Source organism: Cellulomonas sp. (assembly GCF_017744555.1).
Taxonomy (GTDB): Bacteria; Actinomycetota; Actinomycetes; order Actinomycetales; family Cellulomonadaceae; genus Cellulomonas.
The window spans coordinates 1-57,671 of sequence record NZ_JAGIBD010000014.1; the positions used below are offsets into that span (position 1 = coordinate 1).

The 57,671-nt window shown below is 73.5% G+C and carries 50 protein-coding genes, 1 tRNA gene and 1 pseudogene (1 of these 52 running past the window's edge); 28 read left to right on the top strand and 24 right to left on the bottom strand.

Going from position 1 to position 57,671, the window contains the following annotated elements; translation table 11 throughout:
* The 4 genes and pseudogenes from J7523_RS11040 to J7523_RS11055 form a co-directional block, all read right to left on the bottom strand.
* Positions 1-719 (bottom strand): annotated as a pseudogene (locus J7523_RS11040) (thiol reductant ABC exporter subunit CydC); the annotation flags it as partial.
* On the bottom strand, positions 716-2,386 hold the full coding sequence (gene cydD, locus J7523_RS11045; protein WP_291886218.1) for a thiol reductant ABC exporter subunit CydD: 1,671 nt from the start codon (positions 2,384-2,386) through the stop codon (positions 716-718). The pseudogene J7523_RS11040 and the gene cydD, both read right to left, overlap by 4 nt.
* 33 nt (positions 2,387-2,419) lie before the next feature.
* Positions 2,420-3,463 carry a cytochrome d ubiquinol oxidase subunit II gene (gene cydB, locus J7523_RS11050; RefSeq protein WP_291886221.1) on the bottom strand — a complete coding sequence of 348 codons (1,044 nt, stop codon included), beginning with the start codon at positions 3,461-3,463 and terminating at the stop codon, positions 2,420-2,422.
* A gap of 17 nt (positions 3,464-3,480) precedes the next feature.
* Positions 3,481-4,992 (bottom strand): cytochrome ubiquinol oxidase subunit I, encoded by a 1,512-nt coding sequence (locus J7523_RS11055; protein ID WP_291886224.1) that lies wholly within the window; start codon positions 4,990-4,992, stop codon positions 3,481-3,483.
* Positions 4,993-5,501: 509 nt separating this feature from the next.
* Between J7523_RS11055 and J7523_RS11060 the strand changes: the two genes are divergently transcribed.
* The 6 genes from J7523_RS11060 (at position 5,502) to J7523_RS11085 (ending at position 13,093) form a co-directional block, all read left to right on the top strand.
* Positions 5,502-8,738, top strand: coding sequence for an Rne/Rng family ribonuclease (locus J7523_RS11060; RefSeq protein ID WP_291886226.1), 3,237 nt, complete (start codon positions 5,502-5,504; stop codon positions 8,736-8,738).
* Positions 8,739-9,061: 323 nt separating this feature from the next.
* A complete protein-coding gene (gene rplU, locus J7523_RS11065) occupies positions 9,062-9,370 on the top strand; it encodes a 50S ribosomal protein L21 (RefSeq protein WP_203749192.1) in 309 nt (102 codons plus the stop codon).
* A 58-nt stretch (positions 9,371-9,428) separates the two neighbouring features.
* On the top strand, positions 9,429-9,686 hold the full coding sequence (rpmA, locus tag J7523_RS11070) for a 50S ribosomal protein L27 (RefSeq protein WP_203748947.1): 258 nt from the start codon (positions 9,429-9,431) through the stop codon (positions 9,684-9,686).
* A 113-nt stretch (positions 9,687-9,799) separates the two neighbouring features.
* Entirely contained in the window at positions 9,800-11,320 is a 1,521-nt protein-coding gene (gene obgE / locus J7523_RS11075) for a GTPase ObgE (protein ID WP_291886234.1), read from the top strand.
* 147 nt (positions 11,321-11,467) lie between these two features.
* A complete protein-coding gene (proB, locus tag J7523_RS11080) occupies positions 11,468-12,631 on the top strand; it encodes a glutamate 5-kinase (RefSeq protein WP_291886236.1) in 1,164 nt (387 codons plus the stop codon).
* A gap of 60 nt (positions 12,632-12,691) precedes the next feature.
* Positions 12,692-13,093: a hypothetical protein gene (locus tag J7523_RS11085; protein WP_291886237.1), complete on the top strand. Its 402-nt coding sequence runs from the start codon at positions 12,692-12,694 to the stop codon at positions 13,091-13,093.
* A 213-nt stretch (positions 13,094-13,306) separates the two neighbouring features.
* Here J7523_RS11085 and J7523_RS11090 read toward each other — a convergent pair whose 3' ends face one another.
* The 4 genes from J7523_RS11090 to J7523_RS11105 all read right to left on the bottom strand — a co-directional run bounded on the left by J7523_RS11090 (position 13,307) and on the right by J7523_RS11105 (position 18,620).
* On the bottom strand, positions 13,307-14,932 hold the full coding sequence (locus tag J7523_RS11090; RefSeq protein WP_291886239.1) for an ABC transporter substrate-binding protein: 1,626 nt from the start codon (positions 14,930-14,932) through the stop codon (positions 13,307-13,309).
* Positions 14,933-15,058: 126 nt separating this feature from the next.
* The gene (locus tag J7523_RS11095; protein WP_291886241.1) at positions 15,059-16,702 is read right to left on the bottom strand and encodes an ABC transporter ATP-binding protein; all 1,644 of its coding nucleotides are present in this window, start codon (positions 16,700-16,702) and stop codon (positions 15,059-15,061) included.
* Positions 16,699-17,625, bottom strand: a complete 927-nt coding sequence (locus J7523_RS11100) for an ABC transporter permease (RefSeq protein ID WP_291886244.1) — start codon at positions 17,623-17,625, stop codon at positions 16,699-16,701. Before J7523_RS11100 ends, J7523_RS11095 begins: the two co-directional genes overlap by 4 nt.
* On the bottom strand, positions 17,622-18,620 hold the full coding sequence (locus J7523_RS11105) for an ABC transporter permease (RefSeq protein WP_291886246.1): 999 nt from the start codon (positions 18,618-18,620) through the stop codon (positions 17,622-17,624). Before J7523_RS11105 ends, J7523_RS11100 begins: the two co-directional genes overlap by 4 nt.
* Before the next feature lie 247 nt (positions 18,621-18,867).
* On the opposite strand from J7523_RS11105, the gene J7523_RS11110 reads away from it, so the two are divergent.
* From J7523_RS11110 to nadD, 6 genes are all read left to right on the top strand, one after another.
* A complete protein-coding gene (locus J7523_RS11110) occupies positions 18,868-19,728 on the top strand; it encodes an NADPH-dependent oxidoreductase (protein ID WP_291886250.1) in 861 nt (286 codons plus the stop codon).
* 35 nt (positions 19,729-19,763) lie between these two features.
* Positions 19,764-20,201: a rhodanese-like domain-containing protein gene (locus tag J7523_RS11115; protein WP_291886253.1), complete on the top strand. Its 438-nt coding sequence runs from the start codon at positions 19,764-19,766 to the stop codon at positions 20,199-20,201.
* Between the two features lie 94 nt (positions 20,202-20,295).
* The gene (locus tag J7523_RS11120; protein WP_291886254.1) at positions 20,296-21,408 is read left to right on the top strand and encodes an LLM class flavin-dependent oxidoreductase; all 1,113 of its coding nucleotides are present in this window, start codon (positions 20,296-20,298) and stop codon (positions 21,406-21,408) included.
* 63 nt (positions 21,409-21,471) lie between these two features.
* A complete protein-coding gene (locus J7523_RS11125) occupies positions 21,472-22,785 on the top strand; it encodes a glutamate-5-semialdehyde dehydrogenase (protein WP_291886255.1) in 1,314 nt (437 codons plus the stop codon).
* A gap of 55 nt (positions 22,786-22,840) precedes the next feature.
* Positions 22,841-22,996: a hypothetical protein gene (locus J7523_RS11130; protein ID WP_291886256.1), complete on the top strand. Its 156-nt coding sequence runs from the start codon at positions 22,841-22,843 to the stop codon at positions 22,994-22,996.
* A 33-nt stretch (positions 22,997-23,029) separates the two neighbouring features.
* Positions 23,030-23,626: a nicotinate-nucleotide adenylyltransferase gene (gene nadD, locus J7523_RS11135; RefSeq protein ID WP_291886258.1), complete on the top strand. Its 597-nt coding sequence runs from the start codon at positions 23,030-23,032 to the stop codon at positions 23,624-23,626.
* Positions 23,627-24,371: 745 nt separating this feature from the next.
* Here nadD and J7523_RS11140 read toward each other — a convergent pair.
* The gene (locus tag J7523_RS11140) at positions 24,372-24,767 is read right to left on the bottom strand and encodes a hypothetical protein (protein ID WP_291886260.1); all 396 of its coding nucleotides are present in this window, start codon (positions 24,765-24,767) and stop codon (positions 24,372-24,374) included.
* Here J7523_RS11140 and J7523_RS11145 point away from each other — a divergent pair.
* The 6 genes from J7523_RS11145 to J7523_RS11170 all read left to right on the top strand — a co-directional run bounded on the left by J7523_RS11145 (position 24,760) and on the right by J7523_RS11170 (position 29,277).
* Positions 24,760-25,005: a hypothetical protein gene (locus J7523_RS11145; protein ID WP_291886262.1), complete on the top strand. Its 246-nt coding sequence runs from the start codon at positions 24,760-24,762 to the stop codon at positions 25,003-25,005. The two genes, J7523_RS11140 and J7523_RS11145, sit on opposite strands and share 8 nt — an antisense overlap.
* 22 nt (positions 25,006-25,027) lie before the next feature.
* Positions 25,028-25,417: a ribosome silencing factor gene (gene rsfS / locus J7523_RS11150; RefSeq protein ID WP_291886263.1), complete on the top strand. Its 390-nt coding sequence runs from the start codon at positions 25,028-25,030 to the stop codon at positions 25,415-25,417.
* Positions 25,414-26,112: a histidine phosphatase family protein gene (locus J7523_RS11155; RefSeq protein ID WP_291886264.1), complete on the top strand. Its 699-nt coding sequence runs from the start codon at positions 25,414-25,416 to the stop codon at positions 26,110-26,112. Before rsfS ends, J7523_RS11155 begins: the two co-directional genes overlap by 4 nt.
* An 83-nt stretch (positions 26,113-26,195) precedes the next feature.
* Positions 26,196-26,268 (top strand) — tRNA-Ala (locus J7523_RS11160).
* A gap of 114 nt (positions 26,269-26,382) precedes the next feature.
* Positions 26,383-27,357, top strand: a complete 975-nt coding sequence (locus tag J7523_RS11165) for a site-specific integrase (RefSeq protein ID WP_291886266.1) — start codon at positions 26,383-26,385, stop codon at positions 27,355-27,357.
* 66 nt (positions 27,358-27,423) lie between these two features.
* Complete coding sequence (locus tag J7523_RS11170; protein ID WP_291886269.1) at positions 27,424-29,277, top strand: RHS repeat-associated core domain-containing protein; 1,854 nt, start codon at positions 27,424-27,426, stop codon at positions 29,275-29,277.
* Positions 29,278-30,426: 1,149 nt separating this feature from the next.
* Here the strand turns inward: J7523_RS11170 and J7523_RS11175 are convergent.
* From J7523_RS11175 to J7523_RS11205, 7 genes are all read right to left on the bottom strand, one after another.
* Positions 30,427-31,716: an arginine deiminase gene (locus J7523_RS11175; RefSeq protein ID WP_291886270.1), complete on the bottom strand. Its 1,290-nt coding sequence runs from the start codon at positions 31,714-31,716 to the stop codon at positions 30,427-30,429.
* 38 nt (positions 31,717-31,754) lie between these two features.
* Entirely contained in the window at positions 31,755-33,254 is a 1,500-nt protein-coding gene (locus J7523_RS11180) for a basic amino acid/polyamine antiporter (protein WP_291886272.1), read from the bottom strand.
* 196 nt (positions 33,255-33,450) lie between these two features.
* On the bottom strand, positions 33,451-34,644 hold the full coding sequence (locus J7523_RS11185) for a hypothetical protein (protein ID WP_291886274.1): 1,194 nt from the start codon (positions 34,642-34,644) through the stop codon (positions 33,451-33,453).
* Positions 34,632-35,297, bottom strand: coding sequence for a response regulator transcription factor (locus J7523_RS11190; RefSeq protein ID WP_291886276.1), 666 nt, complete (start codon positions 35,295-35,297; stop codon positions 34,632-34,634). Before J7523_RS11190 ends, J7523_RS11185 begins: the two co-directional genes overlap by 13 nt.
* A 106-nt stretch (positions 35,298-35,403) precedes the next feature.
* On the bottom strand, positions 35,404-36,081 hold the full coding sequence (locus J7523_RS11195; protein WP_291886277.1) for a GTP pyrophosphokinase family protein: 678 nt from the start codon (positions 36,079-36,081) through the stop codon (positions 35,404-35,406).
* A 246-nt stretch (positions 36,082-36,327) separates the two neighbouring features.
* Positions 36,328-36,912: a TetR/AcrR family transcriptional regulator gene (locus J7523_RS11200; RefSeq protein ID WP_291886279.1), complete on the bottom strand. Its 585-nt coding sequence runs from the start codon at positions 36,910-36,912 to the stop codon at positions 36,328-36,330.
* Positions 36,887-37,726: a redoxin domain-containing protein gene (locus tag J7523_RS11205; RefSeq protein ID WP_291886281.1), complete on the bottom strand. Its 840-nt coding sequence runs from the start codon at positions 37,724-37,726 to the stop codon at positions 36,887-36,889. The genes J7523_RS11200 and J7523_RS11205 overlap by 26 nt, the downstream gene beginning before the upstream one ends.
* A gap of 654 nt (positions 37,727-38,380) precedes the next feature.
* On the opposite strand from J7523_RS11205, the gene J7523_RS11210 reads away from it, so the two are divergent.
* Positions 38,381-40,114: an RICIN domain-containing protein gene (locus J7523_RS11210; protein ID WP_291886283.1), complete on the top strand. Its 1,734-nt coding sequence runs from the start codon at positions 38,381-38,383 to the stop codon at positions 40,112-40,114.
* Positions 40,115-40,198: 84 nt separating this feature from the next.
* Here the strand turns inward: J7523_RS11210 and J7523_RS11215 are convergent, their stop codons facing one another.
* Positions 40,199-41,431, bottom strand: coding sequence for a PP2C family protein-serine/threonine phosphatase (locus J7523_RS11215; RefSeq protein WP_291886285.1), 1,233 nt, complete (start codon positions 41,429-41,431; stop codon positions 40,199-40,201).
* Between the two features lie 206 nt (positions 41,432-41,637).
* Here J7523_RS11215 and J7523_RS11220 point away from each other — a divergent pair, with 206 nt between their 5' ends.
* From J7523_RS11220 to J7523_RS11230, 3 genes are all read left to right on the top strand, one after another.
* Complete coding sequence (locus J7523_RS11220) at positions 41,638-42,951, top strand: hypothetical protein (protein ID WP_291886287.1); 1,314 nt, start codon at positions 41,638-41,640, stop codon at positions 42,949-42,951.
* Between the two features lie 70 nt (positions 42,952-43,021).
* On the top strand, positions 43,022-44,173 hold the full coding sequence (locus J7523_RS11225) for a molybdopterin-dependent oxidoreductase (protein ID WP_291886289.1): 1,152 nt from the start codon (positions 43,022-43,024) through the stop codon (positions 44,171-44,173).
* Positions 44,170-44,637 carry a hypothetical protein gene (locus tag J7523_RS11230; RefSeq protein WP_291886290.1) on the top strand — a complete coding sequence of 156 codons (468 nt, stop codon included), beginning with the start codon at positions 44,170-44,172 and terminating at the stop codon, positions 44,635-44,637. Before J7523_RS11225 ends, J7523_RS11230 begins: the two co-directional genes overlap by 4 nt.
* Positions 44,638-44,650: 13 nt before the next feature.
* Here J7523_RS11230 and J7523_RS11235 read toward each other — a convergent pair whose 3' ends face one another.
* The 3 genes from J7523_RS11235 to J7523_RS11245 are packed head-to-tail and all read right to left on the bottom strand — an operon-like array spanning position 44,651 to position 46,583.
* Positions 44,651-45,259: a class I SAM-dependent methyltransferase gene (locus J7523_RS11235; protein WP_291886292.1), complete on the bottom strand. Its 609-nt coding sequence runs from the start codon at positions 45,257-45,259 to the stop codon at positions 44,651-44,653.
* 26 nt (positions 45,260-45,285) lie between these two features.
* Positions 45,286-45,936, bottom strand: coding sequence for a TIGR04282 family arsenosugar biosynthesis glycosyltransferase (locus J7523_RS11240; protein ID WP_291886295.1), 651 nt, complete (start codon positions 45,934-45,936; stop codon positions 45,286-45,288).
* Positions 45,933-46,583, bottom strand: coding sequence for a glycosyltransferase family 2 protein (locus J7523_RS11245; RefSeq protein WP_291886298.1), 651 nt, complete (start codon positions 46,581-46,583; stop codon positions 45,933-45,935). Before J7523_RS11245 ends, J7523_RS11240 begins: the two co-directional genes overlap by 4 nt.
* A gap of 126 nt (positions 46,584-46,709) precedes the next feature.
* On the opposite strand from J7523_RS11245, the gene J7523_RS11250 reads away from it, so the two are divergent.
* Both J7523_RS11250 and J7523_RS11255 read left to right on the top strand, forming a co-directional pair.
* The gene (locus J7523_RS11250; protein WP_291886301.1) at positions 46,710-47,432 is read left to right on the top strand and encodes a response regulator transcription factor; all 723 of its coding nucleotides are present in this window, start codon (positions 46,710-46,712) and stop codon (positions 47,430-47,432) included.
* Entirely contained in the window at positions 47,429-48,577 is a 1,149-nt protein-coding gene (locus J7523_RS11255) for a HAMP domain-containing sensor histidine kinase (RefSeq protein ID WP_291886304.1), read from the top strand. The genes J7523_RS11250 and J7523_RS11255 overlap by 4 nt, the downstream gene beginning before the upstream one ends.
* Positions 48,578-48,580: 3 nt before the next feature.
* On the opposite strand, the gene J7523_RS11260 is transcribed toward J7523_RS11255, so the two are convergent.
* A complete protein-coding gene (locus J7523_RS11260) occupies positions 48,581-49,609 on the bottom strand; it encodes an NAD-dependent epimerase/dehydratase family protein (protein WP_291886306.1) in 1,029 nt (342 codons plus the stop codon).
* Positions 49,610-49,743: 134 nt separating this feature from the next.
* On the opposite strand from J7523_RS11260, the gene J7523_RS11265 reads away from it, so the two are divergent.
* Positions 49,744-50,565: an S-methyl-5'-thioadenosine phosphorylase gene (locus J7523_RS11265; RefSeq protein WP_291886309.1), complete on the top strand. Its 822-nt coding sequence runs from the start codon at positions 49,744-49,746 to the stop codon at positions 50,563-50,565.
* A gap of 20 nt (positions 50,566-50,585) precedes the next feature.
* Here J7523_RS11265 and J7523_RS11270 read toward each other — a convergent pair whose 3' ends face one another.
* The 3 genes from J7523_RS11270 to J7523_RS11280 are packed head-to-tail and all read right to left on the bottom strand — an operon-like array spanning position 50,586 to position 53,955.
* Positions 50,586-51,023, bottom strand: a complete 438-nt coding sequence (locus tag J7523_RS11270) for a VOC family protein (protein WP_291886312.1) — start codon at positions 51,021-51,023, stop codon at positions 50,586-50,588.
* A gap of 40 nt (positions 51,024-51,063) precedes the next feature.
* A complete protein-coding gene (locus tag J7523_RS11275) occupies positions 51,064-51,987 on the bottom strand; it encodes a pseudouridine synthase (RefSeq protein WP_291886315.1) in 924 nt (307 codons plus the stop codon).
* A 9-nt stretch (positions 51,988-51,996) separates the two neighbouring features.
* Positions 51,997-53,955, bottom strand: a complete 1,959-nt coding sequence (locus J7523_RS11280) for an acyl-CoA dehydrogenase family protein (RefSeq protein ID WP_291886318.1) — start codon at positions 53,953-53,955, stop codon at positions 51,997-51,999.
* Between the two features lie 205 nt (positions 53,956-54,160).
* On the opposite strand from J7523_RS11280, the gene J7523_RS11285 reads away from it, so the two are divergent.
* The 3 genes in view from J7523_RS11285 to J7523_RS11295 are tightly spaced (each overlapping or abutting the next) and all read left to right on the top strand, a layout consistent with a single transcriptional unit that may run on beyond the window.
* Positions 54,161-55,072 carry an ABC transporter ATP-binding protein gene (locus tag J7523_RS11285; protein WP_291886321.1) on the top strand — a complete coding sequence of 304 codons (912 nt, stop codon included), beginning with the start codon at positions 54,161-54,163 and terminating at the stop codon, positions 55,070-55,072.
* Positions 55,069-55,764: an ABC transporter ATP-binding protein gene (locus J7523_RS11290; RefSeq protein WP_291886324.1), complete on the top strand. Its 696-nt coding sequence runs from the start codon at positions 55,069-55,071 to the stop codon at positions 55,762-55,764. The genes J7523_RS11285 and J7523_RS11290 overlap by 4 nt, the downstream gene beginning before the upstream one ends.
* Positions 55,757-57,671: the 5' portion of an FtsX-like permease family protein gene (locus J7523_RS11295; protein ID WP_291886326.1), read on the top strand. It continues 1,259 nt past the right edge of the window; only the first 1,915 of its 3,174 coding nucleotides appear in the window; the start codon lies at positions 55,757-55,759; its stop codon lies off the right edge, out of view. Before J7523_RS11290 ends, J7523_RS11295 begins: the two co-directional genes overlap by 8 nt.

The window sequence follows — 57,671 nt, forward strand, 5'->3', positions numbered from 1 at the left end:
GCGGCGATCCGCGCGTCGGCGTCGCGCAGCGCGGCGAGCTCGCCGTCCACGCGCCCGGAGACAGCCAGCGGACCCGCGTCGTCGAGCAGCCCGAGGGCCGTGGCCGTCATGTCCGCCCGGGCCTGGACCGCGCGGCGCTCGGCGGTGCGCGCGCCCCGGGCCGCGAGCGCGGGCGCCGCGACGCCGGCGAGCAGCAGGCACGCGGCGAGCGCGAGGCCCGCGGGCACCCAGAACGCGCACATCGCGGCGACCGTGCCCACCCCGAGCAGGGACGCCACGCCGGCGGGCAGGATCCCGCGGACCACCACGTCGCCCACGGCGTCGACGTCCGACCCGACGCGGGCGAGCAGGTCGCCGTGCCGGAGGCGGACGAGCGCGTCCGGACGGCCGGCGGCCAGGCGCTCGTAGAGCGTGGTGCGCAGCGTCGTCATGCCGCGCAGCGCAAGGTCGTGCGACACGAGCCGCTCGCAGTACCGCAGCACACCGCGACCGATGCCGAACGCGCGCACGGCGACCGTGGCGACGGTCAGGTACATCACGGGTGGCATCTGGGACGCGCGGGCGATGAGCCAGGCCGCGGTGCCGGCCAGCGCGACTGCGCAGCCGAGGGCGAGCGTGCCGAGCAGCACGGCCAGCGCGAGCCGGCGGCGGTCGACGTCGAGCAGGCGGAGGGCGCGGAGCAGCGTGCCGCGCGGGAGCTGGGACTCCGAGGTCGTCATGCCGAGACCGCCGTCGTGGGCCTCGTCGCGGCAGTCCGCACCGTCACGACCGTGTCCGCGCACGCCGCGAGCGACGCCCGGTGCGCGACGAGCAGCACCGTGCGGCCCTCGTCCCGCAGCCGCCGCACCGCCGCGAGCACGACCTGCTCGCCGGCGTCGTCGAGGTGCGCGGTCGGCTCGTCGAGCACCACGAGGGGAGCGTCGGCGAGCAGCGCGCGCGTCAGGGCCACGCGCTGACGCTGGCCGAGGCTGAGGCCGGCGCCGCCCCGGCCGAGCTGCGTGCGCCACCCGTCGGGAGCGGCGGCGACGACCGCGTCGAGACCGGTCAGCGCCGCGGCCGCGTCGCGTGCCTGCGACGACGCACCGCCGACGACGTCCGCGATCGTGCCGGGCTCGAGGACGGGGCGCTGGGGCAGCCACGTCACCTGACGCCAGTACGACGGCAGGTCGACCTCGTCGAGCGCCACCGTCGGCGCGCCGGGGGAGTCGAGGACGACCGACCCCTCGTCGGGGCGCAGCAGGCCGAGCAGCAGCTCGACCGCGGTCGACTTCCCGGCGCCGCTCGGACCGACCAGTGCGACGACCGAGCCGGGTGCGAGCGTGAGGTCGAGGCCGGCGGGCGTCAGGGCGTCGCCGGTCCGCACGCCCACGTCGCGCAGGCACACCGTCGTCATGCGCAGGTCCGGGGCGGGGTGAGCCCCGACGGTCGGCGCGGGTTCGTCGAGCACCGCGAACGCCTGCTCGGCCGCCGCGACCCCGTCGGCGGCGGCGTGGAACTGCGCGCCGACCTGACGCAGCGGCCAGAACACCTCGGGCGCGAGCACCAGCACCGCGAGACCGGTGACCAGATCGAGCTCGCCGTCCACGAGCCGCAGCCCGATCGCGACCGCGACGAGCGCGACCGCCAGCGTGGTGAGCAGCTCGAGCACCATGCCCGACAGGAACGCGATCCGCAGCGTGCCCATCGTCGCGCGCCGGTGCGCGTCGCCCAGGGCCCGCACGCGGGCGGCAGGTCCGCGCTCGCGGCCGAACGCCCGCAGCGTCGGCAGGCCCGCGAGCAGGTCGAGCACCTGCGCGCCGAGCCGCTGCATCGTCGCGAGGCCCGCCTCGGAGCGGCCCTGCGTGAGGCGGCCGACGAGCACCATGAACAGCGGGACAAGCGGCAGCGTGCCGACCAGGATGGCGGCCGAGACCCAGTCGAGCCCGAGCACCACCAGCAGCGTGCCGGGGGTGACGGTCGCGGCGAGGATCAGCTGCGGCAGGTACCGGACGAAGTACGGCTCGAGCGCGTCGAGGCCGCGCGTCGTGAGCGTGACGGTCGCCGCGCCGCCCGTGGCCGCGAGCCGGCGGGGACCCAGCGCGACCGAGCGGGCCACGACGGCCTCCCGCAGCTCGCCGACGGCGCGCGTGGCGGACCGGTGCGCCCACCGTTCCTGCGCGGACGTCACGGCGGCGCGCGCGAGCACCACGACCGCGAGCCAGCCGACGATCGGCGCAAGCGCGTCGAGCGTCGCCCCGTCGTGCACGGCCCGGCCGAGCGCGCGTGCGAGCAGCAGCGCCTGGGCGACGACGAGCGCCGCCGTGACGATGCCGAGCGCCGCCGTGAGACCGACGTACCCGCGCGCCGAGCGGGCGTACCGCAGCAGGCGCGGGTCGAGCGGCCTCACGCGGCCACGTCCGTCATCGCGCAGCCGGACCAGTCATCGCGCGTCCGCGCCCGACCGGGCGAACGTGAGGCCGACGCTGTCAGGGATGTGCTCGGCGGAGATCCGCTTGCGGAACACCCAGTACGTCCAGCCCTGGTACAGCAGCACGAGCGGCGTGAGGATCACGGCGACCCACGTCATGACGGTGAGCGTGTAATGCGTGGACGACGCGTTGTCGACCGTGAGCGAGTTCGCCGGGTCGAGCGCGGGCATGACGTCGGGCCACATCGACCCGAAGATCAGCACGACCGCGGCCACGATCGTCACGGCCGACGCCACGAACGCGAGGCCCTCACGGCGCACCCGCGTCGCCCAGACCAGGACGACGAGCATCGCAGCGGCGACCACGACGGCCGCCCACGTCCACACGACCGAGTACGCGATCTGCGCCCACACGGCCCACGCACCCGCGACGACGAGCGTGACGACCGACGCGCGAGCCGCGAACGTCCCGGCCTTGGCCCGGACCTCGCCGTCCGACTTGAGCGCGAGGAACACCGCCCCGTGCGTGAGGAACAGGAGCGCGGTCGTCGCACCGCCCAGCAGCGCGAACGGGTTGAGCAGCGCCCAGAAGCCGCCGACGTACTGGTGCGACGCGTCGAGCTCCACGCCGCGCACGAGGTTGCCGAACGCGACGCCCCACAGCACGGCCGGCACCCACGAGCCGACGATCAGCCCGCGGTCGGCCCAGCCGCGCCACCGCTCGTCGTCGATCTTGCCGCGCCACTCGAACGACACGACCCGCACGATGAGGGCCAGCAGGATGAGCAGGAGCGGCAGGTAGAAGCCGGAGAACATCGTCGCGTACCACTCGGGGAACGCGGCAAACGTCGCGCCGCCCGCCGTGAGCAGCCACACCTCGTTGCCGTCCCAGACGGGCCCGATGGTGTTGATCATGACGCGGCGCTGCTTGTCACGGTCCGGACCACGCCCGAAGATGCCGAGCAGCATCCCGACGCCGAAGTCGAACCCCTCGAGCACCAGGTACCCGGTCCACAGCACGGCGATCAGCACGAACCAGACGGTCGTGAGCTCCATGGTCGTCGGCTCCGTTCTCAGTACGCGAAGGAGAGGGGGCGGTCGGCCGACGTGGGGTCGTCCGGGTCCGGCCTGTTGGCGGGGTTGTCGGGGCTCGGGTCCTTCTCGGAGTCCGCGACGCCCTCGACGGCGTAGCGGTGCATGAGCCGGTACCAGACGACGGCCAGCACCGCGTAGAGGGCCGTGAACGCGATGAGCGACGCGAGGATCGACCCGGGGCCCGCGACCGTCGAGACGCCGCGCGCGGTCAGCAGCCACACGCCGTCGACGCCCGACGGGTTCGGGTTCGGCGCGACGACCCAGGGCTGGCGGCCCATCTCGGTGAAGATCCAGCCGAACGACGACGCGAGGAACGGCGTCGCGAGCGCGACGATCGCGAGCCGGCTCACCCACACGTTGTCGCTGACCCGGCCCTTGCGGGTGACCCACAGGGCGACGAGCGCGAGCGCGGCCGAGCCGACGCCGAACCCGATCATCAGACGGAACGACCAGTAGGTGACGGCGAGGTTCGGCTGGTACGAGATCGGCTCACCGTTCGCGTCCGTGAAGCCGTACTTCTCCTCGTACTGCCGCTGCAGGTCCTCGACGCCGGGCAGCGGCGCGTTGAAGTCTCCGCTGGCCAGGAACGACGTGAGGCCGGGGATCTGGATCAGGTGGCTGACGCCCTCGCACGAGTCGGACAGGTCGCCGATCGCGAGGATGGAGAACGGCGCGCCGCCGTCGGTCGTCTCGCACAGGGCCTCGGCGGCCGACATCTTCATGGGCTGCTGGTCGAACATGAGCTTGGCCTGCTGGTCACCGGTCAGGGCGACGCCGACGCCCGAGACCAGCATGACGATGACGCCGAGCGTGATCGCCGGGCGGTACACGTCGCGCGCCTTGTCGGCCTCCCCGCGACGGGCGAGCTTGACCATCCACCACGCGGCGATGGCCGCGACGAACGTGCCGGCCGTGAGGAACGCCGCGGAGATCGTGTGCGGGAACGCCGCGAGCAGCGTCGAGTTGGACAGCACCGCGCCGATGTCCGCCATCTCCGCCCGGCCGCGCTCCGCGTTGAGGACCGTGCCGACGGGGTGCTGCATCCACGAGTTGGCGGCGAGGATGAAGAACGCGGACAGGTTCGTCGCGATCGCGACCGCCCAGATGCACGCCAGGTGGATCTTCTTCGGCAGCTTGTCCCAGCCGAAGATCCACAGGCCGAGGAACGTCGACTCGACGAAGAACGCGGCGAGCGCCTCCATCGCGAGCGGTGCCCCGAACACGTCCCCGACGAAGCGCGAGTACTCCGACCACGCCATGCCGAACTGGAACTCCTGCACGATGCCGGTGGCGACACCGATCGCGAAGTTGATCAGCAGCAGCTTGCCGAAGAACTTCGTCAGCCGGAGCCACCGCTCGTTGCCGGTGCGCACCCAGGCCGTCTGCATGATCGCGACGAGGGGAGCGAGCCCGATCGTCAGCGGCACGAAGATGAAGTGGTAGACGGTCGTGATGCCGAACTGCCAGCGGGCCAGAGCGAGGGCGTCCACGTGCTTCTCCCGTGGGTCGTGCGAGCGTTCGGTCGAGGGTGTCGCGACCGTCGTGGTCTGTCGCGGACCTGGGGGAACGCTAGGACCGAGTCCAGTCTGCTCCTGGGACGAAGGTCCCGGGTACTGACGGGGCGTCGTGAACCGACGACGTTCGTCACACCCGTCCGGCGACGCCGTGAGCGGCATGCAGGTCGGCGCGCCGATGTGCGCGCGGCACGCCCTCGCCGAGCCCCTGTGCGATACTGACTCCGGTCATCGGAGCGCCCCACACCGCCCCGGAGATCCTTGAGCTCGCAGCATCAACGCGTCGCGCGCGCCAGCCGCCGCCCGGTCGTCCGTCAGGTTCCTCCAGAACCCGCCGCGGAGCAGACCCGGCAGGCGATGGCGCCGACCCGGGTGCAGCAGCCACGACCGACGACTTCCGTCACCGCGCCGAGGCGCGTGACGACCGACCGACCGAGGACCACCGCAGTGTGGGCGGGGATCCCCGGTACCCAGGAGCACCCCGCGTGACCCACGAGAACACCCCCGAGACCGCAGCAGAGACGACGACGGTCGGGGGTGAGGCTGCGCCGGCACCCGCACGGCGCCGCCGGGCCTCGCGCAGCGCCGCCGCCCCCGCACCCGTCGCCACCGAGGCGAATGCCGGGTCCACCGACGCCGCCCTTGTCGTGCCCGCCGCCGAGCCCGCAGCGACGGAGCAGGCCGCCGAGGCCGCACCCGTGCCGGACGCCCCCGCGGCGCCCCGTGCGCGCAAGTCGCGCCGCGTGACGCGCACCGTCGTCATCGAGCCGGCTCCCGAGGACGCCGCGGCTGCTGAGAAGGCTGCCTCCGAGAAGCCCTCCGCCGTCGAGCCCGCCGCCGCAGCGACCGGCGACGGGGCGGCTGCCGACGAGCAGGCGGCCGAGGAGCAGACCGCCGCCGAGCAGCCCCCCGTCGCGCTGGCCAAGGCGCCGCGCCGCCGCCGTGCCAGCACGCGCGCTGCCGCCGCCCCGGCCGAGCCCGTCGTCGAGCCCGCGGTGGAGCCCGTCGCCGAGCTCGTCGAGGACGAGTCGGCAGAGGCCGCGGCGGACGAGACGGTGGAGGACGAGTCGGCAGCGGCCACCGCAGAGGCGCCCGCGCTCGACGTCCGCGCCGCTCTTGCGGCCACGACCCCGTCGACCACGACCGACGCCCCCTCGGGCACCGGGACCCCGCGCCTCGCGACGACCGCGCTGCTCTTCCAGGCGCCGGACCCCGGTGCCGCGCGTCCGCGTCGCCGGCGTGCGCAGGCCAGCGCCGGCTCGCCGGAGGCGATCTCCGAGGAGGCGCGCCGGATCGAGCGTGAGCAGCAGGAGGCCGCGGCGCGCGAGCAGGAGCAGGCCGCCGAGCCCGAGCAGGACGAGGCCGCCCAGCCCGCCGCCGGCCGTCCGTCGCGTCGCCGGGGCCGTCGCGGCCGCGGCGGCGAGGGTGCGCCCGCGGACGAGGTGACGGTCGACGAGGTCGTCGAGCCCGCGGCGGACGAGGAGGAGGCCGACGAGGCCGATCTCACGACCGCCGACGAGGGCGAGGAGACCGCCGAGGGCCAGGGCGCCCCGCGGCGCCGCCGTCGGCGTGGTGGCCGCGGCCGCCGCGCGCGCACCGACCAGCAGGGCGACGAGACGTCCGAGCCCGAGGAGTCCGACGAGGACGCCGAGGACGAGACCGACGCCGAGGGTGCCGAGGGCGCCGACGAGTCGGACGGCGCGGAGGGCGCGGGCTCGAGCCGTCGCCGCCGTCGCCGTCGTCGTGGCACGCGCTCCGAGTCGGGCGAGGGCGGCGAGCGCCCGCGCGCCCGTTCCGCGAGCGACGAGGTCACCGCGCTGCGCGGGTCGACGCGGCTCGAGGCCAAGCGTCAGCGCCGCCGCGAGGGCCGCGACGCGGGCCGCCGCCGCCAGATCATCAGCGAGGCCGAGTTCCTGGCGCGCCGCGAGTCGGTCGAGCGGTCCATGGTGGTCCGGGAGAAGAACGGCCGCATGCAGATCGCCGTGCTCGAGGACGGGGTGCTCGTCGAGCACTACGTGTCGAACCAGGCGCAGGCGTCGATGGTCGGCAACGTGTACCTCGGCCGCGTGCAGAACGTGCTGCCGAGCATGGAGGCGGCGTTCGTCGACGTGGGCAAGGGCCGCAACGCGGTGCTGTACGCCGGTGAGGTCAACTGGGACGCCGCGGGGCTCGACGGCGGTCAGCCGCGCCGCATCGAGCAGGCGCTGAAGTCCGGCGACTCCGTGCTCGTGCAGGTCACCAAGGACCCGATCGGCCACAAGGGTGCGCGCCTGACGTCGCAGGTCACGCTCGCGGGCCGCTACCTCGTGTACGTGCCGGGCGGCGGCATGACCGGCATCAGCCGCAAGCTGCCCGACACCGAGCGCAACCGCCTGAAGAAGATCCTGCGCGAGGTCGTCCCCGAGTCCGCCGGCGTGATCGTCCGGACCGCCGCCGAGGGCGCGAGCGAGGACGAGCTGCGTGCCGACATCGCCCGCCTGCAGGGCCAGTGGGAGGCGATCGAGAAGAAGTCGAAGACGGCGTCGTCCCCGGCCCTCCTGCAGGGTGAGCCGGACATGGCGATCCGCGTGGTCCGCGACATCTTCAACGACGACTTCAGCTCGCTCGTGGTGCAGGGCCAGGACGCCTGGTCGACGATCTCGTCGTACATCGACGAGCTCGCGCCGGACCTCGCGCAGAAGGTCTCGAAGTGGACGGCCGAGACGGACGTGTTCTCGGTGCACCGCATCGACGAGCAGCTCGCCAAGGGCATGGACCGCAAGGTGTGGCTGCCCTCGGGCGGCTCGCTGGTCATCGACCGCACCGAGGCGATGACGGTCGTCGACGTCAACACCGGCAAGTTCACCGGCTCGGGCGGCACGCTCGAGGAGACCGTGACCCGGAACAACCTCGAGGCCGCCGAGGAGATCGTCCGCCAGCTCCGGCTGCGCGACATCGGCGGGATCATCGTCATCGACTTCATCGACATGGTGCTCGAGTCGAACCGTGACCTCGTGCTGCGGCGGCTCGTCGAGTGCCTGGGCCGTGACCGCACGAAGCACCAGGTCGCCGAGGTGACGTCGCTGGGCCTCGTCCAGATGACCCGCAAGCGCGTCGGCCAGGGCCTCGTGGAGGCGTTCAGCGAGACGTGCGAGCACTGCCACGGGCGCGGCTTCATCGTGCACGAGGAGCCGATCGAGAAGAACCGTCCCGACGCGGGCTCCGCGCAGCAGCCGGCGCCCGTCGCGGACGGCGAGGCCAAGCGGTCGCGGCGCAAGCGTGGTGCGGCCAAGGAGTCTGCCCCGCTGGTCCCGCACGCGGGCGTGCCGGTGCTGCCCGAGGCGCGCGAGGCGGTCAAGGCCACGCTCGCCACCATCGCGGCGGCTGCGGCCCACGCGCACGAGCACGAGCACGAGCACCACGCCGCGCGGCCCGTCGCAGCCGCTGAGGAGGCCGCACCGGGAAGCGTCGAGGACGCGCCGGTCGAGGACGTCGTGACCGACGTCGTCGAGGCCGAGGTCGCCGTGGCCGTCGAGGAGAGCGCGCCGGCGGCGCCCAAGCTCGACGTGCTCGCCGCGTTCGCGGACCGGCAGGCGTCGGCCGGGCCTGACGGGACCGTCGAGACGCTCGAGCTCACGCCGGTCCCCGCCGACGTCTTCGAGACCGCGCCCGACGACGAGACCGACGCGGTCGACGAGCCCGGCGGGGCCCGCGACGACCAGCAGGAGCCCGAGCAGGCCTGACGGCGGGAGTCCGTGCCGGTCTCCGGCCGGCACGGCCTCCGCTCCGTCGACGGCCGTGCGGGGTGGCCGTGCCTGGCACGACGTGCGTTCCGTCACGTCGTGCCGGGGGACCGCCGCCAGGTTTGACCCTGCGCCGTGCGGTCCGTACCCTTGAACGTCGGCGCGTCGTGTGCGCGCTGATCGTGCGTGCCGCCGCTTTCGGCGTCGACGCGAACCCCCACGGGAACCGGCGAGAGCCGGTGGCAGCGGGGTGTGCGCGGGCGCGGGCAGGGCACCAGACGTATTCGACCTGAGAAGTTCGACGAGCAGAGATGAGCAGCAACGTGGTGTACGCGATCGTGAAGGCTGGCGGCCGCCAGGAGAAGGTCGCGGTGGGCGACGTCGTCGTCGTCGACCGCCTCGCCGCGCAGGCCGGCTCGACCGTCGAGCTCTCGGCCCTGCTCCTCGTCGACGGTGAGAAGGTCACCACCGACGCCGCGGCCCTGGCCAAGGTGAAGGTGACGGCGGAGGTCGTGCGGGACGAGAAGGGCCCGAAGATCGACATCCTCAAGTACAAGAACAAGACCGGCTACCGCAAGCGCCAGGGTCACCGCCAGAAGCTGACCCGCCTCAAGGTCACCGGCATCAACTGATCTCGCTCCGCGGGTCACCCGCGGTCGCCCCCACGTACAGCAAGAGAGCAGGTTCGTCATGGCACACAAGAAGGGCGCGAGCTCCTCGCGCAACGGCCGCGACTCGAACGCCCAGCGCCTGGGCGTCAAGCGCTTCGGTGGCCAGGTCGTCAAGGCCGGCGAGATCATCGTCCGCCAGCGCGGCACGCACTTCCACCCCGGCAACAACGTCGGCCGCGGCGGTGACGACACCCTGTTCGCGCTGACCGCCGGTGCCGTCGAGTTCGGCACCCGTCGTGGCCGCAAGGTCATCGACATCGTCGCAGTCGAGGGCTGACGACCACAGACAGCAGTCGACGAAGGGGCGCACCGGTGCGGTGCGCCCCTTCGTCGTGTGACGATCGCTCGTGAGATCGCGGGCGATCGACGGAACCTTTTGGAGGCAATGCCGTGGCGACGTTCGTCGACCGGGTCGTGCTGCACGCGACCGGTGGTGACGGTGGGCACGGGTGTGCGTCCATCCACCGCGAGAAGTTCAAGCCGCTCGCAGGCCCGGACGGCGGCAACGGCGGCAACGGTGGGTCGGTGATCATCCAGGTCGACCCGCAGGTCACGACGCTGCTCGACTTCCACCACCTGCCGCACCGGCACGCCCCGTCGGGGACGCAGGGGATGGGCGACCACCGCTCGGGTTCCACGGGTGCGGACCTGGTCCTGGGCGTGCCCGACGGCACGGTCGTCAAGAGCCCCGACGGCGAGGTGCTCGCCGACCTGGTGGGCGTCGGCGCCCAGTACGTCGCCGCCGCGGGAGGTCGCGGGGGGCTCGGCAACGCCGCTCTCGCGTCGCCGCGACGCAAGGCCCCCGGGTTCGCGCTGCTCGGCGAGCCCGGTGAGTCGCACGACGTGGTGCTCGAGCTCAAGACGATCGCCGACGTCGCACTCGTCGGGTACCCGAGCGCCGGCAAGTCCAGCCTCGTGGCGGCGATCTCGGCGGCGCGGCCGAAGATCGCGGACTACCCGTTCACGACGCTCGTGCCGAACCTCGGCGTGGTGCAGGCCGGGTCCGCGCGGTACACCGTCGCCGACGTGCCGGGCCTGATCCCCGGGGCGTCCGAGGGGCGCGGGCTCGGCCTGGAGTTCCTGCGGCACGTCGAGCGCTGCGCGGTGCTCGTGCACGTGCTCGACTGCGCGACCCTCGAGCCGGACCGCGACCCGCTGTCCGACCTCGACGTCATCGAGGCGGAGCTCGCGCAGTACGCGGGCGACATCGGCATCGAGGGCGGCCGCACGCCGCTCGCCGAGCGGCCGCGGATCGTCGTCCTCAACAAGATCGACGTGCCCGAGGCGCGCGACCTCGCGGAGCTCGTCCGGCCCGAGCTCGAGGCCCGTGGGCTGCGGGTGTTCGAGGTCTCGACCGCGAGCCACGAGGGCCTGCGCCCGCTGACGTTCGCGCTCGCGGAGATCGTCGACCAGGCGCGCAAGGACGCGCCGCAGCCGGAGAACACCCGCGTGGTGCTGCGGCCCAAGGCCGTCGACGACGCCGGGTTCACCGTCACGAAGCGCGAGTCCGGCGGCCAGGTCTACTACTCGGTGCGGGGCGAGAAGCCCGAGCGCTGGGTGCGGCAGACGGACTTCTCGAACGACGAGGCCGTCGGCTACCTCGCGGACCGGCTCGCCCGCCTCGGGGTCGAGGACCGACTGTTCGCGACGGGTGCGGTCGCCGGCGACGAGGTCCGCATCGGACCCGACCACAACGCGGTCGTGTTCGACTGGGAACCGACGCTCATGACGGGGTCCGAGCTGCTCGGCGGCCCGCGCGGCTCCGACGTGCGGCTCGAGGACCGGTCCCGCCCGACCCGTGGCGAGAAGCGGCACGAGTACAAGGAGCGCATGGACGCCAAGGCCGCGGCTCGCGACGAGCTGTGGACCGAGCGCGAGCAGGGCGTCTGGACCGACCCCGACCGCGACTGAGCACCTCGGCGACGCCGCGCCTGTCCGCCGACGGGTGCGGCGTCGTCGTCTCCTGACGGGCGTGGCCGGTGCGACGCTGCTCGTCGGAGACGCCGGCGACGTCCGCGGACCGAATGGTGACGAGGATCGACGCTCGTGCGAGGCAGAATGCCGGACGTGACCGTCGCCGCCCTGGACTCGCGCGAGCAGCTGCCGTCCGCCGCCCGCATCGTCGTCAAGGTCGGCTCGTCGTCGCTCACCAGCCCCGACGGCCGGCTCGACCCCGACCGGCTGCGCGCCCTGGTCGACGTGCTGGCCGCCCGCAGGGCCGCCGGCGGCCAGGTGGTGCTGGTGTCGTCCGGTGCGATCGCCGCCGCCATCGGGCCCTTGGGCCTGGCCACGCGTCCTCGGGACCTCGCGACGCAGCAGGCTGCGGCGTCCGTCGGGCAGGGGCTGCTCGTCGCGCACTACACGAAGGCCTTCTCCGACCACGGGCTGCGGGTCGGCCAGGTGCTGCTCACCGCCGAGGACACCGTCCGCCGCGGGCACTACCGCAACGCCCATCGGGCGCTGACCCGGCTCCTCGACCTCGGCGTGGTGCCGATCATCAACGAGAACGACGCCGTCGCGACGGACGAGATCCGGTTCGGCGACAACGACCGGCTCGCCGCGCTCGTCTCGCACCTCGTCCACGCCGACGCGCTCGTGCTGCTCACCGACGTCGACGCGCTCTACACCGGACCTCCGTCGCGGCCGGGGTCGCGCCGCATCACGCGGGTCGACGGGCCGAAGGACCTCGACGGCATCGACGTGTCCTCGCGGGGGAGCGCCGTCGGGACCGGCGGCATGGTCACCAAGCTCGAGTCCGTCGCCATCGCGACGCACTCCGGTGTGCCCGTGGTGCTGACGTCCGCCGCGCAGGCCGCGGCCGCGCTCGACGGGTCCGACGTCGGCACGTGGTTCGCCGCCACCGGGCGGCGCACGTCGATCCGGCTCCTCTGGCTCGCGCACGCCGCGAAGGCGCACGGCCGGCTGGTGCTCGACGACGGCGCCGTGCGGGCCGTCGTGGAGCGTCGTACGTCGTTGCTGCCCGCCGGCGTGACTGCCTCCGAGGGGACCTTCGAGGCGGGGGACCCCGTGGAGCTCGTCGGGCCGGACGGTGTCGTCGTCGCCCGCGGGCTCGTGGCGTACTCGTCCGACGAGGTGCCCGGCCTGCTCGGCCGCACCACCTCCGACCTGCGCGACGACCTCGGGCCCGGGTACGACCGGGAGCTCGTGCACCGCGACGACCTGGTGCTGGTGCGCCGCCGGAAGGCTGCCGCCCGGGCCTGAACGGCAGTCGTGCGTGTGCCCGACCGGCAGGCGAACTCGGGCCGCGTAGGCTTCGGCGACGTGGACGAGGACGAGCTCCTGCGCCGGTACGGCACACGGCCGGACGACGCGGACCTGGACGAGATCCGTCGGCTGCTCGACACGCAACGCGCCCTTGGGCCTGATGCCGACACGCTGACCATGAAGCTGCTCTGCGTGCAGCTCTTCAACGCGGGCCACGTCGAGGACGTGCTGCGGATCTGGCAGGCGAAGGAGTCCGGCTTCGACGCGCACTGCTCGATCGACGTGCAGCTCCTCTGTGGCACGGGGCTGGACGCCACCCGCCGCCACCTGGCTGCCGTCCCCGGGGAGGTCGCGCAGCAGGCGCTGACCTACCTGGAGGAGTGCGTCAGAAGCGGGGACTTCGACGAGTTCGACGTCGAGGACCGCGCGGCCTGGTACGACCAGTACTACCGGGTCTAGTGCGGCTGTCCACCGTCGCGCTCCGCACCCGGTCCCTGGTCAGGGACGCTTGACGTCCCGTCACGCGCGACATGCGGGCGAGCCTGTCCGATGCGGACATCTGGCCGGCGCGGTTGTCCACGGGTGTACCCGTGCGGGGACAGGGCCGGGAAGTGCGCCCGGAGACGACAGCGGGGCGCCCGACGTCAGAGCCGGACGCCCCGTCGCCTGAGGTCACTTCGACAGCCACGCCTCCGTGAGCTGGGCGAGCCGCGAGTCGGCGCCGAGGACGACGCCGTGCACGTCGGTCGACAGGCCGAGGAACGTCGTGAGCTCGTGGACGGGCACCACGTGGTGCTCGGTGACGAGTCGCTCCTGGGCGTCGGCGAGGATCGAGGACCGCTCGGCGGGGTCGCCCGCGGCGAGCTGGGCCTGCAGGAGGGACTCGAGCTCGGGGTCGGCGATCCGGTAGTAGTTCGTCGAGGTCGTCGAGTACTGGGTGCGCAGGACGTCGCCGTCGGCGCGGGACAGGTTGCCCCAGACGAGGTCGAACGCGCCGGACTTCAGCTTGTCCTGGAACTCGGGCACGGTGCCGCTCCACAGGGTCACGTCGATGCCGACGGCCTTGAGCTCCTGCTGGACGAGCTGCACGGACGTCTCGTTGGGGCTGAAGTTGGTGATCCAGACGAGCGTCGGGGCGAGTCGCTGGCCGTTCTTGGCGTAGATGCCGTCGGAGCCCTTGGCCCAGCCGCCCTTCTCCAGCACGGCCGCCGCCTTCGCGGGGTCGGTGACCAGCTTGTCGCTGAGGTCGACGACGTCGGGCGTGGTGCTCGCGAGCGGGCTCTGGGCGACGGCGAACCCGTCGACGAGGGCGGTGTCGCGGATCTCCGTGGGGTCGATCGCGAGCGAGATGGCCTCGCGGACGGCCGGGTCGCTGCCGAGGGGGCTGGACTCGTTGAACGTCACGCCGAACACGATGCCGGGGTTGGCGCGGCTGACGACGGGGAAGCGGGCCTGGTCGAGCGTCGCGATGTCGGTGGGCTGGACGCCGCCGATGACGTCGACCTGCTCGGACGTGAGCGCTCCGGTGCGGACGCCGGCCTCGGGGATGACCTGGAACGTCACGGTGTCGAGGTGCGGGGCGTCGGTCGCCCCGTCGGGGCCCCAGGCGTAGTCGTCGCGGGCCTTGAGGACCGTCTCGACGTCCTTCGTGTAGTGGTCGATCGTGAACGGGCCGGTGCCGACGACGCCGACGCCCGTCGAGCGCTGGTCGTACGGGATGGCGATCGTGGAGGGTGCGACGATGCCGAGCGCGACGGTCGACGTCGCCTGCGGGAACGGCGCGTTAGGGGCCTTGAACGCGACCGTGACGGTGTGGTCGTCGACGACGGTGGTGCCGGTGTAGCCGATGAACGACGGGGCTGCGCTGCTCTTGGCACCGGCGGCGACGATGTCGTCGAACGTGGCCTTGACCGCGGCCGCGTCGAACGGGGTGCCGTCGGAGAACGTCACGCCGTCGCGCAGTGTGAACGTGAACTGCGTCGAGTCGGCGTTCGCCTCCCACGCGGTCGCGAGCCACGGCTTGAGCGTGCCGTCCTGCTGGTCCTGCCAGATCAGCGAGTCGACGACCTGGCGGGTCACGTACAGCGTGTCGTTGCCGGAGCCGATCCCGCTCGGGTTGACGGAGATCGGGTCGTTGCCGATGGCGAACGTGAGGTCGCCGCCGTCGACCGGGGCGTCGCTCGACGCGGAGGCGGACGGGTCGGTGCCGGCGGAGTCGTCGCCCGACGAGCAGGCGGTGAGGGCCAGGCCGGCGACGGACAGGACGACGAGCGCGCGCAGGGGGCGTGCGAAGGACATGGGTGCTCCAGGGTCGGGGTGCTGCGGGGCGGGCGGAGAGGCGGGGCCGGCCGGCGTGGGCGCCGGCACACGCCCGGGGTCAGGCGGGTGCCGGTGTGCGACGCGGGCCGCAACGACACGAGGCGCTCATCGGGCGCCTCCGACGGTCGTGCGGGCGCGTCCGCCGGGGATCGCGGACAGCAGCTCGGCGGTGTACTCGTCCTGCGGGGACGCGAAGACGCCCTCGACGTCCCCCTGCTCGACGACACGCCCCCGCTGCAGGACGGCGACGTCGTGGGCCACCTGCCGGACGACCGCGAGGTCGTGCGAGATGAACAGGTAGCTGAGGCCGAGGTCGGCCTGCAGGCCCGCGAGCAGGTCGAGGACCTGCGCCTGGACGGAGACGTCGAGCGCCGACACGGGCTCGTCGAGCACGACGACCTCCGGCTGGAGCGCGAGCGCACGGGCGATCGCGACGCGCTGACGCTGACCGCCGGAGAGCTCGGCGGGTCGCCGTCGCAGCGCCGAGGCGGGGAGAGCGACGACGTCGAGCAGCTCGGCCGCTCGGGCCGCGCGGGACGTGCGGTCGCCGACCCGGAACGCCCGCAGGGGCTCAGTGACGATCCGCTCGACGGACCAGCGCGGGTCGAGCGACGCGTAGGGGTTCTGGTAGACGACCTGCATGCGGCGGCGCAGCGCTCGCAGGCGCTCGCCGTGGGTGCGGGTGACGTCCTCGCCGTCGACGAGCACCGCGCCCGACGTCGGGTCGGTCAGCCGCAGGGCCAGCCGGGCGGTGGTCGACTTGCCCGACCCGGACTCGCCGACCAGGGCGAGCGTGCGGCCGCGGGGGAGGGCGAACGACACGTCGTCGACGGCGCGGAGCCGCCCGCCGCCCGCCGAGCGGGGGAGCGCGAAGTCCTTGACCAGGTGCCGGGCCTCGAGCACCGGATCTGGGGGTGCAGCCTTCGCCGCCGGCGAGGTGCGCGGGCGCGTGCGCGCGCCGCGGAGGCTGGGCGCGGCGGCGAGCAGCGCCCGCGTGTACGTGTCCTGCGGCGACCCGAGCACGGCGTCGGGCGTGCCCTGCTCGACGACGCGGCCTTGCGACATGACGACGATGCGGTCGGCCCGGTCGGCGGCGACGCCCAGGTCGTGCGTGATGAGCAGGACGCCCGTCCCGGTGCCGGAGGTGAGGGTCTCGAGGTGGTCGAGGATCTGACGCTGGACGGTGACGTCGAGGGCGCTGGTGGGCTCGTCGGCGACGAGCAGGCGGGGCCCGGCGACGAGCGCGATCGCGATGAGCACGCGCTGCCGCATGCCGCCGGACAGCTCGTGGGGGTACTGCCGGGCACGGACCTCGGGGTCGGGGAGACCCGCGGCGCGCAGGGCCTCGACGGCCGCGACCTCGGCACCCCGACGGCCGGCGATCCCGTGGATCCGCAGCACCTCGGCGACCTGGGCGCCGATCCGCTGGACGGGGTTGAGCGACACGGTCGGGTCCTGCGGGACGAGCCCGACGAGCCGCCCGCGCACCGCCTTGAGCGCGCGAGGCGCGGCGTGCGCGACGTCGTGCCCGAGCAGGTCGACGGTGCCGCGTTCGATGCGGGCGCCGTCCGCGAGCAGCCGGACGACGGCGGCCGCGGTGGTCGACTTGCCGGAGCCCGACTCGCCGACGAGCGCGACGGTCTCGCCCGCGTCGACGTGCAGGGACACGTCCCGGACCGCGCGGACGTCGCCGTGCCGCGTGCGGTAGGTGACCGCGAGATCGGTGACGGTCAGGAGGCGTTCGGTCATCGGGCACCCGCCCGGTCGCCGTCGAGCGCACGGGAGATGCGCCCCGCGGCGAGCACGGTCGCGGCGATCGTGAGCCCGGGCAGCGTGGTGAGCCACCACGACGTGCGCAGGTAGTCGCGCCCGCCGGACACGAGCGCGCCCCACTCGGGCGCGGGCGGCGGCTCGCCGTACCCGAGGAAGCTCAGCGCGGACACCGCGAGGATCGCGGCGCCGAGCTCCAGCGCGGCGAGCACGACGACGGGCCCGGCGGCGTTCGGCAGCACGTGCCGGAACAGCACCGACCACCAGCGGCTCCCGCCGGCGTGCGCGGCCTCGACGTACACGGACGTGCGGACGCGGAGGACCTCGGAGCGCATGATGCGCGCGACCGAGGCGACGCTCGCGAGGCCGACGGCGATGGCGACGTTGACCGTGCCGAACCCTAGCGCCGTGATGAGCGCCAGGGACAGCAGCAGCGACGGGATCGAGAGCAGCACGTCGACGGTCCGCATGACGACGTCGTCGAGCACGCCGCCGACGAAGCCCGCGAGCAGCCCGAGCAGGGCGCCGACGACGAGCCCGACGCCCACTGCGACGAGCGCCGCCTGCAGGGTCAGGTGCGTGCCGTGCACCACGCGCGTGAACAGGTCGCGGCCGAGCTGGTCGGTGCCGAACCAGTGCGCGCCCGACGGGCCCTGCAGCTTGTCGGCAGGGACGCCGGTCAGCGGGTCGCCGGGGGCGAGGACGCTTGGCGCGAACGCCGCGAGGATCGCGAGTCCGGCCCACAGGAGGGCGACGAGGAGCCCGGGACGACGCAGCAGGTCGCTGGCGCGGCCGCGCCAGAGGTGGCGAGCGACGACGTCCTCGTCGCGGCCACGGACGCCGGCGTCCGTGGCGGTCTCGACCGGCTGGGTGAGCGGGGTCAGGGCGTCGACGGCGGTCATGCGGCACCCACCAGGGCGGGCTCGCCGGAGCTCGTCGGGACGGGCGCCACGGCCGGTCGTGGACGGCGGACCCGCACGATGCGAGGGTCGAGCAGCGGGTACAGCACGTCGACCAGCAGGTTCACCAGCACGTACACGGTCGCGGCGAACAGCACGATGCCCTGGACCACCGGGATGTCCTGCGCTCCGACAGACGTCGCCGTGAGACGGCCCAGGCCGGCTCGGGAGAACACCGTCTCGGTGACGACGGCGCCCGACAGCAGGCCGCCGATCACCAGCCCCGTCACGGTGAGCGTCGGGAGGGCTGCGTTGCGCAGCGCGTGCTGGAGGTGGACCCGGGTGCGGCTCGCCCCCTTGGCCCGCGCGGTGTCGGCCCACGGCTCGTGCAGGGTGCCGAGCAGGCTGCGCGACAGCATCTGTGCGATCAGCGCTCCGGTCGGCAGCGCGAGCGTGATCGCGGGCAGCACGAGCGAGGAGAACCCCTTGTTCCCGACCGCGGGGAACACCGGGAACGTGAACGAGAACCACTGCACGAGCGTGAGCCCGAACCAGAACGACGGGATCGCGACGCCGAGCGGCGGCAGCGACAGCAGCGTCTGGGACAGGGACCGGCTGCGCACGAACGTCGCGACGATCGCGAGCCCGCCGCCCAGGACGAGTGCGAGGACCAGCCCCAGCGCCGCGATCTGCGCGGTCGGCGGCACGGCCTCGGCGACGAGGTCGGTGACGGGCCGTCCGTTCACCACCGACGTGCCCAGGTCGCCCTGCAGCACCCGGCCGAGCTGGCGCACGTACTGGACGGGCAGCGGCTGGTCGAGGCCGTACTCGGCCCGCACCGCGGCGAGCTGCTCGGGGGTGATGTCGCTCGAGTCGCCTCCGTACATCAGGGACACGGGGTCACCGGGCAGGGCGTACAGGACCACGAACGAGACCGTGTACGCCGCCCACAGCACGCCGAGCGCCTGGGCCAGGCGGACGGCCAGGTAGCGGGTCATGAGGTCTCCCAGGATCGGGGCGGGCTGCCGAGGACGCCGGAAAGTAGGGCGGGGTCGAGAGGTGGTCAAGGCCCTGTCCGAGCCGTCTCGGCATGTGGTGGCCGGTCACCCCCCAGCACGACGCGGCCGCAGGTCGGCGGGTCCGGCGCGCGTCGCCCGTCATGTGAGACGCCCGGTGTCGGTCGTTGACACGGCGCGACGGGTGATCGAACGTGCGCCCCCCGATCGCCACCGAGCTGGAGCCTCCATGACCGTCGACCTGGACGCCGCCCACGCGCCGCGGCGCACCGCCGCTTCCGACGTCCCCGCGCTCGCCGAGCTCCGCTACGGCGCGGACGCCGCACCCGACGGCCTGACGGCGACGGACGTCGTCGCGCTCCAGCTCGCGCACCGCTCGGTGCGCCGGTACCTGTCCGACGCCGTGGACGACGACGCCCTCGCGACGATCGTCGCCGCCGCGCAGTCCGCGGCGACGAGCTCCAACCTCCAGCTCTGGAGCGTCGTCGCGGTCCGCGACGACGGGCGCCGCGCCGCCCTGTCGGCGCTCGCCGGCGACCAGGCGCACATCACGCAGGCGCCGCTGCTGCTGGTCTGGCTCGTCGACCTCGCCCGCGCGCACGGCATCGCCGCGCGTCACGACGCCCCCACCGCCGGGGCCGGCTACCTCGAGACGGCGGTCGTCGGGTTCGTCGACGCGGCGCTCGCGGCGCAGAACGCGGTGCTCGCCGCGGAGTCGCTCGGCCTCGGCACCGTGTACATCGGCGCGCTGCGCAACCGCCCGGAGGAGGTCGCGGCGCTGCTCGGCCTGCCGAAGCATGTGTTCGCCGCGTTCGGACTCGTCGTGGGCCACCCCGACCCGACGGAGGGCGCGCGGGTCAAGCCGCGGCTCCCGCAGTCCGCGGTGCTGCACCACGAGGCGTACGACGACGGGGTGCACCACGCCGCCGTCGACGACTACGAGAAGACGATCGGCGAGTTCTACGCGCACGAGGGTCTGGCCCACTCGTGGGTCGAGCGGATCCTCGCCCGGCTGTCCGGGCCGCGTGCGCTCAACGGCCGCGACCGCCTGCGCGACGCGCTCGAGGCGCAGGGCTTCGAGCTGCGCTGACCGTCCGCATCCACCCACCACCACCAGGAGTCACCATGACCGTCTCGACCGCCCCTGCCGAGGACCTCACGCTCGAGGAGGCCGGCGCGCTCGCCCCGCTGGTCGACCCCGCGGACGCCGCCGCCCGCGTGAGCGACGGCGCCCTGCTCGTCGACGTCCGCAGCGAGGCCGGCCGTGCGCGCACGGGGGCCATCCCGGGCGCCACGGTCGTCGACCGCTACGACGTCGACGCCGACTTCGACCTCACGTCGTCGCTGCGCCTCGCGCCCGTCGTGTCTCTCGACACCCCGATCGTCGTCGTCTGCGGGTCGGTCCGTGGCTCCGGCCCGGTCGCGGCGGCGCTGCGTGAGAAGGGGTTCACGAACGTCGTGCACGTCGAGGGCGGCGCCGCCGCGTGGAAGGACGCGGGCCTGCCGATCGACGAGCCCGCCGACCCCGCCGCCTGGACCACCGGCCCGGGTGCGTCCGCCTGACGGACCGCGAGACCCGCGTCGTCGAGGGCGGCACCCTGCTCGCCTTCGGGTACGACGTGCCCGCCGCCATCCCGCTCGACGAAGGAGCACGCACGTGAGGTTCCAGGTCCTCGACATCGTCCCGCACGCCCCCCACCCCGTCACCGGCGAGCTGCTGGACCCGTCAACCCGACTCGAACGCGTCGTGGAGACCGCCGTCCTCGCCGAGGAGCTGGGCCTCGACTCGTTCGCCGTGGGGGAGCGGCACGCGGGCGACTTCCTGTCCTCGTCGCCGACGGTGCTGCTGGGCGCGCTCGCGCAGGCCACCGACCGGATCCTGCTGAGCACCGGCGTCACGGTCCTGTCGCTGCTCGACCCGGTGCGTGTCGCCGAGGACTACGCGACGGTCGACGTGCTGTCGCGCGGCCGGCTCGAGATCGTCATCGGCAAGGGCAACGAGGACAAGCACTTCCCGCTGTTCGGCCTCGACATCGCCCACCAGTACGACTACCTCGAGGAGAACTACGGCCTGCTGCGCCGGCTCCTGCGCGAGGAGCACGTCGACTGGGAGGGCCGGTTCCACGCCCCGCTGCACGACGCGACGACGCTCCCTCGCCCGTTCGACGGGCCGTTCCGCGTGTGGCACGGCTCCGCGACCAGCCTGTTCGCCGTGGAGCTCGCGGCCCGGTACGGCGACCCGATCTTCACCGCGAACGCACTCCAGCCGCGCGAGAAGTACCAGGTGCTCATCGACCACTACCGCGAGCAGCTCGTGGCCCACGGGCACGACCCGTCGGTCGGCTACGTCGGCTCCGGGTCGGGCGGTCTGTTCCTCGCCGACACGACCGAGCGCGCCACGGACGAGTACCGCGCGGTCTACGAGGGCTTCGCGGCGCGCGCGGCCGCCCGGCACGCCGGCGACACGCGCCCGGGGAAGGTGTCGTCGTTCGCGACGATCGAGGACGCCGTCGAGCGCGGGCCCGCGCTGGTCGGCTCGTCGGAGCGCGTCGCGGAGAAGATCCTGGACTACCACGCCTCCTACGGGCACGACGTGCAGTCGGTCTCCCTCAACCCGGTGCTGCCGTACCAGCAGCAGCACGACGTGCTGCGCCGCTTCGCCGAGGAGGTCGTGCCGCTCGTCCGCCGCGAGCTCTCGACGACGCTGTGGGGTCCGGACGACCCCGGCCGCGCGCGCGGCCTCGCGGTGCCGGTCGGCGTCCCCTCGTGAGGGTGTGCGCCAGGGTGTGGAGCCCTCGCACCGCTGGTCGGGCGCCGGGACTACCCTGACGGGATGACCGCCTCCCTCGACACCCAGGTGCCGGACACGGCCCCCGTGCAGGTTGACGTCACCGCCGAGGTCCGTGCCGTCGCGCAGCGCGCCAAGGTCGCGTCCCGGGCGCTCGCGACGGCGAACCGGGCGACCAAGGACGCGGCGCTCCTGGCGCTCGCGGACGCGCTCGTCGCGGCGACCGACGAGATCGTCGCCGCGAACGCCCTCGACCTCGCCCGCGGACGGGAGAACGGCACGTCGGCCGGCCTGCTGGATCGGCTGGCTCTCACGCCGGAACGCATCGACGGCATCGCCGACGCGCTGCGCGAGCTCGCGGGCCTGCCCGACCCGGTCGGTGAGGTCGTGCGCGGGTCGACGCTGCCGAACGGCCTGCGCCTGCGCCAGGTCCGGGTGCCGATGGGTGTCGTCGGGATGATCTACGAGGCGCGCCCGAACGTCACGGTCGACGCCGCGGGGCTCGCCCTCAAGAGCGGCAACGCGGTGATCCTGCGCGGCGGCACGGCGGCCGCGGAGTCCAACGCGGTGATCGTCGACGTGCTGTCCCGCGCGCTCGTCGCCCAGCGCCTGCCCGGCGACCTCGTGCAGTCGATCGACGCGTACGGGCGCGAGGGGGCCGTCGCACTCATGCACGCGCGCGGGCTCGTCGACCTGCTCGTGCCCCGCGGGGGAGCGGACCTCATCCAGACGGTCGTGCGCGAGTCCACGGTGCCGGTCGTCGAGACGGGCGTCGGCAACGTGCACCTGTACATCGACGAGAGCGCCGACCTGGCCGTCGCGATGCCGATCCTGCTCAACGCCAAGACGCAGCGGGTCGGCGTCTGCAACGCGCTCGAGACGCTTCTCGTGCACCAGGCGGTCGCGGACGAGTTCCTGCCGGTCGCGATCGCCGCGCTCGCGGACGAGGGCGTGACGATCCACGGCGACGAGACCACGCTCGCGCTCGCGCCCGACGAGGCCGACGTCGTCCCGGCGACCGACGAGGACTGGGCGGCGGAGTACCTGTCGCTCGACCTGGCCGTGCGGGTCGTCGACGACCTCGACGAGGCGCTCGAGCACATCCGGACGTGGAGCAGCGGTCACACCGAGGCGATCGTCACACGCGACCTCGCGGCCTCCGAGCGGTTCGTTGCCGAGGTCGACTCCGCGGCCGTCATGGTGAACGCGTCGACCCGCTTCACGGACGGCGGCCAGCTAGGGCTCGGCGCCGAGATCGGCATCTCCACGCAGAAGCTCCACGCCCGCGGTCCCATGGGTCTCGCCGAGCTCACCACCACCAAGTGGATCGTCCACGGAGACGGACACGTCCGGCCCTGACGGCCCAGCTCACCGTGCGACACTTGTCGCTCCCGACTTCCCCAGGAGGAATGACGTGCACGCTGCCCTGATCGTCGCCGCGGAAGAGGCCGCCGAGCACACGCGCGAGCTTCCCTTCTCGCCGGTCGTCTTCGGTGTCGGCGCGTTCGTCGGCCTCGTCGCGATGCTGCTGGTCACCTACGCGTTCCGGAGCGTCGGGACCCGTCACTGACCGGGGCCCCGGTCGGTGATGGCCCCTGAGGGCATGGAGCGACGACCCCGCGTGGGGGTGATGGGCGGCACGTTCGACCCCGTGCACCACGGCCACCTCGTGGCCGCGAGCGAGGTCGCCGCCCGGTTCGAGCTCGACGAGGTCGTGTTCGTGCCGACGGGGCACCCGACGTTCAAGCAGCACCAGGACGTCACGGTCGCCGAGCACCGGTACCTGATGACGGTCATCGCGACCGCGTCGAACCCGAGCTTCACCGTCAGCCGGGTCGACGTGGACCGCGAAGGACTGACGTTCACCGTCGACACCCTGCGCGACCTCAAGGCGCAGCGTCCCGACGCCGAACTCTTCTTCATCACCGGAGCCGACGCGATCGAGCAGATCCTCACGTGGAAAGATGCCGAGGAGCTGTTCACGATGGCGCAGTTCGTGGCGGTCACCCGCCCCGGGCACGCGTTGTCCGTGGCCGGTCTCCCCGGTGACCGGGTGCACGTCCTCGAGATCCCCGCGCTGGCGATCTCGTCGACCGACGTCCGGGAGCGTGCCCGAGCCGGGCAGCCCGTCTGGTACCTGGTGCCGGACGGGGTGGTCCAGTACATCGCGAAACACAGGTTGTATCGAGGTCAGTCATGAGTGAACCCGGAGAGCGGCGCCGACGTCGCGAGCTCGAGCGCGCCGCCGACGAGGGCGGCAACCCCACGTGGGCCGAGGGCGCCACGGGGTCCTCCGGTGACCCCGGCAACCCCGTCTCCCGGCGGGCGATGCGCGCACCGAGCGACACGCCGCAGGTGCCGTCGTGGTCCGCGCCGCAGACACCTGAGGCCCCCGCCCGCTCGCGCCGCTCGATCCGTGACACCGCGCTCGACCCGACGAGCACGTCGCGCATCGCTCCCGTGCCCGGTGGCACCGGCACGCCCACCTGGTCGGGTCAGCCCGGCCAGCCCGCTCCCGCGGCCTCCCGGCCGGCCCCGGCCCCCGCGCCGGCGCCTGCGGCTCGCCCGGCTCCGACGGCTCAGCCCACGCGGCCGCCGGCCGCCGCCCAGCCCACGCGGCCGCCGGCCGCCGCCCAGCCGAGCCGTCCCTCGTCGCCGCCGCCCGCAGGGATGCCCCCGCAGCAGCAGCAGGCACGGCCGGCGGCGGCGCCGCCCACGCAGCGCCCGCAGGCGCCCGCGTCCGTCCCGTGGGGTCAGCCTCCCGCCGGCTCCTCGGCCGCGGCGTGGGGTGGAACCGCGTCCACCGGGCAGCCCAACGGCGCCGCTCCGGCCGCACCTTCCGCGCCGCCTCGCCGCACCTCGTCCGCTCCGGTTGCTCCCGCGACCTCGCGTCCCGGCGAGCCGTGGCCGGGTGCGTCGCAGCCTGCGTCGTCGTCGCGCAGCCCTCAGCCCACCGCCAGCCCGTCACCCTGGGGTGCGTCGCTGTCGGCCGGGCCGTCGCCGGCGGCACCGCCGACCCCCGCACCGCCGACGCCCGCACCGCCGACCGCCCCGGGCGCGTCGTCGTGGCAGCCGACCCCGCCCGCCCCCGACGCGCGGCCTGCGTCGTGGCAGCCCAGCGGTGGCTCGCCGTCGGGCACCGGGTCGCCCGCCGGTGCGACGGCGCCCTGGCAGGCGTCCGCGTCCAGCACGGAGGCCGCGCCCGCGGCGTGGGTCCCCACGCCGTCCGCAGCCACGAGCCCGCCGTCGGTCGAGCCGACCGTCCCGGCGCCGCGGTGGGGCGAGTCGTCCGCCCCGGCGGCCGGTTTCGGTGCCGCACCGTTCGGTGAGTCCTTGAGCACCAGCTCCGGGCGCCCCGCCGACGACGACTTCGACGACGAGGACGACGAGGACGAGGAGGACCGTCCGAAGCACCCGTACACGTGGTTGCACCTCATCGTGCTGGCCCTCGTCGCGTTCGTGCTCGGGTTCCTCATCACGCTGCTCCTCACCAAGGAGAAGCCGACGGACGGCGCCCAGGGTGTCGCACCGCTCGCCCCGGCGAGCACGATCAGCACCGCCTTCGGGCCGCCCGCCTGACCCCCACCACACGAGGAGACCTGTGCCCGCCACCGAACGTGCCGTCGAGCTCGCCGTCGCCGCGGCCCGAGCCGCAGCCGACCGCAAGGCCGAGGAGATCATCGCCCTCGACGTGAGCGAGCAGCTCGTCCTCACCGACGTGTTCCTCATCGCGTCGGGTACGAACGAGCGGCAGGTCGGGGCCATCGTCGACGCGGTCGAGGAGGCGCTGTTCCACCTCGGCGCCAAGCCCGTCCGCCGGGAGGGCAAGGCCGCCGGCCGCTGGGTGCTCGTGGACTTCGGCGACGTCGTCGTGCACGTGCAGCATCAGGAGGACCGCGTGTACTACGCGCTCGAGCGGCTCTGGAAGGACTGCCCCCTGATCGAGCTGCCCCCCGACGCGCGCGGTGCCGACCAGGGCGCGGAGGCGTGACCGCCCCCCGGCTGCTGCTCGTCCGGCACGGACGCACCGCGTACAACGCCGGCGCGCGCCTGCAGGGCCAGATCGACATCCCGCTCGACGACGTCGGGCGCTGGCAGGCCCGCACCGCGTCCGCGCTGCTGGTTGCCCGGCACACCCCGACCCGGATCGTCGCGTCCGACCTCAGCCGTGCGCTCGAGACCGCGCAGCTGCTCGGGCGGGCGGCTGGCGTCGCCGTCGAGACCGACACGCGACTGCGCGAGCGCGGCTTCGGCATCTGGGAGGGCATGACCGGCGACGAGATCAGCGCCCGCTGGCCCGACGAGTTCGCCGTCTGGCGCGCTGGGGGAGAGCCGACCGGCGTCGGCGCCGAGACGCGCGCCGAGGTCTCCGCCCGCGCCGGGGTGGCGCTCGACGAGATGACGGCCGACCTGGGCCGCGACGAGACGCTCGTGGTCGTGTCGCACGGCTCGGCGATCACGTCCATGGTGGCGGTGCTGCTCGGGCTCGACCCCGGGTCCCACGCGTTCACCGGCATGCACAACGTCCACTGGGCCGAGCTCGTCCGCTCGGCCCCGGGGCGTGAGCCCTCCTGGCGGCTCGTCGGGTACAACCTCGGCCCGACGGACGCGTCGTCCGACTGGAACGCAGGACCCGACATTCGGCACGAGTCCGACCAGGACGCGGAGACCCGGGACCCCGATTAGCGTTTCGGCCGTCAGTCGTCCTAGACTCTCCGAGCGCCCACGGGCGTGGGGACCCGCTCCGGCGGTCCTCGAGCAAGGACAACGGGGCTGTGGCGCAGCTGGTAGCGCACCTGCATGGCATGCAGGGGGTCAGGGGTTCGAGTCCCCTCAGCTCCACCGAAGTAGCAGGTCAGAGGCCACGTCGGGATCCTGAACACAGGAGCCTGACGTGGCCTTGGGACTTCTATTGGGACTTTCCGACCCTGACGTGCGCGCGGGTAACCCGGTGCGATGAGCACACCACTACATGTCCCCGCACCGGAGCCCAGGCCGGCCGGACTCGACGCTCACCATCTCGAGCTCATCGCGGCTGCCGCGCGGGCCGCGACCGCTCCATCGACTCGCGAGGCGTACGCGTCCGCCTGGCGTCAATGGGCCATCTGGTGCGACGGGCGGCGGATCACCGCGCTTCCCGCCGACCCGCTGGCGGTATGCGGCTACCTGGTCGAGCGCGCAGAGCAAGGCGTGTCGATCTCCACGATCGACCTGGCGTGCGCCGCGATCAGCCATCGACATCAGGACCTCGATCTGCCCACACCGGTCGGGGACGAGATTGTCCGCCGAGTGCGGCGCGGGCTCCGACGCACGATCGGCGTGGCACCGCGCCGCCGAGCGCACCCGCTGTCCACTCAACAGGTTCGGCGGCTCGTGCTGGCGATCGACCCGAGCGCCAGGGCCGGCAGGCGGGACCGTGCCCTGATCTTGCTCGGCTTCGCCGGCGCGCTGCGCCGTAGCGAGCTCGCTGCCCTGCGGCTCGACGACGTCCGCCGCGAGCCCGGCGGGCTGGTCCTTACGGTGCGACGCTCCAAGACTGACGCCTACGCCCATGGCGAGGTCGTCGCCGTCGCGTCCGGAAGCCATCCGGACACCGATCCCGTGACCGCGCTCGCCGACTGGATCGAGTTGCGAGGCGCTGCACCCGGGCCGCTGTTCACCAGCGTCCGCCACGGCGGTGCCGAGGAGCCGATCTCCGGCAGCGCGGTCGCTCGGATGCTCCGTCGGCGTGCGCAGGCCGCCGGTATGCCCGAGCGGATCACGGGACACTCGCTGCGAGCCGGGCATGCCACGGAGGCCGCCAGAGGTGGCGTCAGCCTGGAGCGCATCGTCGCGCAGACTCGTCACCGGCATCTCGCCATGCTGATCGAGCACTACATCCGACCGGAGAGCGCGCTGAGGACGACCTCGAGCCGGGCGCTCGGCCTGTGAGAGCACGCACGGCACGGTCTGCCGTCGGTCACCTACGGCTACACCCCCACGGGACAGGTCGCGACCGTGACGCGCGGCGTCGGCCGCACGGCGACGGTCAGCTCGCTCAGCTACGACGCCGCCGGTCAGATCGTCGGGGTCGGCCACCGCTCCCTCGGTGCCGGGGACGTGGCGAACTACCAGGTGACGCGGGACTCGCTCGGCAACCCGACCCGTGTGCTCAGCTCGAACGCGGGCAACCTGACCGTCGACGAGTACACGTACGACGCGGTGAGCCGGCTGACGAGCGTGTGCCGGCCCGAGTGGTGGGGCCAGTCGTGCTCGCCGTCCTCCACGAAGACCACATACACCTACGACAAGGTCGGCAACCGCAAGAAGGCCGCCGTCACCTCAATCGTGCGAGGCAAGGCGCGCACGATCACCACGACCTCGACCTACGACGCCGCCGACCAGCTGCTGACCGAGAGCACGGCCGGCGCCGTGACCGCCTCGTTCGGGTACGACGCCAACGGCCGCCAGACGTCCGCCACGACCACCGACGGAACCCAGACCCGGACGTACGGCGCGTCCGGTGAGCTGATGTCGGTCGACCTCACGGACGGACGCCAAGTCACCTACACGCGCGACGCCTCGGGCAACGAGACCTCGCGGTCGGTGGACGGGATGCTGGACGCATCGTGGTCGTGGGACCTGGCAACGGGGCTGGCGGTCCGCACCGGCCAGTACGACGCGCAGGGCGAGCTGTCGCAGACGTGGCTGCCTGATCCCACCTCCGGCACCGGCGCGAACCTGGCTTCGACCACCACAACAACCGGCGCGAACTGGCTTCTGACCGACCCGTTCTCGACCGTGACTGCGGCAGCCAGCACCGGTGACGGCTCCCAGTCGGGGTCCCGCGTGCTCGACCCGTTCGGTATGGCGACGACCGGCTCGCCGGCGTCGGGCGTCCTGGCGGGGGAGACCATGGGCTTCCATGGCCAGTTCCGCGACGACCTGACCGGCCTGGACGATCTGCGCGCCCGCGCGTACGACGCCCGCTTGGGCCGGTTCGTCGGACCCGACGCCGTCAGCATCCCCACCGGCGCGACGTTCGAGAACGCCTACGGCTACGCCTCGGCCAACCCGTTGACCGGGATAGACGCGACCGGCAACTTCTCCTGCTCCAACCTGCAAGGTCTGTGCGACAGCCCGGCCTTCCTGTGGAACGAGGTCGTCGGGTTCGCCAACGCCGCGATGGGCATGGCCATGGCCATCGCCCACCCGATGGACACCTATTGGGCGATGCGCGGCGCGTGCCAGGCCGGCCTGGACCAGTGGAATCCTGACGGAGGCAACTCGCTCGAAGGTTGGCTCCAGTGCACCGACAACCTCAACCCCATGGCACGTATCCGCGACAGCTTCAGCACGTCGCTTGATTCGAGTTGCAGCACCGCCCAATCCGGTCAGGCCTTCGGTGAGGGTCTGTTCGGCGTCGCGGCCACAGCGGCCCCACTCAAGGGCTTGGGCTCTGCAAAGGTTCCGTTTGCTGACCCCGCTGTCACCGCCGCGACCCGTGGCGGCGTCAAGGCGCCGCCTCGCCTTGCCCCGCCCCCGGAGCTAAACTCCGTCCGTTCCGCCCCGCCGAGTGCGTTTACTCGGACCGAAGCGCTCAGTGGCCGGGCATCTTCTCGAACTGTCGCTGAGATCACTGAGTCCATGCGGCTCAACGGATGGCAGGGAGAACCGATTAAGGTGGTTGAACTCAACGGTGAAAAAATCGTGGTAGATGGTCATCACCGGCTTGCTGCGGCTAAGCGTGCGGGAATCGATGTTCAGTATGAGGTGGTCGACCCGTCTACTGTGATCGGGCCCGGTAAGTGGTCGTCGGTAGATGAAATCCTCCGCGACGCCTATTCGGTCGGACCGAATCGAATCCAATGACCCCGGCGGAAGTGGTGCGCGGCTTCGCCATCCTCACGGCTCAGTGTCTCGATGCCCTCATGATCACATTTGAAGGCATCGAGAAGCGGGCGGTTGCTGAAGGGGCACTTCTACTGCGGCGCGATGGTTCGGGGCCTGCGCGGAGTGGACGACTAGAGCCGCTCGGACGATATGTGTTGCACGGGCGCGGTTGCAGATTCGAACTCGACTCTGGGGAGGACCTGGACGTTGATTGGGACTCTGATGGTCGCGCAATATTCGACACCTGGCGAATGCTGATGTTCGCGAGATCAATTCACGCGAATTCGGTCGATCGTGAGAGTCTGCGCTTGGCGGCGATCGATGACCCCCTGCTATGGCATGTAAAAGACGATTGGTTCACGTGGGCCGATCGAAACTATGACCTTCGGAAGTCACGTGCCTGAGGGCGAGGCCGCTAGCACTTCGGAAGGACACCACTGCGCGACGGAGTACCGCGCGGCACGGTGGCGGGATCTGCCCCGCGCGGTACGAGGCCCTGCCCCGTGGCCAGGGCAACCCGTCCTAGCGTCCGGCTGGCGAGTGGACACAAATTGGACAGTTTGCGGCACCGAAGGACCTCGAGAAACCCCGATCCGGGCCGGTGGAATCGGCTCGCGACGCACGTAGATGCCGGCGTCGGCCCAGGTCAGCCCAAGTTCCGGGAGAGTCACCGAGATCCGCACGAGCTGCCAACGCACCGCCGTACTTCAGGGGGTGAGGGGTTCGAGTCCCCTCAGCTCCACCGAAGTCGCAGGTCAGAGGCCGTTTCTCCCGAGGGAGAGGCGGCCTCTTTCTTGTTGCTGGACAGAAGATGGGACGCCGTGCAGCGACGGCCCGGCCTGGACCCGCTGGTGCACCGGCCGCGACACGGCGCCCGTCCTGCGATCCCGCCCCTGGTCTGTGCCTGCCTGACCCGGCGCGGCTAGACGCGGACAGGCATGTCCGCTCTCGAGCTGGCCTGTGCCCCCATCGACCCCACCACGCGGGCGGGTCACCCTGGCTGCTCTGGAAGCCTGGCTGCACTCGAGCGGAACCGCGCCCGGCCGGGTCGACAGGGGGCGAGCGTGGGCCGGCGGGCCGCGGACGGCGACCCGCCGGCCCAGGGGCTGCGGCCTGGGTGCCGTGTGGTCAGAGGACGGCGTCCCGGATGATCGGGGACGTCATGCAGTGGCCTCCGCCGCGTCCGCGGCCCAGCTCGCCGCCGGCGATCTCGATCACCTCGATGCCCGCTGCACGCAGCAGGCCGTTGGTCGTCGTGTTGCGGTCGTACGTGAAGACGACGCCAGGCTCGAGAGCCACCGCGTTGTTGCCCGCATCCCATTGCTGGCGCTCGGACTCGTAGACGTCCCCGCCGGTCTGGATCTCGCACAAGTACGGCAGACCCATCTCGGCGGCGACGACGTCGAGGAAGCGCGTGGCGCCCATGTCGGTGATGTGCAGGCCCGCCGGGCCGTGCCCGGGACGCAGGACGAACGCGTGGATGGCGTCGACGATGGGCGGGTGGAACAGCACGGTGTCGACGTCGACGAACGTCATGACGGTGTCCAGGTGCATGGCCGCCCGGAGTCGGGGCATCCCGGCCACGACCACCGAGGAGGCCGCACCCGCGGCGAACAGCGCCTGTGCCACTTGGGTGATGGCCTGACGGGACGTCCGCTCGCTCATGCCCATCAGGACGGTGCCGTTGCCGACGGGCATGATGTCGCCGCCCTCGAACGTGGCGTCACCGTGGTCGAGCTCCGGGTCGCCCCACCAGATCGTCGAGCCGACGAAGTCCGGGTGGAACTCGTAGACCGCCTTCATCAGGAGCGTCTCGTCGTGCCGGGCGGGCCAGAACAACGGATTGAGCGTGACACCGCCGTACAGCCAGCTGGTGGTGTCGCGGGTGAACAGGGAGTTCGGAACGGGCTTGAGCAGGTACTCGCGCAGGTCCGGGGAGTACTCCGCCAGGGACCGATATCCGGTCGGCAGGTCCGGCACGTCGGACGTCGCCAGACCGCCGAGGAGGTGCTCCGCGAGCCGGCCGGGCGCGAGGCCGTCGAGGAACGCGCGGGTGGCCTCGACCAGGCCCGCGCCGACGGTCTCGGGTGTGATCTTGCGGTCCAGCAACCAGTCCCGGGCTCCCGCGACGGTCATGGTCTGTGCGAGCACGTCGTGAAGCTCGACGACGTCGACGCCGTGGGCCGTGAGCTCCGCCGTGAACGCCGCGTGGTCGTCGATGGCCTTGTCGACCCAGAGCACGTCGTCGAACAACAGGGCGTCCGAGTTGGTGGGCGTCAGCCGGCGGTGCGCCAGCCCGGGCCGGCAGACGAGCACCTTGCGCAGGCGGCCGACCTCGGAGTGGACGCCGTAGGACGCCGACGGGGCGGGACTGGCCACCGGAGTGTCGATCGGGGCGTGGGCGAACGTGGTGGTCATGAGAGTTCTCCTTCGGGGGTGGAACAGGCGGGGATGGGTCAGATCTGCACGACGCCGGTGGCGAGGAGCACGATGCCGACGAGGGCGAAGACGGCGACGACCAGGAACGTCACACGTCCGGCTCGCGTGAACACGGGCTCGCCGCGCTCGCGCCGCGCACGGAGGTAGAGGAGCGACGCCGGGGCAAGCAGCAGGCACGCGAGGAACACGAACACGTAGCCGGCGGCCCAGACGAGGAACAGGGTGTAGACGGTCGAGACAGCCGCGACGAGGATCTCCAGGACGCGGGTGCGGGGTGCGACGTCGTCGTACCCGTCCCGGCGTACCGCGATCTTCAGCGCGTATGCGCTGGCCAGGGCGAAGGGTGCGAGCGCGAGGGCGGCGGTGAGGTCCAGGCTGAAGTCGAGCGCGTTGTCGACGAACTGGATCGCGAAGAGGATCGTGGTGACCAGCACCGAGGTCCACAGCACGGCGTTCTGCGGGACGCCACGGCTGTTCGTCCGCGCCAGGTGCCGCGGCATGTCGCGGTCCTTGGCGGCCGCGTACAGGACGTCGGCCGCGAGCAGCTGCCACGCCAGGTAGGCGCCTAGCACCGAGACGATGAGGCCGATCCGGATGAGCGTGCCGCCCCACGGCCCGACGGCCGCCTCGAGGACGCCGCCGATCGACGGCTGGGCGAGCGCGGCGATCTCGGCGCGCGGGAGGATGCCGTACGCGAGGATCGAGATGCTGGCGAAGAGGGCGAGCACCGAGGTGAACCCGAGGATGGTGGCCCGGCCGACGTCCCGGCGCTTGCGGGCGTACCGCGAGTACACGCTCGCCCCCTCGATCCCGAGGAAGACGAAGACTGTGATGAGCATGGTGCCCTGGACCTGCGCGAACAGGGACGAGCCTCCCGGGAGGTCGTATCCGCCGGTCAGGTTGCCGACGAAGACTTCCCGGTCGAAGTACACGATCGCGAGGACGAGGAACAGGGCGAGCGGAACCAGCTTGGCGACGGTGACGACGGCGTTGATGCCCGTCGCCTCCCTGACCCCGCGACGGATGAGCGCGAAGAAGCCCCAGATCGCCGCCGTGGAGAGGGCGAACGCGAGCCACGTGTTGCCCTCACCGAGGTACGACCCCAGCCCCGGGAACAGCTGGGACAGTGTGGTCATGATGAGCACCCAGTAGAAGGCGTTCCCCGCGCAGGCGCTGGCCCAGAAGCCGAAGGCCGACAGGAACCCGGGATAGTCGCCGAACCCCTCACGGGCGTACACGTAGACGCCGTTGTCCAGCGTGGGCTTGCGGATCGCGAGCTTCTGGAACACGAACGCGAGCGACAGCATCCCGAGGCCCGCGATCGTCCACGCGATGACGGCGCCGTAGACGCCCGTCTGGGAGGCGAAGCGCGACGGGAGCTGGAAGACGCCCGCGCCGACCATCGACCCCACAACCATGGCGGTCAGGGCGGGCAGCGCAAGCGTCGCGACTCTCGGCGGACGTTCTCCGGCACCGGATGCCGAAGCCTGCGCCGGCTTGGTGGCGGTCATGGTCATGGGTTTCTCCCGGGGTCGGGGTGGGCGGCCCGACGTTCCCGGGCTCGCACCATGCACCCTGCGCCCGTGCCCCGACGCACCGGTCGACCTCTGCGTGGAAACACGCACGCACAGCCCGGAGACCTCGCACGCCCAGCGTGCCTGCCGCCTCGCCGCGCCTCCGTGGTCGCCTGTGCCTACCCGGCCGGCGACGCCGTCATCGGTCCGGAGCGAGCGTGAACGGAAGGCGGAACGTCAGCCGGCCGCCGCCTTCGGGGTTGGAGCCGAGCTCCAGCGAGCCGCCCCGATGCTCGAGCCGCTCGCGGTGACGGTGCAGGCCGTGCAGGGGCGGATCAGGCAGCGTGGGACCGGTCCCGTCGTCGTCGACGACGGTGGTGAACACCCAGCGGTCGGGGTCGGCGGTGGGCTCGGCGTCCGCCCGGACATGAACGCTCCGGGCGTGGCCGTGCCTGAGGGCGTTGCTGACGGCTTCCTCGACGGTGTAGATCACCACGAGCCGCTCCGCCACCGGCATCCGTGCCGATCCTCGCGAGATGAGCTGCTGGTACATGGGGCCCAGCTCGATCGAGGTCCTCACCTGCGGCGGGAGTCGATGGAGCAGCAGCTGGATCGCCTCTTCCGTCCCGAGGTCCGCCCCTGACGGGAACACCGCGTGGCTGAGGGAGCGCACGTCCTGCTCCCGGATCTCCTCGAGCGCCTCGGCCCACCTTCGCACGTCCGCCGCCCGGGGGAGCGCACCCTCGGCGTCCAGCTGCTCGGCCAGCTGGTCGAGCCCGGCCGTCACGGCGACGAGGTGGTACTGGAGTGTCCCGTGCAGCTGGTCGAACACCAACCGCCGGACGCGGATCTCCTCGTCCTGCAGCGCGTCCACCGCCTGTCGCGCCCGGGTCGCCTCCAGCTCCCGTTGGCGCGCCTCGCTCCGCGCGCGCTCGACGAGGGTCGCCGCGACGAGCGCCGCCAGGACGCCCACCACGCCCGAGCAGAATCCGAGCAGTCCGATCCCGAGGATGTACCGGGAGTCGACCGGGGTGCTGCTGACGGCCACGAGTGCCGCCATACGTGGCACCGACGCGACCGCGGCGACCCCCGCCGACAGGAGCACGCGGGCCGTCCAACCGCGCGTCAGCACGCCGAGCGCCAGTGTCCCGGCCAGGACCACGAAGCCGTACGCCAGGTTGATCAGCAGGATCGCGGTGCCGTCGGCCACCACGCCGATGGCGCTGCGCTCGTGCTCGACCGCCTCCCGGAGCCCGCCCCACGCCGCCCACGCCCCGAGCGCCATCAAGGCGTACAGCGTGAAGTTCGTCGCGCCCACCACGAGCGACACCTGGCGCAGCTCGCGCTGCGTCGATCCATGGGCGGGATCGCGCGCGACGGTCAGGCCCGCCACGACCGCCCCGTCTGCTCGAGGAACGCGAGGACAGCGGCCACGCGGCGGTTGTGGCCGGCGCCGTCGATACCGAGCCTCCGGTAGATGGTCTGGAGGTGGCTCTCGACGGAGCGCTCGTTGATCCCCAGCCTCTCGCCGGCGGCGTGGTTGGACAGGCCTTCCGCCACGAGCCGCAACACACCGAACTGCGCGGGGGTGAGCTCCGAGACGGCGGTGTCGGGCCTGGGGACGGAGCGCTGCACGAGGTAGGGGTCCAGCACCACCTGGCCCTGCGCGGTCGCGACGACTGCGCGCACCAGGACGTCGCGCGCGAAGCTCGACCGCTTGGAGAGGTAGCTCCAGGGACGGCTCACCTGCTCCTGGACCGTCGTGAACAGGCCCATGACGTCCTCGCTGGAGAGCAGCATGATCGCGAGACGGGGGTCCGCGCGTTGCAGCGTCACGCCGAGAGCGACCCCGTTGCCGTCGGGAAGATTGACGTCCAGCAGCGCCACGTCACAGGAGCCGGGCGTGAACACCAGCCTGGCCTCGGACACCCCCGGCACCGCGTGCACGACGCGGATGCTCTCGTGCGCCGCGAGCGTCTGCTCCAGCATGGAGCGCATCAGCGCCTCATCCTCGACGATGCCGACCCGTGTGATGGGCGTCACCATGAGCCCGATCGTAGGCGACGCCGCGCGTCTCGCGTCCGGTGGAGGCGTCAGGCTCACGTGCGGGCACGCCCGTCGAACCCCGCGGCGCAGGGCTCGCCGGAGCCTGTCAGCTCGATCCGACCGGAGCCAGCTCCCGCTGGGGAGCGTGAACGTGCGACCTGGCGTGATCGCGGATGCGGTCCATCGACTCGTCGAGCGCACGCGCGAGTGCCGCGGCACGCCGCAGACTGGCCGCCACCCGCACGGGCGGGCGTCCATGGTGGCGGTAGGCGAGCCTGTGCTCGAGGCATGCCCAGAAGTCCATGGCGACCGAGCGCAGCTGGATCTCGACGACCGCGCCGTGAGCTCCGTCCGCGCGGTGCACCGGCACCTCGACGATGAGGTGGAGGGCTCGGTACCCGCTCGCCTTGGGATGCCTGACGTAGTCGCGCTCGTCGAGCAGGGTGATCCCGGGCAGCGCGAGGACGGCGTTGCGCACCTCGCGCAGGTCGGACAAGAAGGCGCACACCAGGCGGAGGCCCGCCAGGTCCAGCATCTCCCGCCGGAGCCCCTCCTCGCACAGGGCGATCCGCTTGCGCCGTGCCTTCGCGAGGATCGAGTCGGGCGACTTCAACCGCCACGAGACGTGCTCGACGGGGTCGTGGCCCAGCTGGTCACGCAGGGTGCGGCGGACGTCGTCGAGCTGCAGGACGACCTGCGCGAGCGCGGGGCGGTAGTCCTGCGCGAGGCGTTCGAGGTCGACGGCCGCGCTGGCGGCCGGAGAGGCGAGGGAGGTCAAGGGCACGGCTGATCCTCGGGTGTCGTGCGGAGCGGGCAGCCCCGACTCCACGCCCATCGCCTGTCGCGCCGTCGCAGGGTTGCGTGGAACCACGTACCGGTCAGGGGAAACCCCCGAACCTTCGCGTGGCCTCGAGGCTCGGAGGACAGTCCGAGGGCGTCCGCCGACCCTCCTCACGACGACGTCGGCCACGGCGCCAGGCGCCGGTCCGCAGGCGTCGCGCACCGAGAACCGCCACGCGGTGGCCGGCGGTCACCTGTGCGACGCGTCTCGCCTCACCGCGGCCACCGCGCGCCGTCGACGGTCCGCGAGCAGCTCGGGGTCGGGGGAGCGCCCGGTGACCGCGAGCAGCAGATCGAGGCCCAGCAGGTCACCGAGGAACCGCTGCACCGCTGCGGACGTCCGGTCCGGGTCGCCGGTGGTCCCGGCGGCGTCCGCGACGGCCGGTGCGACCGTGCGCGCGATCCGCTGCACCACCGCCTCGTCGAAGATCTGGCTGACGTCGGGGTGGGAGCGGGCCTCGCCGAGGACGAATGCCAGGAACGTCAGGCACCGGTCGTCGTAGACGGTGTCGTGCAGCACGCGCGCGAACTCGTCGAGGTCGTGCGCGGCGGCCTCGAGCGGGGCGAGGACGATGTCGCCCTCGAGCACGAGCGCCGCGCGCACCAAGCCGGCGCCTCCGCCGAAGAACCGGGTGATCGTCGTCTTCGACGCGCCGGCCGCGCGCGCGACGTCGTCGACGCTCACCGCACGGAAGCCGCGCTCGGCGTAGAGACCGAGCGCGACCTCCGTGATCTCGGCTCGGCGCGGGCTACCTCGCGACGCCGATCCCCGCACTGTCGATGACCTCCAGGAACGTCGAGGGCACGGGACGGACCCGGTGGTCGTCCGAGTGCTGGAGCCAGACGACCCGGCCGGACGCGTCGGTGATGACGACGGTGGGCACCACCGTGTCCCCGTCCGTGCCGGCGCCGAGAGCCAGGGGGACGCCGCCGGGCTGGACGAGGTCGAGCGTACGTGCCGCCGCGCCGTGGGGGTCGACGTAGAACGTCATCGGCACGTCGAAGCGAGTCGCGAGCTCGGCCGTGTCGTGTGCGGGCTGCGGGCTGACGAGCGCGACCTTGACGCCCCGCCGGTCGAGCTCGCGGTACTGCTCCGCCAGGCTGCGCACCTGGGCGACGCAGAAGGGGCACCACGAGCCGCGGTAGAACAGGATGACGCGCGGCTCGCCGACGAGGTCGGCCGACGTCGCGGGGGTGCCGTCGGCGTGCTGCAGCGGGAAGTCAGGGAGCGGGTCGCCGACGGCGAGCGTCGGGGCGGGGCGGTGCTGCCGCGTGTACCACCGCTGGTAGCCGAGCAGCGCGGCGGTCGCGGCCAGCGAGAGTGCGCCGGCGACCGCGCTCCTCGTGAGGAGGACCGACGCCACCGCGGCGGTCCCGGACAGGCCCAGCGTGACCGTGTCGACGGTGCGGGGATGCCGAGGGACGTGCAGCTTCGCGCCGGCGATCGCGGCGGCTGTCACCAGCCATGCGCCGGCGACGGAGAGCCATGCGGGGTCGCCGGCGACGGCGTGCCACAGAGCGGCGACCAGGACGACGACGGTGAGTGCGGCGACTGCGTCGACGTAGCCGCGGCGGACGGTGCGGGACATGTGGGCTCCTCCTGAAGTGTACGTGCTCGTACACCTCGGCCCAAGGCGCGCCCGACCGTGGCTATTCCCCCGTCTCGCCGAGCGGTTACAGGTCGCAGTCGCACAAGACGCTGTACTCGACGACCTGGTCACCCTCCTCAGGTCGGGCCCACGCCTCGGCCTCTTCGGGGGAGGCGAAGCGGCGGCCAGCCAGCCGACCGTTCGCGAGAAGCACACCGACCTCGATCTGCGTCCGAGGGTCGTCCGGGTCGCCCTCGATCCATCTCTTCCGCTCTGCCATGAGGCCCCCGTCGGTCGTCGGTGCACTCATCGTGCGCGTCACCCCTCGGGCGGGCAACGCGGCGCGGCGTCGACCATCGGGCTCCGCGATGCCATGGGCGGGCTCGACGACGGCGACCACCGAGCCTGCCGACGGCGTCGCGCGGGTTTGCCGGTCCGAACCGTTTCAGGCGGGGGTCGACCGTTGACATGCCGGTCCACGGGACAACTACAGTGCCGAAAACGCTTTCGGCACTGTTTCGTCAGTCCACGACGATGCGGCATCTACCTGCCTGTGCAGCCCGAAAGCATTTTCGGAGGGCACCGCACTCCTGGCGGCGCCCCCAGCACCGGCCACGGCACGACGACGTGCCGACGACAGAGGGGACGATCACCATGAGACCACCCACCTCGGCCCGGGGACGCCGACGCGTCGCGACGGCGGTCGTCGCCGTGACCGTCGGGCTCGCCCTCGCGGGCACAGGGACGACGTCGGCGTCGGCGGCGACGGCCTCCACGACGCTCGTCGTCAACGCGAACCAGGTGCTCCGGCCTGTCACGCACGTGGCGAGCGGCAGCCTCTACGGCCTCGCGAACGCGACGCAGCCGTCCGTCTCGCTCGCCCAGGCGATCAAGCCGAACACGTTCGTCCAGATGCCCGTCGGCGGCAGGCAGCAGCCGACCGGGGACATCTCCGTCGTCGCGCCGACCGCCGTCGGCGTGGGCGCGAAGCTCGTCAACCGGTTCTCCGACTACTACGCCGGCTGGCCGTACCAGTTCAGCTGGAGCACCTGGACGCCCTTCATCAGCTCGCAGGTCAACGCGATGAAGTCGTCGTCGTACTACAACAGCATCTCCGCGTACGAGCTCTGGAACGAGTCCGACAACACGTGGCAGTCGGCCAACGGCACCTACGAGGAGTTCTGGACGAGGACGTTCCGGCAGGTCCGCTCGATCGACCCGACCAAGCCGATCCAGGGGCCGAGCTTCTCGGACAACATCGGCGACATGCGGAACTTCCTGCAGAACGCCGTCGCGACCAACACGGTGCCGGACGTCCTTGCCTGGCACGAGCTGATCAGCTCGTCGAAGATCGCCGGCGACGTGGCCGCCGTGCAGAGGATCGAGGACGAGCTCGGGATCAGCCGGAGGCCGATCGCGATCGAGGAGTACGCCGCACCGAGCGAGGTCGGCCTCCCGGGACCGCTCGTCGGGTACATCTCGAAGTTCGAACGACTGGGCATCCGCGATGCCGAGCTGGCCTTCTGGAACCAGTCCGGCACGCTCGGTGACCTGCTCACCGGGCGCGGCGGCAGCCCGAACGCCGCGTACTGGCTCTACACCTGGTACGCGGCCATGAGCGGCTCCATGGTCGTGACCACACCACCCGCGCAGACCGGCATCGACGGGTTCGCCGCCGTCCCGTCCAGCAGGGACCAGGTCAGCGTCGTCGTCGGCAGCTGCAACGGGTCCTGCGCGGTGACGGTCAACGGCCTCGGCTCCCTGAGCCTCGGCTCCACGGTCAACGTGAAGGTCGAGCAGACGAGGTCGCTCGGGCGGACGGTCGCCTCGTCCGGGACCACCACGGTCTCGACCGCGACGTACACGCCGTCGAACGGGTCGATCTCCGTCCCGATCACCATGGCGACCAACGATGCGTACCGCGTCACGGTCACCCCCGGCTCCGGGGGTTCGGGTTCGACGCTGTCCGGCAGCTACCGGATCACCAACGTCAACAGCGGGCTGCGGCTCGGCCCGCTGAACGCGGGCACGGCGTGGGGCACGACGGTCGTCCAGCAGGCCGCCAGCACGAGCACGTCCCAGATCTGGACCGTGACGCCGGTGGGGAACGGGCAGTACAAGATCGTCGACCAGCTCAGTGGCCTGGTGCTCGGCATCCAGAACGCGTCGACGAGCGCAGGAGCATCCGCGCTGACCTGGGGCGACACCGGCACGGCCGACCATCTCTGGAGGCTGATCGCCGACGGGTCGGGCCGCTACAAGATCCAGAACGTCAACAGCGGGCTCCTGCTCGGCGTCACGAACATGAGCACCGCCCCAGGAGCGCAGGTGCTCCAGTGGGGGGACAACGGCACGGCCGACCACCTCTGGACGGTGAGCGCCGCCTGAGCAACCGCGCGGCGGTGCCGTCCGGCCGCCAGTCAGGCCACGCTGCGGGCGCCGGGAGCGTCCGCAGCATGGTCCGGCAACGCGTCACCGCAGCGGGTCCAGAAGTGCCTGGCCGCGCGACGTCCACTGGACGAGCAGGACGGTGGCGTCGTCCTGCAGCTCGCCGCCCTGGTGGTCCAGGATCCGCCGGCACACCCGCCGCACCACCTCGGGAAGCGGCGTGCCGTCGGCCGCCTCACGTTCGAGGAAGTCGACGAGACGGTCGGTGCCGAACATCTGGTGCTCGTGGTCTCGCGCCTCGATGACCCCGTCGGTGTAGAGGACCACCACGTCGTCCGGCGCGAGCGGCTCCTCGGCGACCGTCGCGTGCTGCATCTCCAGCCCGAGCAGGGGCCGCTTCCCGCTGGTCAGCCGCTTGACCACGCGTCCACGACGCAGCAGCAGGGGCGGCGGGTGGCCGGCCGCGAGATAGCGGAGCCGTCCCGAGCGCAGGTCGAGGTGCCCGAGCACGCCCGTGACGAACATGCCTCCCGCGAACTCGTCCGTGACCGCGCGGTGGATCGCCTCGGTCTGGGCGAACAGACCGTGGCCCTGGCGACGTGCGTTGCGGCACGCCGCGAGCGCGGTCGAGGCGGCCAGCCCCGAGCGCACGTCGTGGCCGGTGGCGTCGAGGATCGTGAACTGCGCGGTGTCGTCGGACAGGGCGTAGTCGAACGCGTCGCCGCCGACCGCGCCGGACGGCTCGAGCCGCCCGGTGACGACGACCTTGTCGGTGCCTGCGGTGAGCGGGGGCAGGAGCTGCCAGATGAGCTCGGCCGCCACGGTCCGTGGTGCGTCGCGACGGGCGGTGTCGATGCCGTCGCCGAAGGCGTCCATGACGGACACGAGGTGCCCCAGCAGGTGCACCACGAGCCAGCAGTCATGACGGAACGCGTCGTCTCGCAGGTCGGCGGCGCGTCGGAGCTCGATCTTCAGCACGCCGAGGCGTTCGACGCCGTCGATGACCGGCATCCACAGGACCGGTGCGTCGCCGCTCGGGCCCGGCGTGGCGGACGTCGTCCGGAACGCGAGGCCGGCGACGGTGGTGTCCAGCGCGAGGTTCGGCGGGCGGTCCGCACCGGGTCGCGTCATCGGGACCAGCGTCGTCCCCGCGTAGTCCGCCAGGTAGAGGGTGCCGGTCGCACCGAGCCGGTCGAGTGCCGCGCCCACCGCGTCGGGGAGTGCGTCCGGCGGCGCGAGATGCGTGCGCTCCAGCAGCGTGGCCAGCGCCGCTGCCGCCCGGGAACCGACCGGTGCCTGACGGCGGTCAGGATCCATGTCGTCTCCCACCTCCCGTCGGACGTCCGGGCGAACCCGACGAGGTACGCCCCCTCCTCGGGGATCGTCGCACCGGCACGGCCCGGGTGCGCGCGGGCGGTCGTCGCGAGCCTGCGTCGATCCCCTGGTGGATGACCGGTGGCCGTCAGCGGATCGTCAGGTCGGACGCGGCCTGCCGCGGACACGCCCCGTGCGACGCTGGCCGGGTGGGCACCCCGACGCGACCGCCACCCACGCGCGGGGGCGACCGTGGGGCTGTCGTCGGCGTGGCGGTCTGGTCGCTGTGCCTCGTCGCCGCGTGGGCAGGGGGACGGTGGCTCGCGGGACGTGGCGCGGTCGTCACGTACGGCGGCGCGCCGCCGTTCCTCGGCTACCTGCACGTGCGGCTCTCGCCCGGCACGGTCGCCGCGCTGGTCCTCGCCGTGCTGGTCGCGGCATGGGGGCCGTGGTGTGCGCGCGCCGCGTCCTGGCAGGTCCTGCTGCTCGCTGCCTGGGTGACGTCCGCCGCGTTCGCAGCCTGCCTCGCGACGACGGACGGGCTGTCCGGGCTGACGACGCCGATGCGCGGCGAGCACGACTACCTCGCCGTCGTGCCGCGGGCGGCCGCCGCCCCCGGGGACTTCCTGCGGACGTTCGTCGAGAGGGCGCCCGACTATCCCGTGCACGTCCGTGGCCACCCGCCGGGCTTCCCGCTGCTGCTCGCCGGCATGGACCGCGTCGGGCTCGGCGGCGCCGGCTGGGCCGCCGCGCTGGTGATCGTGGTGGGGACGAGCGCGGTGGTCGCGGTGGCGGTGACGATCCGCGCGCTGGCGGCGGAGGCGGGGGAGGGCGTGGTCCGGCTCGCCGCGCCCGCCACGGTCCTGGCGCCCTGGGTGCTCTGGGTCGCGACCTCGGCGGACGCGTTCTACGCCGGGGTGCTGGCGTGGGGTGTCGCTCTCCTGGCGATCGCCTCGACGAGCCGGGGGCGGTGGTGGCCGTGGGCGCTGGCGGCTGGGCTCGTGCTCGGGCTGTGCCCGTTCCTGTCCTACGGGCTGCTCCCGATGGGTGCGCTCGCCTTGGTCGTCGGCGTGTGCACCCGTCGATGGGCGCCCACGGTGGTGGCGGGTGCGGTCGTGGTCGGGAGCGTGGTCGCGTGGGCGGCGGCCGGGTTCTGGCTGCTGGACGGGCTCGCGATGACGCACACCGAGTCCACGCTCGGTCGCGCCGCGGAGCGGCCCTACCTCTACTTCGTGGTCGCGGACCTGGTGCTGATGGGTGCACTCGTGGGCCCGGCCGGGGTGGGCGGCGTCGTCGGGCTGGGCCGTCTTCCGCGGCCGGTCCGGGAGCTGGTCGGGGTGGCGCTCGGTGCCGCGCTCGTCGGGGCCCTGTCGGGGGTGGAGCGCGGCGAGGTCGAACGGATCTGGCTGCCGCTCGCGTGCTGGGTGCTGCCCGCGGCGGCGCTCGTGCCGCAGCGACGATGGCTCGTCGCGCAGGCGGCGGTGACCGTCGTCCTGCAGGTCGTCCTCGTGTCGCCGTGGTGAGCACGACCGTCAGGTTGCCGTCACCGCCCGCGCCGGCTCCACGACGACCGCGCCGACCTACCGTCGACAGGTGGCCCGCAGTCTCGAGCTGAGATACCTGGTCCGGCCGCCGGAGCAGGGCGACTTCCGGTCGCCCGTGCACGACCCGCGGGTCGTCGCGCGCGTCGGGCTGTTCCTGGGTGCCGCGATCGTCGTCGCCTTCCTCACGGGGCTGGTCTCGCACGTCCACCAGCACCCGCTCGCGTGGCTGCCGCTGCCGCCGACGCCGGTCTGGGGGTACCGGCTCACCCAGGGCCTGCACGTCGCGGCGGGCCTGTCGGCGATCCCGCTGCTGCTGGCCAAGCTCTACGCCGCGTACCCGGCGCTGTTCGCGCGACCCCGGGTCGGCAGCCCGCTGCACGCGCTCGAGCGGCTGTCCGTCGCGGTGCTGGTGGCGACGGCGATCTTCCAGGTCGTGACCGGTCTGCTCAACGTGTTCCAGTGGTACCCCTGGTCGTTCTCCTTCGTCCGGGTGCATCTCGCCGTCGCGTGGGTCCTGGTCGGGTCCGTGGTCGTGCACGTCGCGGTGAAGCTGCCGGTGATCGCCGACGCCTTGCGCGGGCCGGTGCTCGAGGAGGCGGGCGACGGGCCGACCCGGCGCGGGTTCCTCGCCGGCGTGGCGGTGACGGTCCTCGGGCTCACCGCGCTGACCGTCGGGCAGACCGTCCCGACGCTGGCGGGTGCCGCGCTCCTGTCGCCCCGGCAGGCAGGCGTGGGCCCGCAGGGACTGCCCGTGAACCGGACCGCTCGGGCGGCGGGCGTCGAGGCCACCGCAGCGGACCCGGGGTGGCGGCTGACGGTGGCCGCTGGTGCGCGGACGGTCGCGCTGTCGCGCTCCGAGCTGCTGGCGATGCGCCAGGTCACGGTCGAGCTGCCGATCGCGTGCGTCGAGGGCTGGAGCACGACGGCGACCTGGCAGGGGGTCCGGATCCGTGACCTCGTCGCGCTCGTGCACGCGAATCCCGACGTCGACGTGCGCGTCGTCAGCCTCCAGCAGGCGGGCTCCTACCGGGAGTCCGTCCTCCCCGCGAGCCACGTCGCGCACCCCGACAGCGTCCTCGCGCTCCGGCTCGGCGGGGCGGACCTCGACCTGGACCACGGGTTCCCCGCCCGGCTGGTCGCGCCCGGGCGGCCGGGGGTGCTGCAGACCAAGTGGGTGGAGCGGATCGAGGTGCTCGGATGACGGCGAGGTGGTCCGCCGGTCGGCTCGTGCTGCTCGGTGTCGGCGTCGGGCTCGTCGCCGCCGGCGCCGTCATCGGGCTGACGTCGATCCCGCAGCACCAGTGGCCCTCCGTCCTGGTGTGGCTCGCCGGTGGGGTCGCGGTGCACGACGCGGTCCTCGCGCCGACGGCCGTCGTCCTCGGGCTCGTCGTGCTGCCCCGGGTGCCGGCGCCGTGGCGACCCGCGCTGCGCGCCGGCGCGCTGGGTGCGGTGGTGCTCGCGCTCTTCTCCGTGGTCGTGGTGGTGGGCCACGCCGCCCGGCGGAACCCGTCCGTGGTGCCGGTGCCGCCGACCACGTCGCTGGTGGTCGCGGGTGCGCTGCTCGTCCTGGCGGTGATGGTCGGCGCCGCCGTCGGTACGGCCGCCCACCGCACGCGCCGCGCCGCCCCCGCCCCGGGGCTGCTGCCGCGCGACGACACCGACTGACCGGCCGCGCCGATCAGAGCGCGCGCAGCGCGACGACCGTGCGACCCTGCAGCCGCCAGTGCTCGAGCACCGCGAAGCCGCACGGGGGAGCCAGCAAGGACAGCGCCCGGGCTCCGACCCTCGCCCACGGCAGGGGCCGGCTCGAGCGCCCGTCGTCGAGCCGCAGCGTGAGCGGGGTCGTGTCGTCGGCGTCGTCGTCGGGGTCCGTCTCGACGAGCACGAGCCCGCGCGGGCCGACGAGCAGCCGACACCGGCGGAGCAGGGAGGCCGGGTCGCCCCCGATGCCGATGTTCCCGTCGGCGAGCAGCACCGTGCCCCAGCGCCCCTCGGCCGGGAGCGCCTGCTCGACGGCGCGGCGCAGCGCCACGGCGCCCCGGTCGCGGGCCTGCGCGACGGCGCGGGCAGAGATGTCGATCCCGAGGGCCGGCACGCCGCGGGCGTTGAGGGCGGCGACGAGCCTGCCCGGTCCGCAGCCCACGTCGAGCACGGGGGCCTCGCAGCGCGCGAGCATCACCTGGTCGACGGCGTCCGGCTCGTCGCTCCACCGGCCGACGTCGAGCGCGACGACACCCGCCGAGCCGACCGACACGACGGCGGCACCGTCGAGGGCGCGCTCGTACACCGTCAGCGGATGCGGCCGCGCAGCCATCAGCGGGCCGGCGCCTGGACGAGCACGCGCCAGGCGGCCGCGAACCGGGTGCCCGGCGCGGCGAGGGCCACCGCGCGCGCGTCGGTAGGCTCGTCGACGTCGCGCAGCGGGGGGAGGAGCCGCACGCTCAGGCCGAGGTCGTGGAGCCGTGCGAGCTGAGCCGCGCCTGTCTGGGGGGTCGACATCGGGATGCCGTCGAACACCCGGGGGTTCGCGGTCCGCAGCCCGATCGCCCAGTAGCCGCCGTCGTCCGTGAGCCCCAGGACGGCGTCCGCGCCGCGGAAGTCGACCGATCCCAGGTGGGCCGCGAGCTGCGGCGTGTCCATCCCGACGAGCAACGCGGGTGAGCGGCCCGGCCGGTCGAGCACGGCCGCGAAGGCGGCGGACAGCCGCTCGCCGAGCCCGCCCGAGGGCTGTGGGACGACGTCGAACCCGCGGGGAAGCCAGTCGCCGGGGGCGCCGTCGAGCACCGCGACCCGGTGGTGGGCGGGCTCCGCAGCCAGCGCGGCGACCGTGTCCTCCAGCGCCGCGCGCGCGAGGGCGGCGGCCTCCTCGGGGCGGAACGCGCTGTGCAGGCGGGTCTTGACGCGACCGGGGATCGGCTCCTTCGCCAGCACCACCAGCGTGCGTGCCGGCTCCCGGGGCGTCACGAGGCGAGCACCGCGGACATGTCCCGGACCGCCCGCGCGACGCCCAGCGGCGTCCCGGTCACCTTGGACCGGCCGGTCCGTGCCGCGTAGTCGACCTCGACCTCGTGCACGTGCCACCCGGCGTCCGCGGCCCGCACCACCATCTCGAGCGGGTACCCGGACCGGCGGTCCACGAGCCCGAGGTCGAGGAGCGCGTCGCGTCGGGCGGCGCGCATCGGCCCGAGGTCGTGCAGGCGGATGCCGGTGCGGCGCTCGAGCCGGCCGACGAGGACGCGGTTGGCGTACCGGAGGTGCCACGGCCACGCGCGCGAGGACGTGGGTCGACGGCGTCCCAGCACGAGGTCGGCCGCGCCGCCGGCGACCGGGTCGACCACCCGGTGCAGCTGGCGTGGGTCCAGACTCCCGTCCGCGTCCATGAACGCGACCACGGGCGCCGACGCCGCGCGCAGGCCCGCGTGGCACGCCGCACCGAACCCGCGCAGCGGCTCGTGCACGACGACCGCACCATGCGCGCGGGCGACCGTCGCGCTCCCGTCGGTCGAGCCGTTGTCGACCACGAGAGCGCGGACCCCGTCGGGGACCCGCGGGAGCAGCCAGGCGAGCGCCTCGGCCTCGTCGAGGCAGGGAAGCACCAGGTCCACGCGCATCCGTCCACGCTAGGGTCGGCGCCTCCTGGTGCGACCGGCGCGGTGGATGACCGCTACCTGACGGATCCTCGTGACGAACACGTGACGCGCACGCCGGTGGCCGGACGGCGGGCTAGCGTGAGGCGCATGCCCATGGTTCTGGTGGTGGACGACGAAGAGCTCGTGGTGCAGAGCGTCGCCGCCTACCTCCGGGCCGACGGGGTCGACGCGACGATCGCCGGTGACGCCCGCGAGGCGGAGCGGGTGTGGCGCACCCGACGTCCCGACGCGGTGGTGCTCGACGTCCGGCTGCCGGGCGCGTCCGGTCTCGACCTGCTGCGCAAGATGCGGCAGGACGCCGACCGGACACCGGTCGTGCTCCTGTCCGGCCTGGACACGGTGGACGACCGCATCCTCGGCCTGGAGGTCGGCGCCGACGACTACCTCATCAAGCCCTTCAGCCCGCGCGAGCTCGTGCTGCGCCTGCACGCGCTGCTGCGACGCGGCGACATCCGGCCCGAGGACGGGATGCGCCCGTTCACCGTCGGACCGCTGACGCTCGACCCGTCCGTGCGGACGGCGTCGCTCGCCGGGGAGGTCCAGACGCTCGCCCCGCGCGAGTTCGACCTGCTGATGTTCCTCGCCCGGCACGCGGGGTCGACGTTCGGGACCCGGGAGCTGCTCCGGCGCGTGTGGGGCTGGGACTTCGGCGACGACTCGACCGTGGTGGTCCACGTGCGACGACTGCGCCGCAAGTTCGAGCCCGACCCGTCCGACCCCGTCCTGCTGACGACCGTCCGCGGGACCGGCTACCGCTGGGCGACGGCCGACGAGCTGTCCGCGGCCGTCGGGGGGCGGGCGCCGGCATGAGCCGCGACCTCTGGTTCATGACGGGGGTGACCGCCGTGTGCGCCGTGGTCGTCGGCGCCCTCGGTGTGCTGGTGGTCGGCCGCGTGCGACGGGCGTCGCTGGTCGCGGCGCTGGTCGTCACGGCCCTCGTGCCGACGGCCGTGGTGGCGCTCGCCCTGTGGTTCAACGTCGGCGCGATGTTCCTGTCGGACCACGACGCGCAGGTCGCGCGCCTGGTCCTCGGACTCTCGTGCGTGCCGGCGGTGGTGCTCGCGGTGGTGCTCGGGCGGATGCTCGTGGCCGACGTGCGCGCGGTCGGCGTCCAGGCCAGGGCGCTCGCCTCGGGGCAGCCGCCGGCGGGGTCGACGCCGGTGACCGCCGAGCTCGCGGCGCTGGCCGACGAGCTCGCCCGGACCCGCGCCCGGCTCGACGCGTCGCGCGAGCGGGAACGGGCGCTCGAGAGCGCCCGGCGTCAGGTCGTCGCGTTCGTGAGCCACGACCTGCGTTCTCCGCTGTCGGGGATCCGCGCGACGGTCGACGGTCTGCGGGACGGCGTCCTCGTCGACACCGACGCCGCGTACGCGGGGATCGACGCCGCGACAGAGCGGCTCGGCCGGATGATCGACGACCTCGCCGAGCTGTCCAGGCCCGACCCCGCCCCCACCGCCCGCGCGCCGGAGCGCGTGTCCCTGAGCGCGGTGCTCGACGACGTGCTCGCCCACTCGGCCGCGGGCGCCACGGCGCAGCAGGTGACGCTTCTGGTCGACGTCGAGCCCGGGCTCGAGGTGCTCGGGGTGCCGGACGAGCTCGCCCGCGTCCTCGACAACCTCGTCGGGAACGCCGTGCGCAGCAGCGGGGCCGGCGGCACGGTCCGCGTGGCCGGCTACCGGGTCGACGGTGAGGTACGCGTCGCGGTCGAGGACACGTGCGGCGGCATCCCCGACGACGAGCGCGCCCACGTCTTCGACGAGGGCTTCCAAGGGAGCGGGCCGCACCGGACGCACGCGGGCGCCGCGCACCATGCCGGCGTGGGCTCGTCCGGTTTGGGTCTCGCGATCGTCGACTCGGTGGTCGCGGCGCACGGTGGCCGGGTCGGCGTCGAGCCGACCGAGGCGGGCTGCCTGTTCGAGGTGCAGCTCCCCGCGAACGCCGGCGCCCCCGACTGAGCGTCAGGCCTCCTGCAGGAGGTCCGCGAGCCCCGCGGCCAGGCCCGTGCGCGCCCTCCACCCGAGAACCTTCGCGGCGCGCTCGGACGAGGCGGTCACGTGCCGCACGTCGCCCAGGCGATACTCACCGGTGACCACGGGCGGCGGGCCGTCGAGCGCGTCCGCCAGCGCGGCGGCCAGGCCGCCGACCGTCGTCACCGTGCCGGACCCGACGTTCAGTGCGACCGGACCGATGGGTCCTCCCGCCGCGGCGACCACCGCGGCGGCCACGTCCTCGACGTGGACGAAGTCGCGCCGCTGCGCGCCGTCCTCGAACACCCGCGGCGCCCGGCCCGCGGCGAGCGCGGACCGGAACAGCGAGGCGACCCCCGCGTAGGGCGTGTTCCGCGGCATCCCGCGGCCGTAGACGTTGTGGAACCGCAGCGCGACGCCGGACCCGCCGGTGTCGCGCGCCCACGCCGTCAGGAGGTGCTCGCCGTGCACCTTGGTCGCGGCGTACACGTTGCGGGGGTCCAGCGGAGCGTCCTCGGTGACGAGGCCCGGCGTGAGGACGCGGTCGCACCGGGGGCACCGCGGATCGAACGCGCCCGCGTCCAGGTCGGCCCGCCGACGGGGCGCGGGGGCGACGGCGCCGTGCTCCGCGCAGTCGTACGCACCCTCGCCGTACACGACCATCGAGCTGGCCAGCACGACGTGACCGACGGACCGTCGCCGGGCCTGCCGCAGCACGGTGGCGGTGCCGAGGTCGTTGGACGAGACGTAGTCGACGACGTCGTCGAGGTCGACCCCCAGCCCGACCTTCGCGGCGAGGTGCACCACGACGTCGGTCCCCGGCATGACCTGGTCGAGGACGTCCTCGTCCCGCACGTCGCCGATCACGAGCCGCGCGCCGGGCGCCGTCCGGGCGACGCCGTCCGGGTGGACGTCGGGCCGCAGGCTGTCGAGGACCGTCACGTCGTGGCCGTCCTCGAGCAGCCGACGGACGGTCGGCCTGCCGATGAACCCGGCCCCGCCGGTGACGAGCACGCGCATGCCCTCAGGATGGCCGGGCCGTCGTGGTCCTCGCGCCGCCGGGATGGTGACGGCTTCCTGACGACGGCCGGCCGCACGGGTCAAGGGCGTCACCCCCGGGCTACGTTCGGCTCGTCGTCGACGAAGGGATCTCCGTGAGCCAGGACGCGTCTCCCATCGGGGTCATCGGAGGCTCCGGCCTCTACGAGCTGCTCGACGCGGCGCAGGACGTCGCCGTGGAGACGCCGTACGGCCCGCCCAGCGACACCCTGCGAGCCGGCAGGCTCGGGGGCCGCCGGGTGGTGTTCCTCCCGCGGCACGGGGCCGACCACCGCCTCGCGCCGCACCAGGTCGACTACCGCGCCAACCTCTGGGCGCTGCGGACGCTCGGCGTCCGCCGGGTCCTGGCAGCGTCGGCGGTCGGCGCGCTGCGTCCCGACCTGCCCGCCGGGACCCTCGTCGTGCCGGACCAGGTCATCGACGCGACCTGGGGCCGGGCGTCCACCTACTACGACGTCGAGGGGGCCGTCGTGCACGTCGGGTTCGCGGACCCGTTCTGCCCGCAGGGTCGGCGCGCGGTCGTGGACCTCACGGACCCGCCGATGCCGGTCGTCGACGGGGGCACGATGGTGGTCATCCAGGGGCCACGCTTCTCGACCCGTGCCGAGTCACGGCGCAACGCGGCGGCAGGCGGCGACGTCGTCGGGATGACCGGGATGCCCGAGGCCGGTCTCGCCCGTGAGCTGGCCCTGTGCTACACGGGCCTGGCCGTCGTCACCGACGCGGATGCCGGGGTCGACGCGTCGGCGGCCGTGTCGCACCAGGCCGTGCTCGACGAGTTCGCGCGGAGCGTCGACCGGCTTCGGGCCGTTCTCGCCCGGGTCGTCGAGGCGCTCCCGGCGGACGACGAGTGCGTCTGCCGGCACGCGCTCGACGGGCTCCGGCTGCCGTTCGAGCTCCCGGGCGAGGGGCCCTGAACGGGCCGGCAAGCAGCCGGTCAGTCCTTCGTGAGCTCCTCGGCCAGCATCACGAGCGTGCCGCTGGGGCCGCGGAGATAGGTGAGCCGGTAGACGTCCTCGTACGTCGCGACGCCGCGCAGCGGGTAGCAGCCGTGCCGCGCGGCGATCTCCAGGGCTGCGTCGAGGTCGTCGACCGAGAACGCGACGCGGTGCATGCCGATCTCGTTCGGCAGGGTGGGCTCGGTCTCGATCGCGTCGGGGTGGAGGTACTCGAAGAGCTCGAGGCGGCCGTGTCCGTCGGGGGTCTGCAGCATCGCGATCCGGGCGTGGTTGCCGTCGAGGCCCACGGCCGTGTCGGTCCACTCCCCGCTGACCGTCTGCCGGCCCACGACCGTCAGCCCGAGGTCGACGTAGAAGGCGATCGCCGCCTCGAGGTCGCGGACGGCGATGCCGACGTTCTCCAGCGTGATGGGCATGGCGTCACGCTAGCAACGGGGCAGACGCGCTGTTCAGCCGCTACGACGCAGCGAGCAGGGGGAGCCGGCGCACGCTCCGGAACGCTCGGAGGGTGCCGTCGACGGGGTCGCTGAACGTGAGCTGCCCGGCGAGCAGCTGCAGCGGGCGGCTGAAGTCGTCGACCTCGACGTCCCGCACCTCGGGGTACAGGGGGTCGTCGACGATGGGGATGCCCAGGCCGTGCAGGTGCAGGCGGAGCTGGTGGGTGCGGCCCGTGGTGGGCGTCAGGCGGTAGATCCCTCGACCGTCCACCTCCGACTCGAGCTCCACGCGCGTCTCGGCGTTGGCCGGTGCGCCGGGCACCACGTCGGCGCGCCATTCGCCGCGCTCCTTGCGGATGTGGTTGCGCACGACGACCGGGAGCGCCAGGTCCGCGCGCAACGGCGCCAGCGCCCAGTACGTCTTGTGCACCGCTCGGCGCTCGAACAGCTCCTGGTACGGCCTGCGCCACTCGGCCGTCGTCGCGAGCATCAGCAGTCCGGAGGTGACGCGGTCCAGACGGTGCAGCGGGGACAGCTCCGGCAGGTCGAGCTCGGCACGCAGCCGCACGACGACGCTCTGCACCACGTGCCGGCCGCGGGGGATCGAGGAGAGGAACGCCGGCTTGTCGACGACCACGAGCCGGTCGTCGCGATGCACCACGTGGACCGGGGCCGTCACCTCCGGCTCGTCGCGCAGGTCGCGGTGGAACCACACGAAGCGCTGCGGGACGAACGGGTCGCCGGCACGGACCACCCAGCCCGCCTCGTCGACGAAGCACTCCCGCTCCAGCATGCCGCCCACGTCGACGTGGGCGGGCAGCCTGTCGCGCAGCCAGTCGCCCATCGTCGACCACGCGTCCGCGCGGGCACGATCGCGGCTCGGGGTGCACAGCCACGCGGCGCTCAGACCGTGCCTGGTCGGCAGCGGCGATCGGGGAGGCACCCGCCCACCCTACGGACCCGGCCGGGCCCGCTCCGCTCGGCCGGCGGGGGCGATCCACGGGCCGGTGCCCTGCGAGGGGTCGAGGATGCCGTCCTCCACCCACCGCAGCCGGCCGGCCATCACGGCGCCGGCCAACCGGTCGTCGGACGCGGCGGTGGAGCGGCGCAGACCTCGGAACAGGGTCTCCACCCGGAGGCGGGACTGGGCGCAGAAGGCGTCGGCGAGATCGACCGCGCTGCGGCCGGCGGCGGGGTCGTCGTGGCGCAGCGCCGTGGCGCGGGTGCACACCGCGGACATGGCGAACAGCTCGGCGCCGATGTCGACGACGTGCCCCAGGAGCACCTGCTTGCGGTCGAGGCGGGCCTGGTGGCGGGCCATCGCGTAGAACGTGTGCCGGGCCAGCGCCCGGGACGACCGCTCGACGAAGCGCACGTGGCGGCCCAGCCGGCCGAAGTCACCGTACGCGTCGGGGCGGGAGCCTTGTCCGACGAGCAACGCCGGGAACCAACGGACGTAGAAGCGGCTCGCGCCGACGGCCGCACGCGCCTTGGCGCCGAGGGACGCGTCCCGGGACGCGAGGTCGCCCGCCGCGGTCAGGTGCGTGTCGACCGCCTCGCGGGCGATCAGCAGGCGCATGATCTCCGACGAGCCCTCGAAGATGCGGTTGATCCGCATGTCCCGCAGCAGCTGCTCGGCCGGCACCGCCCGTTCGCCGCGCGCGGCCAGCGAGTCGGCGGTCTCGAACCCGCGCCCGCCGCGGATCTGCACGAGCTCGTCGGCCACGCGGTAGCCCATCTCGCTGGCCCACAGCTTGGCCAGGGCCGCTTCGATGCGCACGTCCTTCTGGCCCGTGTCGGCCAGCCGGGCGGACAGGTCGAACACCGACTCCAGCGCGAACGCCGTGGCCGCGATGAACGCCAGCTTGGCGCTGATCGCCTCGTGCTCGCCCACCGGTCGACCCCACTGCACCCGCTCGGTCGACCACTGCCGTGCGATGGACAGCGCCCACTTGCTCCCGCCCGCGCAGATCGCGGGGATCGACAGCCGGCCCGTGTTGAGCGTGGTCAGCGCGATCTTCAGACCCTCGCCCTCACGTCCCAGCCGGTTGGCCACCGGCACCCGCACCTGCTGGAACCGGGTGACGCCGTTCTCCATCCCGCGCAGCCCCATGAACCGGTTGCGGTGCTCGACGGTGATGCCGGGCGTGGACGCCTCGACGACGAAGGCGCTGATCCCGCCGTGCTGGCCGCCATGCTGGCCGCCGTGCTGGCCGCCATGCGGGCCGTCGTGCGGCGGGACGACCGCCATGACCACCAGCAGCTCGGCGATCGGACCGTTCGTGGTCCACAGCTTCACGCCGTCCAGCAGGTACGCGGTCCCGTCGTCCGTCGGTGTCGCGGTGGTACCGAGCCGGGCGGGGTCCGAGCCGACGTCGGGCTCGGTGAGCAGGAACGCGGAGATCGCGCCCGCGGCGCAGCGCGGCAGGTACGCCTGCTTCTGCTCGGGGCTGCCGAACATGTGCACCGGTTCGGGCACACCGATGGACTGGTGCGCGGACAGCAGCGCGGCCAGGCTCGGGTGCACCGTGCTGACCAGCATCAAGGCCCTGCCGTAGTCGACGAGCGACAGCCCCAGGCCGCCGTACTCCTGAGGGATCTTCATGCCGAACGCGCCGACGCGCCGCAACGCGTCGACGACCTCGTCGGGGACGCGGTCGTCGCGCTCGATCGCCAGGCCGTCGATGGCCGTGCACACCTCGAGCAGCTCCTGATGGAACGCCGCACCGCGCGCCGCGGCATCCGGGTCGAGCGCGGGGTACGGATGGATGAGCCCGACGTCGAACGCGCCGAGGTACAGGCCCTTGGCGAAGCTCGGGCGGGTCCACCTCTGCTCGCGGGCCGCCTCGGCGACCTCACGAGCCTTCCGTTCACCGGCAGTGTGGGTCGGGTCCACGGCGACACTGCTCATGACGAGCCTCCCCGGCGGGACCCGCACCGAACGGGTCAGCCGCTCGATGCGATTATCGACCCGTCGCTCAGGTCCGCACGCCGTCCAGACGGTCAGGCAGTCACGTCGCCACGTCGACGGGACGACACCTGCGCCGTTCGCCCACCGGACGGCGGGGATCCGCCTAGCCTGCAGGGTGGACGGCCGTCCGACGGAGGGAGCGGTGGTGTCGCAGAGCACGCTCGAGGCACTGGGCGGCAACGCCGCGCGCCCGGAGCGGTTCGGTCACGACGCGCTCGTCGCGTGCGACAACCTCGTGCGGATCTACCAGTCCGGCAGCGTCGAGGTGCAGGCCCTGCAGGGCCTCGACCTGCTGGTCGACGAGGGCGAGATGATCGCGGTCGTCGGCGCGAGCGGGTCGGGCAAGTCGACGCTGCTCGCGGTGCTGTCCGGGATGGACGCGCCCACCGCGGGCCGGGTCCGTGTCGGGCGCTGGGACCTCATGGCGATGCAGGCACGCGACCGGGTCGCCTACCGCCGCGAGATGGTCGGCTTCGTGTGGCAGCAGACCTCCCGGAACCTGCTGCCCTACCTGACGGCCCGGCAGAACGTCGCGCTCCCGCTCACCTCGACGCCTCGCCGGAAGAAGGCCGCGCGGGCGCAGGAGCTGCTCGACCTCGTGGGCGTCGGGCACGTCGCCGACCGGCAGCCGCAGGAGATGTCGGGCGGTGAGCAGCAGCGCGTCGCGATCGCGACGGCCCTCGCGAACGGGCCGCAGCTGCTGCTGGCGGACGAGCCGACGGGCGAGCTCGACACCACGACGGCGCGTGAGGTGTTCGACGCGCTGCAGACCGTGAACCGGGAAGCGGGCACCACGGTCGTCGTCGTCACGCACGACCCGGCCGTCAGCGGTCTCGTCGAGCGCACCGTCGCGATCCGGGACGGGCGCACCAGCAGCGAGGTGCTGCGCCGGGACACCGACGGGGACGTGACGCACGAGGAGTACGCCGTGATGGACCGGGCCGGTCGCGTGCAGGTGCCGCGCGAGTACCGGGAGGCGCTCGCCCTGACCCGCCGTGTGCGGCTGACGCTGGAGACCGAGCACCTCGGCGTCTGGCGCGACGGCGGTGCGCGGTGAACGCCGGCGCCGCCGTGCAGGTCCGGGGCGCGCACCGGACGTTCGGCAGCGGGCGGTCCGCCGTGCACGCGTTGCGCGGGGTCGACCTGGACGTCGCCCCCGGTGAGCTCGTCGCGCTCGTCGGGCGTTCCGGGTCGGGCAAGACGACGCTGCTCAACCTCGTCGGCGGGCTCGACCGCCCGGACGAGGGCAGCGTGCTGGTCGACGACGTGGACGTCACGGCCCTCACCGAGGACGGGCAGGCCGAGCTGCGGCGCGAGCGGGTCGCCTTCGTGTTCCAGACGTTCGGCCTGATCCCCGTGCTGACGGCGGCCGAGAACGTCGGCGTCCCGCTGCGGATGCGCGAGGCGCCGGTGGCCGAGCGGGAGCGGCGCGTCGAGATGCTGCTCGAGCTCGTCGGGCTCGGCGAGCACGCCCTGCAGCGGCCGGACGAGCTGTCCGGCGGGCAGCAGCAGCGGGTCGCCATCGCCCGCGCGCTGGCCGGCTCACCCCGGCTGCTGGTTGCGGACGAGCCGACGGGCCAGCTCGACAGCGAGACCGGTCTGTCGGTCATGGCCCTGATCCGCGGCGTCGTCGAGGCCGAGGGCATGACGGCGCTCGTCGCGACCCACGACCCGGTGATGATCGCGCTCGCGGACCGCGCGGTGCACCTCGTGGACGGCCGGCTGGTGGAGGCTCCCGCGCGTGCGTGAGCTCCTGTGGCGGCGTGGACGCGCGCAGGCGGCCGTGCTGGTGGCGGTGCTCGCGGTCATGGTCGTCGGTTCCGCGCTGGTCGGGACGTGCGTGCTGCTCACGACGGCCGCCCCGCAGCGGGCCCTGCAGCTCACGATGGTCCGTGCCGCGCAGGAGGACGTCGCGGTGGGCGTCGCGCTCGGGTTCCCGGAGGACCCGGACGACCCCGACGTGGGGGAGCGCGTCGCGGCGACCGCACGGGACGCCTCCGACGCCGTCGCGCAGGCATCGTCCCTGCTGACGGCCCCGTTCGGAGACCTGCCGACGACGCGGACCACGTGGACGTCGACCGTCATGCGGTACCTGCCACCCGACGGTGGCCCGCTGCGGCTCGCCTACCTCGCAGAGCTCGACGACCCGGACGCACGGGGGACGGTCGCGTCGGGACGCTGGCCCGACGCGCCCGGTGAGATCGCGCTGCCGACGTCGGCAGCGCGCGCCCTGGGCCTCGACGTCGGCAGCGCGACCACCCTGGCCGAGGTCGCGGGCGGCCCGGGCCAGGACCTGACGGTGGTCGGGACGTTCGTGCCGAGACCTGGCACCGGGTGGACGGAGGACCCGCTCGACGGTGAAGGGGCGAGACCGAACTACCGGGGGCACATCGCCGCGTACGGTCCGTTCGTCGTCGCGCCCGGAGGGGTCGCCGCGAGCGCCCTGCCGCTGCGACGCGTCACGCTGCACGTCCAGCCGGACCTGACGACCGCGACCGCCGCCGACCTCGCCCGGGCCGCGACGGGCGTCGACGCGCTGCCGGGGCAGCTCGACAGCACGTTCGGGGACCGCGCCGAGAACGTGGTGGCGGACCTGCCGTTCGCGCGCACGATCGGTGCGGCGCGCGACCAGGGCAGGGTGACGGGGTCGGGCGTGCTCGCGGTGGCGCTGCTCGGCGGCGCGCTCGCGGCGACGACCGTGATGCTGTCGGCGCGGCTCGTCGCCGGTCGGCGCGCGGCGGAGGCGGCGCTGCTGGGCGCCCGTGGGGTGGGGCGCGGACGTCTCGTCCTGCAGGCAGGCGTCGAGGCTGCTGTGCTCGCGCTGCTCGCCGTCGCCCCGGCGACGGTGCTCGCGCTCGCGCTGTACGGCGCGCTGGCGGGTGCGGTCGGGCTCGGCCCCGCGGGCGTCCCCGAGGGGGGCGTCGGGTCGCTCGTCGCGAGCGTCGCCGCCGTCTCGCTCGTGCTGGGCGCGCTGCTCGTCGTGCCGTGGCTGCGCACGACGTCGCCGCGTGGCACGCGCGAGGACCGCGTCGGCGTGGTGGTCCGGTCGGGAGCCGACCTGCTGCTCCTCGCGCTCGCCGTGGTCGCGTACCTGCAGCTGCGCGCCCACCGGGTCACGAGCAGCGCCGCGGTGGACCCGGTGCTCGTCGTCGCGCCGGTGGTCTGCGTCGTGGCAGGGGCGGTGCTGCTGCTGCGCCCGCTCGCGTGGTTCGCGCGCAGGATCGACGCGCGCGCCTCCTCGACGCGCTCGCTGACCCTGCCTCTGGCCGCCTGGGGGATCGCGCGTCGGAGGCAGGGTGCTGCGGCGGCGTTCCTGCTGGTCCTCGCGACGGCGTGCGCGACGTTCGGCGCGGGGTTCGCCGCCACGTGGGCGCAGTCCCAGCGCGACCAGGCGGAGGCTGTCGTGGGCACCGACCTGTCGGTCGCGGCGCAGCCGGGCGCGCTCGGCACGGGCGCCACGCTGCGTGAGGTCACGGGCGGCGAGGTCAGCCCCGTCACGAGCCGGACGACCACGCTCGGCTCGCGCACGCAGAGCGGCGAAGGCGCGGTGCACCTCGTCGCCGTCGACACGCGCGACGCCGACGGGCTCCTGCGTCCCCGCGTGCCGGGCGGCTGGACGGACGCCACGGCCGGCCTCGCGCCGGCGGACCCCGTGG

Excerpts from the sequence above, each read along its gene's own strand:
- J7523_RS11105 (WP_291886246.1), bottom strand. The coding sequence starts at position 18,620 with ATGACCCGCTACCTGGCCGTCCGCCTGGCCCAGGCGCTCGGCGTGCTG.
- J7523_RS11255 (WP_291886304.1), top strand. The coding sequence starts at position 47,429 with ATGAGCCGCGACCTCTGGTTCATGACGGGGGTGACCGCCGTGTGCGCC.
- J7523_RS11215 (WP_291886285.1), bottom strand. The coding sequence starts at position 41,431 with ATGGATCCTGACCGCCGTCAGGCACCGGTCGGTTCCCGGGCGGCAGCG.
- J7523_RS11245 (WP_291886298.1), bottom strand. The coding sequence starts at position 46,583 with ATGCGCGTGGACCTGGTGCTTCCCTGCCTCGACGAGGCCGAGGCGCTC.
- J7523_RS11260 (WP_291886306.1), bottom strand. The coding sequence starts at position 49,609 with ATGCGCGTGCTCGTCACCGGCGGGGCCGGGTTCATCGGCAGGCCGACC.
- cydB (WP_291886221.1), bottom strand. The coding sequence starts at position 3,463 with ATGGAGCTCACGACCGTCTGGTTCGTGCTGATCGCCGTGCTGTGGACC.
- J7523_RS11205 (WP_291886281.1), bottom strand. The coding sequence starts at position 37,726 with ATGTCCCGCACCGTCCGCCGCGGCTACGTCGACGCAGTCGCCGCACTC.
- J7523_RS11110 (WP_291886250.1), top strand. The coding sequence starts at position 18,868 with ATGACCGTCGACCTGGACGCCGCCCACGCGCCGCGGCGCACCGCCGCT.
- J7523_RS11210 (WP_291886283.1), top strand. The coding sequence starts at position 38,381 with ATGAGACCACCCACCTCGGCCCGGGGACGCCGACGCGTCGCGACGGCG.
- nadD (WP_291886258.1), top strand. The coding sequence starts at position 23,030 with ATGGAGCGACGACCCCGCGTGGGGGTGATGGGCGGCACGTTCGACCCC.
- J7523_RS11280 (WP_291886318.1), bottom strand. The coding sequence starts at position 53,955 with ATGAGCAGTGTCGCCGTGGACCCGACCCACACTGCCGGTGAACGGAAG.
- J7523_RS11115 (WP_291886253.1), top strand. The coding sequence starts at position 19,764 with ATGACCGTCTCGACCGCCCCTGCCGAGGACCTCACGCTCGAGGAGGCC.
- J7523_RS11165 (WP_291886266.1), top strand. The coding sequence starts at position 26,383 with ATGAGCACACCACTACATGTCCCCGCACCGGAGCCCAGGCCGGCCGGA.
- J7523_RS11250 (WP_291886301.1), top strand. The coding sequence starts at position 46,710 with ATGCCCATGGTTCTGGTGGTGGACGACGAAGAGCTCGTGGTGCAGAGC.
- J7523_RS11175 (WP_291886270.1), bottom strand. The coding sequence starts at position 31,716 with ATGACCACCACGTTCGCCCACGCCCCGATCGACACTCCGGTGGCCAGT.
- J7523_RS11095 (WP_291886241.1), bottom strand. The coding sequence starts at position 16,702 with ATGACCGAACGCCTCCTGACCGTCACCGATCTCGCGGTCACCTACCGC.
- J7523_RS11270 (WP_291886312.1), bottom strand. The coding sequence starts at position 51,023 with ATGCCCATCACGCTGGAGAACGTCGGCATCGCCGTCCGCGACCTCGAG.
- J7523_RS11230 (WP_291886290.1), top strand. The coding sequence starts at position 44,170 with ATGACGGCGAGGTGGTCCGCCGGTCGGCTCGTGCTGCTCGGTGTCGGC.
- J7523_RS11100 (WP_291886244.1), bottom strand. The coding sequence starts at position 17,625 with ATGACCGCCGTCGACGCCCTGACCCCGCTCACCCAGCCGGTCGAGACC.
- J7523_RS11125 (WP_291886255.1), top strand. The coding sequence starts at position 21,472 with ATGACCGCCTCCCTCGACACCCAGGTGCCGGACACGGCCCCCGTGCAG.
- rpmA (WP_203748947.1), top strand. The coding sequence starts at position 9,429 with ATGGCACACAAGAAGGGCGCGAGCTCCTCGCGCAACGGCCGCGACTCG.
- J7523_RS11180 (WP_291886272.1), bottom strand. The coding sequence starts at position 33,254 with ATGACCATGACCGCCACCAAGCCGGCGCAGGCTTCGGCATCCGGTGCC.
- proB (WP_291886236.1), top strand. The coding sequence starts at position 11,468 with ATGCCGGACGTGACCGTCGCCGCCCTGGACTCGCGCGAGCAGCTGCCG.
- J7523_RS11090 (WP_291886239.1), bottom strand. The coding sequence starts at position 14,932 with ATGTCCTTCGCACGCCCCCTGCGCGCGCTCGTCGTCCTGTCCGTCGCC.
- J7523_RS11190 (WP_291886276.1), bottom strand. The coding sequence starts at position 35,297 with ATGGTGACGCCCATCACACGGGTCGGCATCGTCGAGGATGAGGCGCTG.